The following is a 55,132-nucleotide window of genomic DNA, read 5'->3' as shown; positions in this document are numbered from 1 at the left end:
GGATCAAGGGCGTCGACGGCGCGCGCGGTCCGCGCTTCAACCAGTCCAGTCTGGTGATCGAGGCCGCCGCCAACGGCCGCGGCATCGCGCTCGCCAAGCGCACCCTGGCCCAGGCCGACCTCGACGCCGGGCGCCTGGTCATTCCGTTCGAGGCCTCGACCGCCGTCGACTTCGCCTATTACGTCGTCCACCCCAAGGCCAAGGGCCGCCTGCCCCAGGTCAAGGCGTTCGTGAACTGGCTGAAGGCGGAAGCCGAAGCCCACGAAGCGGCGCTGCGCACCCTGGACAACGGCGCCGGGATTTAGCGGTCAGCGCTCTGGTTTCCGGCTCCGGAAACGGCTTTAAGGGGCCCATGAAAATCACGACTCTCAACGTCGACGAGCATCTCGCTCCCGCCGACTGCCAGACCATGGCCGATGTGCGCCAGGGCGTGGACGCCCTGGACCGGGCCCTGGTCCAACTCCTGACCGAGCGTCAGGCCTTCATGGACGCCGCCGCCCGCATCAAGGCCGACCGCTCCAAGGTCTTCGACCGCGCGCGGATCGAGGACGTGGTGGAAAAGGTGAAAGCCGCCGCCCGCGAGTCCGGCCTGTCCGAAGCCATCGCCGAGCCGGTCTGGCGCACGCTGATCGACCGCTGCATCGCCTACGAATACGACAGCTGGGATCGCACGAAGGGGTAAGCCCTTCCCTCTCCCCTTGCGGGAGAGGGTGGCCCGAAGGGTCGGGTGAGGGGTCGCGCGGCGACGCCGAGAAACCCCTCATCCGTCGCCCCGGCGGGGCGACACCTTCTCCCGCAAGGGGAGAAGGACGCTTCATCAATTCCCGTCGATCATCCGGCCCAGGCCGCCCAGGATCGAGCCTTCGCCCTGGTTGCCGCCCTGGTGGTTGGCCGCCTGCAGCATGCGGCCGGCGAGGCGCGCGAACGGCAGCGACTGGATCCAGACCTTCCCCGGACCGCGCAGGCGGGCGAAGAACAGGCCCTCGCCGCCGAACAGCACGCTCTTCACGCCGCCGGCCATGACCAGGTCGAAGTCGACGCCCGGCGTATAGGCGGCCAGGCACCCCGTATCGATGTGCAGCTCCTCGCCCGGCGCCAGCTCGCGCTCGACCAGGGCGCCGCCCATCTGGACGAACACCCAGCCGTCGCCTTCCAGGCGCTGCATGATGAAGCCCTCGCCGCCGAACAGACCGGTCATGACCCGGCGCTGGAAGTGCAGGCCGATGGAAACGCCGCGCGCGGCGGCCAGGAAGCTGTCCTTCTGGCAGATCAGCGTCCCGCCCAGCTCACCCAGGTTCAGCGGCAGGATCGAGCCCGGCGTCGGCGAGGCGAAGGCCACGCGCGCCTTGCCCGAGCCGGTGTGGGTGAAGACGGTGGTGAACAGGCTCTCGCCGGTGATCAGACGCTTGCCCGCGCCCAGCAGCTTGCCCATGAAGCCGCCGCCCTGGTCGCCCGAGCCGTCGCCGAAGACAGTGGTCATCTGCACGCTGGCGTCCTTCCAGACGAAGGCGCCGGCCTCGGCCACGGCGCTCTCGCCCGGATCGAGCTCGATCTCGACGAACTGCAGGTCGTCGCCCTTGATCTCGAAGTCGATGTCGTCGGCGACGCTGGCGCTGCGCTGATGGCTCCAGGGGCTGGGGGGCATGAACGTCTCCTCGTGTCTTGGACCGCCGTTCTAGCCAGACCTTGGCGACGACGCCAATTACAGCTGGGTCAGGTTGGCGAGCTCTTCAAGGAACGCAGCGCGCGTTCATGGGCGTAGGCGGCGATATCCATCAGCGCCGCGTCCAGGGCCGTGCGGACCGCGTCCAGCCCCTCCTGCCCCGCTTCGCAACGCTCGCAGACATCGCCCAGCGCGAAGGCCCCCACGCCGCGCGCGGCGCCCTTCACCGTATGGACCGCATCCTTCCATCCGGGATGGCCAGGATCGAGCATCGGCGCCCACAGCGCGGCCTGCTCGCGGAACAGCGCCAGCACCTCGTCGATCACCGTGGAATCCCCCGCGGCGAACCCTTCCAGGTAAGCGAAATCCACGGCTCCAATAATATCTCGTCTCGCCATGAAAAAAGCTCTTGCGCTCCCAAAATCATTGCGTATGTTCCGCGCCTCGCCGCCGGGGCTCGCAAGTGCTTCGGATCGTCGAATGGGTGTATAGCTCAGTTGGTAGAGCAGCTGACTCTTAATCAGCGGGTCCAAGGTTCGAATCCTTGTACACCCACCAAAATCTCCAATAATTTCAATACTTAACGGAATGAGGCTTCGGCCTCGCCCTCCGCCGTGAGAGTTTAATCAAACTCTCACGTGAGAGTTTACGCTTGCAAGTCTCGCGAATGTTCTATTTCCGTTCACGGCTGTGGAGCGCCCCAATCCCGTCCGTCATGACCGCATCACGCTGCGCGTTTGCGCGGACCTGAATTGGTCCGTTTACGTCTCGTGCGCGGGCTGCAATTACACCTACGGCCTCTGGCCGTCGCGCCTGGCCGGCGGGCCGCTAGGCGCGGTCCCGATCATGGATCTTCTGGCGTCCGGCGCCCTGCGCTGCAGGACGCGATGCGGCGGCCGGCCGGCGGATGGCGCGCACGTGTCAGCCATGCACGTGGGGATGAGCCACTACCTAGCGCGTTGGACAGTCGAGACCGTCAACGGGGCGCGGCGGGTTCGGGCGCTGCCGGCGGCTGACTGACGACAACGGCCGTCGCGGCGGGCGCGGGCTTGGGCTTGATGTTGTCGTAAATCTGGACCGCCATCCAGCCGACCATGGCCGCCACCAGGGCGAAGGCCGCGTTGCGGATTGTCTTTTGCTCGCCTTCGACCCGCTCCAGGGAGGAATGGATGTTGGCGTATCGTTCGGCGCACAATACCTCGTGCCCTTCGATTTTCGCGTAAGCCCCTGCCACGGTCTGCCTCTCGCCCAAGTTATCCCCCTACTGCGCTCGCGCCTTGGTCACGGCGCGATCGCCGAACCACCAGGCCACCGCCATGCTGGCCATGGAGGCAAATTCATGAAATGGCGCCAGGGCCGAAGGCGCGATCTGAGCCGCCGCCGCGACCGCCATGACCAATGCCGCCAAGACCAGCAGCAGCGTCAGGCCGGGACGCACCAGCGCCAACACGTCCGCCACCCACTGGCTGACATGGCCCGACAGCTGTGTCTGATCGGCGATGCTGGCCTGCATGGCCGCGAACTGCGCCTGCATTTGGCCGAAGAGGAACGATTGATTGGCCGCCTGGCTGGCCGCCGCGCCGTTGATGCCAGCCATGTCCTTCTCGTGCGCGTAGTCCAGCGTCGCGCGGTCTAGGGCGTCTTTGGCTTCCTGCTTCTTCTGGCGCCAGGTCAGCACTTGGGTCACGACGCTGCCGCCCAGGCCCAGAAGGCCGCCGCTGGTGACGCCGCCAAGGATCGAGGTCAGGTCCGCCACGTCAGTCCCTCCAGATAAAGCCGGTCTTGATCAACCAGGCTCGCGCATCGTCCAGGCCGATCAGCCCGCCGTTGACCTTCAGGCGCGCGGCCCGGAGATCGTCTTCCTCGTTGGCGCGGATAGACGCCTCGATCGTTGCCAGCGGCTTTTCGCCCGGATCCTCGTCGACCAACTCATTGCAGCCGCGCGACCACCAAAAGGCGCCGGCGACGTCGAAGCCGACCTCGGGCTTCAGCAAAAGGTCCGGATGGGCGAGAAGAGGCAGGCCAGTCAGGTCCTGGGCCTCGGCGTAGTTGCAGTGGAAGGTGGACATGAGCGGACCACGCCCGCGATACAGCCACCCATCGTTCGGGCCGGTATTGCCGCCGCGGCCGCCATAGGTCTTGTTGGCCAGGGCCTGCGGGTTTCCGGCGAAGGGCGCGGCGGCGGCCAGACTGGGGAAGCGCTTGGGCCACACTTCGGTCAGGCGCTTGGCGCTGTAGTTCAGGTTCTCCTCGAACCGCGTCAGGCCCGCGCTCTCGACGCACAGCTGGGCCACGAAGTGGCGCACTCGGCGCGCGGTGTCGATCTTGTACTTGGCGCAGGCCGCCGCGAGCGGCTTGGCCAGCGCCTGGTAATCGCAGCGTCGGTTGAGCTGTTGCAGCTGCAACGCCGTGACGGTCGCCATCTGGCTGCTCATAGCGGCGTCCCCGCGCGATAGATGCTGGTCGCGTCGATGCGGCCCGTGACAGTGCTCGCGCCCGTTCCGACGCCCAGGCTGCGGCTGCAGGCGATGTCCTGCACCACGACGCTGCCGTTATTGTTGTAGATCGTGGTCCCGGCGCCGGTGATGTTCAGGTGGTTGGCGAACGCCGACTGGCCGGTGATATGCAGGGTGCCCAGGCTGATCAGGTCCACCCCGGCTTGGACATTGACGCTGGCGGTGACGCTGCCGCCAGCCGAGATGTTGTTGGTCACCGAAAGGCTAGAAGCGCTGAGCGATCCGTTCGGAGCCTGGATATTGCCCAGCGACGACACGATGCTGCTGTTTGCGGTGATGGTCGAAGACGCCACCAGCGTGGTCGTGGCGATCTGGCCAACAGTACCCGTCGCGCCGGTGCCGACGCCGAGCGATTTGTTGATGGTGCAGTTGGTGGCGACCAGCGCCCCCTGCCCCGCGGCGGTGCCGGTCAGGTAGATGCCTCCGGTCGGAATATTGATATCGCCATTCACGGCGACGGCGCCGTTCAGGTGCGTCGTCCCGTTCGAGATCAGGTCCGTGGCGGCCGTAATCGACCCACCGGCCGTGATATTGCCGGTGACGGTCAGATTTCCCGTGACCGTATTTCCTGCGCCGCCGCCGGTATTCACCGTAGACGGACGGCAACCAGCCGCGACGGAATTGGTGGGGCCCGTCGCCCAGATGACGGGAGCGGTGACATTGTTGCGCAGATCGCAACCCGACAGGATGACGCTGTCGCCCGTGATCGACACGCCATAGGTCTGATAGACCGCGCCCGTGTCCTTGGCCTTGATGTTGGTGATCATGGCGTCGCCGCCGTCGATGCGGACCCCGGCCCAGGTATATCCAACGCCGCCGCTGCCGCGCCGGCCATTGTTCAGCAGCGTGAGGTCTTCGATCTTCGTTCCGACCGCGCCCGCCGACAGGATGCCGTCATAGTACGAGCCGGTGATGAAACCGCCCCGGACGGTCGTGTCCCTGTTGTTGGCGGTGATGTGGACACCATAGGTCCCCATCCCCTCCATATAATCGGCCGCGATGATGTGGTTCTCGGCGTAGCTATCGATATAGACGCCGGCGCCGACCGCATCGCCCATGAAGCCGCCGATCACCCGCATCGAGTGCAGCGGGTGCGCGGCCGTCCCGATGCACGAAATATCGTGGTGGCCGTTCACGAAGGTCGTGAAATTCTGGATCGTGCCCAGCGACGAGCCCAAGCCCGAGCCGCCGAAGGCCGTTCCCGTGACCTTATAGGACAGGCCGTCATAGCCGTTGGCCTGGGCCTGGCAGTCCTGGAAGATCATCTGCAGCGGGCCGCCGTTGGCCGTCGTGCCAACGATCGAATTGCCCGTCGTGGTCGCCAGGAAACCCTCTTGGGCGTTGCCATTGGCCTGACAGTTTATGTATCGGCCCGAGAAGTGGATCCCGAGGTCGAAACCGCGATAGTTGCCCACGGCGTAGACATCGCGCACGCGACAGTTATCGACCCAGTTGTGACCGCCCTGGCCTTGCTTGAGACCACAGCCCGTGCCGGCGGTCGGCGGATCGTGGGCGATCGTCAGGCCTTCCAGGGCGAACCAGTAGATATCCGTCCCGAGGGTGAAGACGTGGGCGTTGGCGGTATTCTGAACCACCTTGCTGATGCCCGGCCCGTCACCGAACACGGCCTGCCCCTGCTGGATCATGCAGGTGGCGTTGAAGCGGTAGTAGTTGTTGGCGTCGGTGATCGCCCGAGGCTTGGCCGGAAAATAGACGACGCCATTGGCCGCCATGCAGGCGGCATAGGCCGCGTCATAGGTCAGGTCGCCTTCCGACACATAGTCGTTGATGTCCGCGAGGCCCGGCGCGCCCAGCTGGGCGGCGAAGCGCGGGTCATCGCCGGCCGCAACGGTGCCGGCGGCCGTGCCCACATTACGGGTTGCCGCCGCGCCTAGGCCAAGGTTCGTGCGAGCGGCCGGCTTGCTGACTAGATCGGAAAGATTGTTCGCCGCGAGCAACGCGCCCACGCCGCCACCGCCGCCGCCACCGCCACCACCCGTGCGGCCCAGATCGCGGCGCAGTTCTTGGCCCTGGCGCACGACCCGGTCCAGCATGGCTTCCAGCGCATCGAGCCGCAAAGCTTGGGTGCCGCCCAAAACTACGCTCTGGTTCAGGGGCGTATCTCGCCGCAGGATCAGCGCATGGCGGGCCGGGTCCCAACCGCCCGCGGGGATGGCGCCTACGCTCAACAGAACGCTGCCGCCTTCAACCTGAGGATCCGTTGCCGTCAGCCCAAAGTCGGTATCGATCGCCAGGGGCGCGCCTTCGACGTCGTCGGTACGGATAATGACCTGGACGTCGGTCAGTTCATCGAACGTGAACACCGTCTCGAACGGCCCTTGGGTCGAGCCGGTGGGATAATAGACGCTCTCGGGATATTCGACGTTGATCGTCACGGCGCGAGCCCTGCAGCTGACTTCAGCCGTCAGGTTCGCCTCGCGCGCGCGCCGGGGGGGTTAGGTTAGCGCTTGCTTCCGCCGGCCGCCGTGGTCAGGTCGGGCGCGCGTTCGGGGAGCGCCTGGCCTTGCGGCCACCACTGGGTCTGGCCGTATTCCTTCTCCAGACGCTGGCGCTGGCGTCGGAACGCCTCGTCGGCCTCGGGGTCGATCAGGCGCTGCATCTGGTCGATCACCGCGCGGTCCATGATCGTGCGGCTCCACCACAGCGAGGCCAGCGGGTTATAGCGCCCGACGTACTTGGCCAGGTCGCGGCCGGCGTGGGTTTCTTCGCCCTTGATGGCCTGGTCGACATTGCCCCAGGTCAGGTCGAAGGTATCGGACACGAAACCCGACGCTGGGCCGAAGGCCGTCATGGCCGACGACTTGCCGTTACGCGCTTCCACGCTGAACAGGAAGTCGCCCAGGATGCCTTGCCCGCCGCCCTGGGCCGCCGCCGCCGCCCAGAATTTGTACGCGGTCTTGCCTTCGTCGGCAGGATCATCGCTCCAGGCCGGGCGCGGATCGTTGCCCTTGATCATGTCCTTGATCCAGACACCCAGCGCGCCGCTGATCGTCGCGCCCAGGATCAGGGGCGCGGCCTGCATCGCCGCGCGCAGATGCCACGGGATCCGCGCGTCCTGCCCCGCCTGAGCCGCGCGCATGATGAACTCGCGGCTCCAGTTATAGGTCTGGGTGACGGTGAAACTGCGATAGCTCATCGCGCTACGGCGCAGCTCGCCGAAGATCGTGCCGGGGCGGCTCTCGTCCATCAGCTGGGCCTGCGCCCACAGGCTGGGCTCAGGGACCACGTTCCTGGTCTCGCGCTCGATCATCTCGGCCAGGCGCCAGCCCAGTTCCTCGTGACCGGCCTTGGCCAGGGCCTGGGGCGAGACGAAGGCCACGCCCTCGCCATAGCGTTCGGGCTCGACCTGGCCGATGATCTTCCAATCGGCCTCGCTGAAGCCACGGGCCTGAAGGAGAGCGGCAAAGGCTCGCTCCTCGGCGTCTTTCGACTTGGCCAGCTGGGCGATCGACAGGCCGCGCTTGTCGAACACGTGGCCCATGAACTCGTCTTGGAAGCCGCGGCGCGCGGCCGTCATGTTGGCGTCCAGCAGCGCGGCCGTGTTGACCCACTTGGGCAACAGCCGGGCGAAGGCGTTGGCGCCCTCGTACAGCTTACTGCCCACAGTGTCCGCGCGCAGGAACCGCTGCACCGCGTCGCTGTATCGCGCCCGGGCGTTATCGGCGATGAACCCGGTTCGCCGCGCGGCGGCGCGCGCTTCGGCGCTGGTCGCCTGGGCGAAGTAAGCGCGGAAGTCGGGCATGGCCGACAGGCCCGCATAGGTCTTGGTCTGTGCCGCGAACACCGGGTTGCTGACCAGGTCGTTGACGACGGCGCTGCCCAGCTGGATGCCCGACAGGGCGCTGCGCGTCATCTGGCCGACGCGGGCGATGTGGCTGTCAGGGCCGTATGGGCCGCCCAGCTCGCCCGTGAACAGGCGGTACATGGTCTTGGCGCTTTCGATATCGCCCTTGGCGTTCTTTATCCCGTTCTGGGCGCGCCCCGCTCCCTTCTCGATATCGGCCATGCGCTGGGCCGCGCGCGCCAGCCAATCGAACTGGTGGTCCGGGTTCGGCCCCAGGACCTGCATCCGCGCCACGTCGCGGGCCATGCCGTCCAGATGGTGCATCATCGCCGCGTAGGGGTCGGCGCGGCCGAACTCGCGCTGATAGGCCATCCAGTTGTCGGCGTCCTTGAACACCAAGAACCGGCTTTCGGCCCGCTGGTTGGCCAGCTTGCCCTTGCCGAGGCTCTCGCCCATGTCGCGATCGACGGCGCCTAGGGTGACGATCGACTGATAGACCTCGCCCAGCACGGCGCGCAGGCGCTTTTCCCCGAACGGCAGGTCGGTGGCGGTGTCAATCATCCGGCCAGCGTCCAGGCGCGGCAGGATGCTTTCGACCCACGCTTCCTTGCCCACGCGCTTCAAGGCCAGAGCGTCGTGGGTCTGCGGCAGGCCCCAGCGCTCCAGCTTGCCGATATCGCCGCCGGCCGCGTTGAACAGCTTGCGCGCATGTTCGGCCGTGTCGCCCCAGGCCTTGGACAGCGCCTTGGCCGCCTCGTCGCCGGTGTCCTCGCCGAACGCCTCGCGCACCAGGTTGTCCAGGGTGGCGCGGCCCTTGTACGGCAGGCCGGTGTTGCTGTCGAAAGCCTCGGCCAGGTCGGCCATCATGGCCTGAAGTCCGCCCATGATCGCCTGGTATCGACCCTTGATCGACGGTCCCGGCGCACCCGCCAGGCCGCCCGAGCCGTCGACCAGCTCTTTCAGCCAGTCGGCGAACATGCCGCCCTGACTGTACGGCCCCTCCTTGGGCGGTTCGCCGCCGAACGTCCAGCCGCCCTTGGGGGGCTTACCGTCGCCGCCCGCATCCAGGCGAACCTTGGTGTAGCCGCGATCTTCCAGGAAGGCCTTGGCGTTTTTCAGCGCCGCCTGGCGCGTGCGGATCATCAGCGCCCGCTGCACCCTCTCGCGCTGGGCCTTGCGCCCCAGGGCCGTCATGGCCACGGTCGCCGCCTGGCGGTCGGCCTCCACGGCGCCCAGGTCGCCCGCCGCCTCGAACGCGGCGTCGTAGGCCTCGCGCGTCTCGGCCGCCGTGGCCTCGTCGATCTCGCCCTTGGCCAGGGCGTCAGCGATGCAGGAAGCGAAGGGCGTGGTCATGCGAGTTCTCGGGCCCGATCTTGTTTGGTGCGAGGATAGATGGCGGGAGCATCACTCCAGCGCGGCCCAAGGGCAGCCATGCGATCGTAAGCTTGTCGCGCCCAATGGATTTCGAAGAACCACAGTTTCAGATACCAGTCGTTGCGGCGGCCGAAGAAGGCGATGCGGCGCGGGCCATCGAAAGTCCTGCCTCGATAGGGGGTGAGCCAGATCGTCCATTGCCAGCAAAGAAGATGCGGCCAGTGTCGGCCGAAACAAATCCCGCCGACGTTAGTCTTACCGAAGGCAAGTCCAGCGAAGGGCCCCAATTCCTTCTTCTTCCGCGCCGACCACGCATCGAACGCGGCAATGCGGCCCTCCAGTGTTTCGTGATCCAGCATGGCAATCTCCTTCCAGATTGGAACCGCCATGCTCGCGCGAGCGTCACGCCGGGGGGCTTAGCCCGGCGCGCACTGGGTCAGCGCCTTGTGGGCGCGCTCATAGACGCCGGCCTCGGGCAGATCGTCGAACAGGCCCGGCGGCGGGTTGTTCTCCAGCTCGGCGTCCTCGGGCTTCGGCCGGGCCAGGGCCTCGGCGCCCTTCCCGTTCGGATCATCGAACGGCTCGGCCAGGGCGCGCGCGGCCGGGCTGGGGGCGGCCGGGTCGATCGCCGCACCGCGCGCCGCGTCCAGGCTCTCGCCCGCCTCGATCGCCTTGCGCACCCGGTCCAGAACCCCCTTGGCGGCCGTCGCGACCTTTTCACCCTTGGTCACGCGCGCGGCGGCTTCCGCCATGGCCTCGCCGATCGGACCGGTGCGCATCGACAGGCGCGCCGTCACGCCCATGGCCGCGCGGTCCAGCGCCAGCTTGGCTTCGTTGGCGTCGCGCGCCAGGGCGTTGCCGCCGGCCTCGATCGCGTCGGCGTGCTTGACCAGCTGGCTATAGAGCCGCGCATCCTTGGCCAGGCTGCGCTGGACCGTGGCGGCGATCTTGGCGCGGGCGATCATGGCCGACGTGGCCGGATCATGCCCAAAAAGGTCCGGGGTCTGCCCCTGGGTCTTGACCCAATCGTCCTGCAGGGCTTCGGCGATCATGGCCCGCGCCTCGTCGCCATTGGCCGGGTCCATCTGTTTCAGCAGGCGGACCATGCCTTCGTGCAGGTCAGGGCGGTTCCCGGCCATCAGGCCGATTTCCGCGCCATAGCGCTCGGGAATGACCTTGTTGACGACGGCGCCGAACGCCTGGTCGGACAGGCGCGACAGTCCGCGAGCCTGGCCGATGAACTCGCCCGTGACCGGCAAGCTGCCGTCATCCAGCGCCTTGCTGGCCGTGCGCAGGATCTTGGCCGCGTCAAGGATCGTGCCCGATCCCTCGCGGATGTTCTTCAGCGCGGCGATGACGCGGACCTCGGGCGCGGTCCAGCCGTCCGCCTCGCGGAAGGTGAAGCCGTCCAGCTGGGCGTCCCAGCCCTTTTCAAGCATGCGCTGGGCCAAGGCACGGCGCTGGTGGCCGTCCGCGATCAGCTGGCGGCCGTCGCGCGTTTCCCACACGATGACCTTGCCGCTGCTGGTCGGGTCCCAGGCCTCGACGCCGCGCAGGCGCTGGGTCACGCCTTCGGCGTCACCGCCGGCCTTGTACTGGAACAGCTCGGGCGCGACGTCCAACTGCGCCGGGTCGAAACGTTGGGACCAGATGGTGCGCCCGCGATATTCGGCCTGGGCGGGCTGGCCCGCCGGCGCATTGGCGAACAGGCCTTCCACGTCGCGGGACGGCGTCAACGGCGGGATCTCGCCGCGATCGAGGGCCGCGACGGCGCGGCCGTAGTCCTCGCCCGGAAGGTCGCCCAGGGCCTGGTCCAGGCGGTCGGCGTCTTCCATCACCTGGGCCGCGCGCAGGGCTGGCGTCTCGGGGGCGGGAAGGAAGCGACGCGCCATCGCGCCCAGGCCTCGGGCGCCCGCCTCGAACACCGCGCCGCCGACGCCGGCCGCCGCCACATCGAACGCCATCTGCCCTGCGGTCGGTTGCGGGCCGCCGAACCTGGCGTCGGCGACTTTCAGCGGCTGTTCCGCCGCCTCGATCCCAGCGTTGACCACGCCCTGGCGAATGATTTCTTTCACCGCCGACTTGCCGCCGCCACCAATCCCCATCGTCATGAGGTTGATCGGATCCAGCAGCCCACCCGCGACGTGACCCAGGAAGCCACCGACGCCGCCCTGCTGGTTGTCCTCGATCGCCAGGCGCTTCAGGCGGTCGTCGCGCTGCTTGTCCAGCTGCTGGCGCGTCGGCACGCCGCGCAGCGACGGATATTGCAGGCGCAGCTTGTCGATCTGGGCCTCATAGGCCGCATCGTCCAGCGTGGCCGCCGGGCGCAGGCCCAGGTCCTCTTCGACCCGCGCCGTGTCGCCGGTGAAGTCGCCGCCGCTGTCGCCCGCGCTGGCTCCCATGGCCGTGTCGCCCGCCGCCATGAAGGCCGATCGCGGAAGCTTCTTGCCCGTCAGGCGCTCGATATCGCGGTGACGGCTCCATAGCTGGGCGCGGGCGGCTTCCTCCCGCGCGCCGGGCGCATAGACCTGGGTCTCGGCCGCGAAGCCCGCGCGGGCCGCGTCGAAGAAGTTGACGGGCGCTTCCCAGGGCTTGGCTGGGGCTTCCTCGCGCGGGGTGACGGTCGCGGCGACGGCGAATTGGCTCATTGCCCGGCTCCCAGCACGGCCTTGGCGCCCAGGGCGTCGGCCAGGTTGCGGCGATCGGCGTCCAGGTTGAAGTCGAACGGCTGGCCGTTCTTGCGCACGGCCACCGCGCCCGACTTCGGATCGACCAGCTGATAGCGCCCGTTGGGCAACAGCTTCAGGGCCGCGCGGCTGATCTGCTGCGGCGTCATCGGCTTGCCGTTGGCGAAGTGCGGGCCCCAATCGTGCTGCGACCAGGTCTCGCCCACCACGCGCAGGGCGTCGTCGACATAGTCGCCGTTCAGCCAGCGCGGCAGGATCGTCGGACGCCCTTGGACAACAGCGCCGCCGCCATAGCTGCGGCCGTCCACGCGCACCCCGCCTAGCGCGCGATGGGCGTAGTATTCCGGTTTTTGCACAATACCGGATGCCTGGTCAGCAATCATCGCCGCCTCAGCGGCTTGCTGCGCCGCAAGCGTTACTTCGGGAACGCTCGCGAGGGCAACGCGGTAGCTGTTCAACTCATCGCGGATCGCATGTGCGTCCGAGCTGGACAGTTTCTCGCCCTTGGCCTTCAGCGCCAGGCCGCGTGCGGCGTCGGTCGCGAACTTTGGCGAGCCGCCGGCCGCCAGGTCCGCCAGGTGCAGCGTCACCGGCGCGGCGTCGCCGGCCGCCGGGCTGATCTCGCGCAGCAGGGCCTGGGCGCCGCTGGGGCCGATGGCCGCCCTCGCCGCCTGCGCCAGGCGGATGCCCACGGCCGGGTCCGTCTCGATCTGCTGGGCGTAGAAGCTCTTTTCCGCGTTGGTCAGCATCCGGGCCGGGACGCCGTATTCCCCGGCCAGGACGCGGCCCTGGGCGGCCCGCTCGTTGAGCGCGCGGCCCCACGCCGCCAGGGCGTTCTGATCCCCGTTCAGCGGCGCGGCGGCCTCCAGCGTCGAAACCTTGATCAACGACGGTCTGTTCTTATCGCCCAGGGCGAAGTTCAACGGGTCGCTGGCGAAGCCCTCCGACGTGGCCAGGAAATTGTTGATCCGCTGCGCCCGGTCCTTGACCTTGCCCAGGCGCGCCAGCCATTCGTCCAGGTTCTTGGCCTGGGCTGGGTTCTTGGCCAGATCGCGATAGGCCGCCTCGCGCAACGACAGCAGCTTGCCCACGTCGCCGCCCGACTGCGCCAGCCATTGGCGGGCGTTGTCCACGCCATGGTTGACGGCCGCGTCGAAGGCGACCATGGCCAGGGCCGGCGGCAAGCCGTCCGCGCCGATCGCATCCCAATAGCGCTGGCGAAAGCGCTTCATGGCCTGGGGCCGCGTCAGCGTTTGGACGTTCAGGTCCGGGTTGGCCGCCTGGTTTATGCCGAACCGCGTCGCGCCCTTGCCATTGTCGTTGGGCACCAGCTTGTCGCCGCCTTCCAGCCCGTCGACCACGAAACCCGCCGCCGCCGCGAAGCCCGGCGCGGCCGTGGCGTCGCCATCGAACTGGCCGCCAGCGCTGGCGTTGGCCGCCGCCTGTTCGGTGCGCTGGATCTCGTCGATGAAAACCTGCTTGACGGCCGGATCCAACACCGCGTCCAGCTGGCCGCCGCCCAAGATGCCCTTGGCCACGTCCAGGCGACCGCTGTTCAGCAGGCCCTGGACCTGTGCCTTGGCCAGGCCGCGGCGGACTTCGCCGTCCAGTCTCGCGCGCAAGGTCGGATCGCTGATCGCGCCCAGCACGCCCGGCAGCATCTTCACCGCGTTGTCGTAGCCGGCCGGATTGACCAGGAGGCCGTTTTGCAGGGCGTCCAGGTTGCTGCGCACGGTCTGCGCCGTGACGGCCGCTTGCCCGGCTTCCTGCACCGTCTGGGCCTTGCTGAACTCGCCGTAGCGATCGGCCGTTGCACGCTGCTGGAACCTGGCCTTCAAGGCCGGATCGGCGATCGTCGCGGCGATATCGTTGGTGGCGGTGTCGTAGTCGGTCAGCGCGCCGTTGGCATAGTCCGCCAGGCCGACGACGCCTTGGGCCTCGCGCGCTTTGCGCGCTTCGTTCACCTTGGTGTCGCGCGCGATCAGCAGGCTGGATAGCGCTAGGTTCTCCTGCGCGGCCTGCTGAGCGCGGATTGGTTCCGATCGCTTGGCCGCCTCGGCGGCGCTGGCCGTCGCGCCGATCTGGGCGCGATAGCCATCCAGCCGATCCTGCAAGGCCTTTCGACGGATCGGATCGGTGACGCTATCCAGCAGGGGCTGGAAAGCGCGGTCGGTCGTGTCCAGCACCGTCTGGGTCAGGCCCGGCGCCTTGCCGTCATAGCCCTCGATCGCCTGGTTGACGGCGGTGTCGTTGGTCGCGCGGAAACTGGTCAGCTGCTGCTGGGCCCAGGTATCGGCGTCCTGGGCCTGTTGACGGCGGACGATGTCCAGCCCCTGGGCGACGCCCTGCCCCAAGGCCTGGACGCCCTGACCAACCACGCTGGTGTCGACGACCGCCGTACTGACGCGCTGGGCGCGCGGCGCGGCCTTGGGAAGCGGCGCCATCAATAGGCCCCCTTCAGGTCAAAGCCGACGCTCTGGGCGCGCGATAGGCCACGTTGCTGGCTGGCGGCCAGGCGGGCCTGGCGGGTATTCTGCATGCTGCCAAGCGCCGTGCTGGCGGCCCCCGCGGCGTTCAGCCAGCCGGTGATCAGGGTCAAGCCGCCCTGGCGGCGCGAGACCGTGGCCTCATGCTGCAGGTTACGGCCCTCGACCGTACCGGCGTAGAGCGCCGTGCGGGCGTTGTACATGCCGCCGGCCGTCAGATCGTCCAGCGCGCCCAGGGCGCTGCCCGTCAGTCCGCCTCCTGCCGCCGCGTCCACGGCCGCCGATCCTGCCGCGCGGTCGGCCTCTTCCAGCGCCAGCTGGGCGTTGACACCGGCTTCTGCGCGCGCCTGGGCCGCGCCGGCCTCCAAGGCCTTGGCCTTGCCGCGCGCGGCCTTGAAGCCGCCGATCCCGCCCAGGATGCTGCCGATGGCCGAAACGCCAGCGGCGATCGTCATAGGATCCACTTATCCCTCCCAAATCATGTAGGCTTCGCCGACGTCCACGAACCCGATCCGCTTCAACAGTCGCACCGCTTCCGGCGTCGGCGCGGGGACGGCCTGGAAGGTCGGCCTCTCAAAAATGGTGTTTGCCGTGGTTGCCCAGGTGAGCACGGCATGCGCGGCCCAGCCGGCCAGCAGCCATTGCCTTGGGGTCAGATCAGACATGAGCGCCCAGACGCCCCAGCGCCGACCGCCCAGCGGCGCCAAGCCGCCCATGCCAAGCACCTCGCGCCTGCCCCAGCCGGTTTCGACGGTCCAGCGAAGACCGTCGGGGAGCAGCGCCCCTTCCGATGCGAAGTCAGCCGCAAAATCAGCGCGCGGCGTGAACAGCGCCTCATCACCATCGCGAGCGCGGCCGATACGGATGACCCGGTCGTCACCATAGCGCCGGACATGCCCCAACACATTTCCGGGACGTCCAATGTCAACCGGATCAATCATTGACCACCTCTTTGGGCCTCAAGGCGTAGATCACCAGGTCAAAAACGCTGTCGCACTCGATAACCAGACGCGGATCATCGCCAATACCGCTGTCCGTGCGGACCTCAGCTACCAGCCGGCGTTCGGGGACTTGCTCCAAGTCGTCAGGTCGGCGGTGCTGGAACTCGTCCAGGATCCCGTCCTCGCCATCGACGCTAACGCCGGCGCGGCCATTCACGCCGCGCATGATCACCTTCATCTTGGTGACGCGCTGCTTGCGGCCCTGCGACGTCGCCGGGCCCTGCAAGTCCAGCGGCAAGCTTTCATACCGCGACCGATAGGGCAGACCGACCAGGATCTCTTCGAACTCGTCTTCGTTGGGAAGCGTCACGACCCCGCCAGAGACCACCAGCTTGCGATATTCGACATAGCCGCCAGGACCGGTGCGCGCCTTGACCGACACCTCTTCGCCCTCAAGGTGATCCAGACCGGCCACGGCGTTGGCCGGGTCGCCGATATAGCGCTCGGCCGCGTCCAGACGAATGCCGTCCTCGGGCGCGGACAGCATCATGATGCCCCGCTGCTCTACACCTTCCTTGATGCGCCAGGCATTGATCCACAGCGTGTCCCGGCCGCTCGGGGCCGGAAGAGAGGCGATTGCCTCGACCTTCCAGCCGCCGGCCAGTTCGTGGGTGGTCCAAGCATACACCCGCTGTTCGCGATGATAGGTGAACGAGGCCAGGCCGCCGTCCGCCAGCCTCGCCCACAGCACGTTGTAGGGATCGCCCGTCCAGGCCAATTCGACCATGTCGCGCGCGACGACGTGGCTGGCGATGAACGACAGGTCGCCAGGACCAGCGCCCGTCTGCAGATCAGAGCTGACGTTCAGCTCGCGCAAGGCTCCGCCCCGCGTCAGGTACAGGACCGTGTTCCCCGCCCGCACGGGCGCGGCGTCCTTCGAGCCGAAGCCGCTCAGCGTCCGCGCGCGGCCCGAGCTGGGCGTCAGCGGATCGTCCAGCGTGCCGCCGCCCAACACGTTTTCGGTCGCGTGGGTTCCGGCCAGCAGGCGAGCGGCCGAAATGAACCAACTGACCTGGGCGCTGACATCGCCACAGAAATTGCGCACCGCGTCGTCATCGACCACGCGTCCCGTGCCCAGGCCCGGCGTGAAGTCGGCCTTGACCGTGTCGAACCCGGCCGTGCGCGTCGCATCGAACTTGTCGGGCTCGCTGCGCCCCCCGCCGACCACGAGGCGTTCTTCGCGAAAGTCGGGCCACGCCGTAGGCCAGCCGCGATAGTCGCTATAGGCGGCCTCGGCCCAGAGGCTAGTCGCGGGAAAGGCGATGCCGCTCAAGGCCGCCAGTTCATGATTGGCGTTGCCCGTGGTGGGCAGAGTGCGCAGGACGCTAGCCTGGGCCTGGGTTGGGCTGATGACGGTGTCTATGCGCACCACGCCAGCGCCGTCGTGGACGTACTGCCAGTTGATCACGCCGTCGCTGACCGTGCCTCGATCATGGATCGGCGGCGTGTTTCCGGTCTTGATCGTGCTGCCAATCGTGTCGGCGTTGCGATAGATGCGGCCGTTGCTGTTGACCAGCTCGTTGTCGCGCGGGTCCCAATCGGCCTGCCAGGTCTTAATGCCGGGCGTTCCCGTGGCTGCGCGCAGGCGAAATTGCGTGCCGACCATACCGGGATCGAACACGCTCGAGGAAGCGGTCAGGACCACGGAGCCGGAAATATCGCTGGCCTGGATGGTCACGGCCTCGTCGGTGTTCTCGGCGCGCCAGGGTCCATTCTCGAACTCGTAGTCGGCCCAGGACCACGCCGTGGCTTCCGCGTTCAGGCGCAGTAGGCGCTTGGGCCGGCGGCCGTCCTTGTGAAAGAACACCAGCATGTCGCCGGTCTGGCGCCAGCGCAGGCCCTGAAGATCGCCGTTCATAAAGGGCGATGCGAGTTCGACCCCGAAATATTCGCCGTCCGCGCGTCGGACGCGGAAATAGCCAGGCCCAAAGTCCAGTGCATAGGCGTCGTCCACCGATCGCACGAAGGGGATTTGGCGAGCGAAGGCGTCGCGGTAGACCGGAGCGTCAACCCACCAGAAACCCGGCCGGCGGCCAAGCGGTCCTGTCGCCCGCGCAATGAAGTTGCGACCCAAGGCGCAGCCATTGGCGTGCTGCTCCAGGTCGCTGGATGACCAAAAGTCTTCCGCGAGCTCGCCGCTGTTGAACCGGGTCTTGAAGCCAATCTGCGTCGCCATGCCGTCAGCTTCACGCGCGAGCGACGACGGGGGGGTTAGCCGGCCGAGGCGCGCAGCTGGGCGAAACGGTCCTCAAACAGCGGCGGCTGTCCGCCCTCCTGCGAGGCGTCCTTGCCTAGCGCCATGATCAGGCGGTCCTGGGCGGCCTTCGCCAGGGCGTCAGCCTTAGCGTTGTCGCCGGTGACGGCGTAGCAGCTCAGGGCGGCCAGGGTGGTGGCGAGCGCCGTAATCAGATGCGTGGGAACCGATGGGTAGTCGATGCGAATGATACAGGTCAGCTTGAGCGGCCCCGGATCCGCGCTGCGGATCACGCGTTCCTCGGCGCCGCTATTAACGCGGGTCGCTACCTGCCAGGGGTGGCAGCCTTCGACGCCCAGCACCCGCAACACCGACGTGGGCAGTTTGTAGACGTAGGGATATTTCCAGTCCGCATCGCCGTCCGCCGGGGCGACGGCGGACAGTTGCGGATGGCGGGTTGCATCGGTCCAGTGATGATAGGTCAGCACTTCGTCCAGGGCCTGGTCGACAAAGACCAACAAGCGCCGCGTTGGCGCCTTGGCGTCCTGCAGGACGAGGGTCTCGGTCGGATCCTGCCCCAGCAGCGCCAGGGCCTGATTGACGATGGACATTTTGCTGGCCATGGCCGCGCCTTTCGAGAGATCCGAAACGGAGGCGGGCGGGCCCTGGAAGGAGAGCCCGCCCGCTGTTCACCCGGCGTTCGCGAAGTTGAGAGCGACGCGGCGCGCCGGGCGAAGGGTGTTAGCGGGGGGTGCCCGCGATCTGCCAGGTCAGGGTGCCGGTTGCGGCCGCCGCGCCGACCGTGGCCAGCAGTTCGCAACGACTGCCAACGGCCTGGGCGGCGGCGAGACTGGCGTAGCCGAGCATCTGCCAGAGCGGTTTGAAGTAGTTGGCGATGTCCACCGACTTCATGACCAGCGCCGAACCCGCCGCCGTGGCGACGTCCTGGGCGTTACACAGGGCGGTCGGATAGGTCACGTCACCGATCGACAGCGTGGTGCCCGTTCCCAGGTCGTCGAAATAGAAGGCCGAGGACGGGGCCAGGACCGTTTCCCAGGGCAGGAAGACCAGGGAGACGGTATCGGTCGCCGCGGCGGCGGCCAGTTCGATGGTGTCGCGCACCAGGATCTTGTCGCTGGAATTTTCCAGCGCGTAGGAGATCAGGGCCGGCGGCGTCGCGCGCTTGGGCGTGCCGACCAGAGAGCCGTAGTACTTGGTCATCGTCTTGACCCTTCGAGGTTCACCGGATGGCCGGTGGGGCTATCGCCCAAGTCCGAAAGAGGCGGCCGACCCGCTAAGGGCCGGCCAGTCGGGGAGGATTAGGCGTTCGCCTGGGCGGTGCGGTCGCAGCGGACCTTGACCACGGCGTTGTCGTAGCGACGGGCGCCGGCGTGCTCGGTCTCGTAGTAGGCGTACCAACGGAAGGACTTGTCTTCGCGCTGGGTGATCTTGGCCGTGATGATCTCGCGGGCGCGATACTGGATCGCCGGCTTCACCCAGGCGGCGCAGTCGGTGATGCTCGACGACACCGGCATGCGCTCGGTACGGATGAACTTGAAGCCATAGAAGCTGTCGATCTGGCCGTTCACCAGGGCCTTGATCGTATTGTAGTCGCCGCTGGTGGCCGGGGTGCTGGCCAGCAGTTGCGCCTTTTCATACGAGGTCCAGGAGAAGTAGCGCTCGCCGTCCAGCTCGCTGCGGTCCAGCATGGCGCTGGCGGTGATGATCTTGCCGATCGTCAGGCCCAGGTTGCCCGACGCAGGAACGTTCTCGGCGTCGTGCAGGTTCTGGCGGTCGTTGACAGCGATGACTTGGGCGGCCGGGAAGGTGTTCGGCGTCGTCAGGTTCTGGCCCGAAAACGTGGTGCCGAAGATCGTGTCGATGATCTTGTCTTCCATGTAGCGGGCCTTGCCGGCCATCATCGACCGCATGGTCGGATTGCTCGGGTCGGCCAGCTCGCGAGCCTTGTCGCGGTTGTCGATGAACTTGCCGTCCGAGAAGGCCTCGAAGTGGCCGCCACGGCGGATCTGTTCCAGGAAGCCGCCTGGGCTATCCGGCACGCGCGTCGTCACGGGCGCCGGGGTGCTGGCGCCGATGTCATCGCAGTTGAAGCTGGTGCCCGGCTCGCTATAGGCCAGGTCGGTGTCCACGGCGCCCAGCAGGCGGTTTTCCATCTGCTGCGGCAGCAGGTTCAGGTTCGCGCGGAAACCCTGAACGTAGTGGTTCGGAATGGTGTCTTCGGCGGCCATGACTGGCTCTCCCGCTAGGCCTCGCGCAGACGCGCGACGGCTCGACCAAAATTGAAGGGTTTGATCGGCAGCGGTCCCCGGCTTCGTGTCCGGGCGCGAGCCTCGCGATTAACGCCCGCTAGGGCGTCGCCTCCTGATGGGCCGGCGTGGCCGGGTGTCCAACGGTCGGGCGAGTACGACGAGGGCTGAACTGATTTGCCCTCGTCGTCAACGTCCCGGCTTACTGGCCGGCAGGGTAGGCCTGCTTCAGAAGGTCCTCGCGTTCCTTCATGACCGCCTTGTGCAAGGGGTCGTTCTTGTCCTGCAGGGCCTTCGCCTTGGCCTGGTCGCCATGCAGCTGGGCCAGCTTCATCTGCGCCTGGTAGGGCGTATTCACCGTTTCGGTTTCGCCGCCGCCACCGCCGGGCAGCTTGCCGTGTTCGGCGCGCAGGTCCGCGAACTTGGCGAAGATCTTCAGCAGCGTGGGGCTATTGCCCATGCCCTCCTGGTTCAGCGCCTCGACGGCTTCCTTGCCGCCCAGGTCCTCGATCAGCTTGGGGATTTCCTTGCTGTAGACGTCGTACTTGTCGCCCCACTCGGCCTTCAGGGTCTTGGTGGTCTCAGCAGCGGCGGCCTCGGCATGGGCCGCGGCGGCCTCGCCGGCTTTCCCGGTCACTTCGTTGAGATAGCCGATAGCAGCAGCCATCTGCGTCTGGGTCATCCCGGCCTTGAACGCGACCGCTCGGAAGCCCTCGACGAACGCCTTGTCGTCTTCCGACGCGCCCTCGGCCAGCTGCAGCTGGTAGCCTTCCGGTGCTTCGGGGCGCCCGAGCTTGCCCCACAGGTCGCCCCAGGCCTTTTCATCGTCGGGCTTGCTGGGAACCTCGACCAGGCTGTTGGGGTCTTTCCCGAAACGCTTCAGCGCGTTCAGGTGCCCCGAGGCGAACGCCTCCAGGCTTTCGTACTTCGCCAGGTTCTTGTCGGCGCGCATCCCCTCGGGAAGCTGCTCCAGCCAGGACTTGGCCTCGCCGCCGCCGGCGCCGGCGGGGTCAGTACTCGTCGTTCCGTCCATAGGAGGCGGCGTCGTCGTCGAGGATGGGGGCGTGCCCGTCGTGTCGGTCATGGTGATCTCCTTCCAGATGACCCGTGATGGCCGCGCCCAGGATCGACGGAATGTCGAACCCCGCGCGGGTCAGGATTTCCAGCGCCATAGCCCGCATGCCATTTTCGTAGGCGCAGGCTTCCGGGCTGAGGTTTGACGGCAAGCGGCTGCCGATCCCGGCGATATTCAGGATGGCGAGAAGGGCGGCGCGGGGGATGCGCGCGAACGCGGCCCGCAAGGCGGGGCTGTCATTTCGGCGCAGCTGGTCGACTGCCGATCGCGTCTCGATATCCTGCATGTCAGGCCGCTCTCGCTTCGCCGCGCTGCATCTGATCGGCCGCCGCCAACGTGTTGGCGCCCTGGGCCGCGTCGCGGAACGCCGCGCCGGCCTGGGCCGCAAGCGCGGCCTCGCGTTCGGCCTGGGCCGCCTCGGCCTGCTGCTGGCGCAACTGCTCGACCTCGACACGGCTGCGCAGCATGCCGGCGGGGGCCGCCAGGGCTTCGGCGCAGGCGCGCAGGCCTTCTTCCAGCGCCAAAACCGCCGTGCTGCTGGGGTCGATATTGGCGGCCTGGCCGGCGAGGTTCAGCAGTTGGCGGAACGTATCGACCTGGCCTTGCTGCTGGGCGATAGCCAGCGGGCCGGCATAGTCCCAATCCACATCAATTTCGCTGAGCTGCTCGGGCGGCGGCGCGATCATGTCCTCTTCGCCCAAGATCGTCAGGGTGCGATCCGCCGTCACGCTCATCAGATCGCGATCGACGTTTGGCACATAGGCCACCATCGAACGGATCAGGCGCTGGCGGCGCTCGATGATCTCTTCGGCCGTGACGTCGCCGTTGTCGCGCAGCTTGAGGCCGTCCGTCAGGAACACCTCGTCAAGGTCTCCCGCCAGCATGTTCATGTACTCGACGCCAATACCGACGTCGCCGCCCTGCTGCATGTACTGGATCGCGTCGCGCAGGTTCTGGAAACCCAGGCCGGTCTCGTCGTAGTAGTTCACCGCGCCTGGTCGGCGATCGAGCGCCTTGGACAGGAAGCGGGCCGGGGCGAACATCGGCGGATCGACCCGGCCAGAGACGGCCTTCTCGATCCCACGCTGCAACTCGTTCATTACCAGGGCCGTGGGCAGGCCGCGCCAGGCCAGGCCGGTGCCGTAGGCGCTCCCCTCTTCCACGCCCAGGCGCGGGACCGCGAACGGAAAGCTGTTGAAGCCGCTCTCTTCGAGCACGGCCTCGTCATAATCGACAGCGATGACCACGCTGGCGAATGGCATGTTGGTGGCGACGCCCCGCATCACTCCGCCCTGGCGCGGTTCGACCGCATGCAACAGGGTGATAGGCGTTTGCCAGCGCTGCGGATCCTCGGCCAGCTCCTTGATCTTCTGGATCTCGGCGGCCTTTGGGTACTTCGTCACAACCTTCCAGGCCGGCATGGACCAGCGGAAATAGAGGGTGTCGACCACGCCCTCGTCGTTCTCGGCGATCCAACAGCTGCGTAACGGACGGGCCATGTAGACCGGGCCGAAGCCGCGCTGGCGGCCGACCCAGGCCACGGCGGTGCCGAAGCCGACCAGTTCCTGACACACCCGCGCCAGCGTCGCCAGGAAGCGCGCGGCCGGCAGCATCATGCGGTCATGAACCTGCCAGCTCAGGTTGGTGATGTAGTCTGCGCTCTCGGCGTCCAGCTCGCTTCGGCGCCCGGCCTGGATCAGGCCGCGGGCGGTGTTGGGGTTCACGTTCGGGCGGGTCGGATCGAATAGGAAACCCGCCAACATGGCGTGGCTCTTGTTGAAGATCGCGATCGGCTTGCTGCTTGTGACCATCCTGGGCCGCAACTGGCCAGGCACTGGCGTGCAGATGAACGACTTGCGCGGCATGAACACGTCGGCGACCTGCTGCATCTCCGCGTCGCGGATCGAGCGCAGGCTCTGCAGGTGTTCGAAATTGCGCCGGATCGCCTTCCACTCAGCCGCCATGGCGCGCTCCCTAGCCGTTCAGGCCGGTCAAGGTGTTGCGGGGCGTGCTGCTGGCCGCCATGGCGCCCAGGGCCGTGGTCGTGGTGGTCGCGTTGCGTCCGCCGGCTGCCAGGCGGCGTTTGCGCTCATCCTGGACGCGGTTCTCCGTGTCCGCCGGGTTGGGCGGCGTCACCGGCGCGGGCGGCTTGGGTGTGCGGAAGAAGCTCATGCCGCCACATTGGGGCGAGAAGGAAGGCGGGGGGGTTAGGACGCCCTAGCATTGATCTTGCTCGTGGATGGCATTGAAGCGAGCCGCCACGGTTCGCCCGGCGTTGATCGTATGGGCGTAGGTTTCGAGGAACACGGCTGACGATTTCCAGCCGCCGGCGTCCATGGCGACGCGGACGCTCACCCCGGCGTTCAGCGCGTTGGTCGCGAAGGCATGGCGGCCGACGGTGTGCGAGGACTTGTAGGGCAGGCCCGCCCGCTCACAGACCGCCTTGATCCGTTCGTTGACCGAGAACCGCGAGGTATAGCGGAACACCCGCTCGCCTGGGCGCGGATCCAGATCGCGGATCCGCTCCACCAGGTGGTCGGGCAGATAGCGCAGGCTCATGACGTCGGTCTTGGTCTTGACCAGCATCGCCGTCCGCTGGCGCAGATCTACATGCTCGCCGGTGAGCGCGATGGCTTCGGAGACCCGCGCGCCCGTCAGGTTCATGAACAAGACCAGCGCGGCCAAGTGCGCCAGGCCGTCGGCGTCGCAGCGGTCGACGAAGGTCTCCAGCCAGCGACGGCCCGCGGGGACGGTTTTGCGGGTCTTGGTCGCCCGGAACAGCCGGATCCTCGCCGGCATGCGCCAGCCCAGCTCGTGCGCGTGATAGAGCACGGCGCGCGCCGGGGTGATCACATGGCGGTTGCGGGTCGCGGGCGAGGCGTCCGGATAGATCTCCAGCGCCGCGTTCCGCACGGCCATGGGCGTGATGGTCGCCACATCCTGGTCGCCGAAGCGCTCCAGCAGGCGCCGGAGGTACCGCGCCTCTCCGCCGTGCTGGACGTAGGAGGCGGCGGCTTCGCTGAAAGTGTGCATTTCTGGCACTCCGTCGGTTGAACGGAGGGCCACAAGCAACTTTCGGACTCAAATCCCGTGCCAGTCGGGAGGGAAGACCCCCACACTTGAAGTAGGGGTGGTGGGGTCTATGACCCGCTGGAACTGTCGCCATTGCCCGCGTCCGGCGCTTCACGCGCCAGCTTCTCGTCAATCGCGTCGCGGATGAACTTCGACCGGCGCTTTTGCCCAACGAGCGCGTCAATACGCTCAGCCTGCCCCGCGCCCAACTGGACCTGCGTCGACTTGATTGGGAGTTTGGGGCGGCCCATAGGGCGCGGACTAAACCGTATCGTAATGTCTGTCAAAACAGCGCCCCGTTGCAACGCATAAACCGTACTGTCTATAGTAAAGCGTATGGTTTATGCGGGCAACTGGAAGGCGCGACCCATGAGCGACACCACTAAGCCGACACCCGAGAAGCGTGGATGGTGGTCGCGGCTATGGGCGGAGATCCAGCGCAGATCGCGCGGATGCCCCCATAACCCCGATCAGGAATGCGACGACTGCTTCGCGAACCGTCAGTGGTGATCTAGCGCCGCAACTGCGGCAACAGCGCGCGGATCGCAGCCGCCTCCCGCGACGCCAGGTTCTGCGAGGCGTTGCAGTTGGTAAAGTTGTCGGCCGGGTGCGCCGTGTCGCCGGACTGCATAGCCCGAGAGCTGATGGTCCCCTGATCGATGCTCAAGCCATAGGTCCCGGTCTGCCCGGTTCCGGTGCCGTTGAGGGTGATCTTCGGCGACCCGGTGATGCCCGTGAAGCTGATTGTCTGCCCCTCCAAGATGGTCCCGGTCGTCATGGCCGAGACCGTCAGAACCTGACCCGAGACCGATCCGGTAAACGCCGCGCCGTTGGAGTAGCCGCCCCCGGCGAAGGTCGTGTTGACGTTGGGCGTCTGCCACGGCCCAGCCGGATCGCTTGAAACCGGTATCCACCACATATTGTCGTCGGCGACAGTGTTGATGGCCGAGAGAATGGCGGCTTCTTGAGCCCTGGTCGTGGACAACGGAATACCTGTCGTCGCCGTGACGCCAATCACGTAGATTGGGGCGTTAGGCAGGCGAGCGCGGATGCCCTGGAAGGTCGCAATCGCCCCCGCCGTAATGTCACTCGACGTCGCCGTTGCGTCATTGATCGACCCGTCAACGATGACCGGGCCGCAAGGTAGCGTCAGGAGGTCATCAAGGTGCTGCGACGAGGCCCAGCTATAGGCTCCGACGAGGTTGCCCGCCGTGTAGCCCGTGCCGCTAACACCTACGAGGAGGGGTTCCCACCCCATCATCTCGCAAAGTTGGATAGACCGACCTGCGGGAGCCCAGAAGTTGTAGCCGCCGCCCAGGCCGAAGCTGTCGGTGTAGATCGCGGCATAAACGGCCGGCGTCCTGACCGGCTTGCTGACACGCGCCCCCGTGGCGACCCAGAGCGAATTGATCGTAGCCAGGGACGGCAGCTCGATCCGCACCAGATTTTTCCCTGGCTTGGTCAGGGTGATGGTCAGGTAGAAATTGGCGTCGCCCGTCGCGCCCAACGGCTGGGGCGCGCTGGTCAGATAGGCCCCGTTAATCGCGATCCGATACCGGAAGTCGGCGTTGGCGTTGCTGTTGAAGCCCTTGAGGACGATCTGCGTCGAGCCTGGCTTCAGGTCGGCCGCGTCGGTCTCAAATTCGAGGATGACCGGGATGTAGTATTGCGCGACAGCCGTCGGAGGATTGACGCCGTTGCCAGTCGTCGCCCCCGCCGGGGCGAACGAGCCGTAGTAGCTGGCGGCGTAGCCGCCGACGATGTTGATCCCAGACGGGAAGATATTGATGGTCACGCCCGTGGTGGTAGCCAGGGCCTCTTTGTTCATCGTCAGCGTGCCAGCTGTGTTGTCAGACGCGACGATGAAGGTGCCGTTCGGAACACTGGCCGGCTTGGTGTTCGTCGGCGCGTTCTCGGAAACCGGCATGCCAGGCGCGAAATTCAGCAGGAAGTCGCCACTGACGCGCGTCAGGTTGGTGATGACCTTGCTGCCGACGGTCGTGTTGCCGGTGTAGCGGGCGAACCATCCCGAGTTGGTCGGGAGGAGGTTGGTCAGGCCCGTGGTCGACGGGTTCGACGTCGGGCTCGTCACCGTCGCCGCCGCAGCATTGACCGGCCGGGTCAGCAGGTTTCCGGCGTCGGCGCGGGCCGCGCACGTCTCCATGGCGGTGCGCAGGCTCGTAGCCATACCGGCCGCCGCCAGGCCTGCCTGGATGGCCGCTCGGTCTGCGGCGACGCTCGTGTCATATCGGCTCTGGACCACTAGTTGCCTCCGATGACGGGATAGACACCATTGATGGTGACGGGCACGCCGCCGATGAAGACTGCGCCGAAGGGAACCCCACCACCCTTGTTGGGGTTGGGGCCTAGACCGGGGGCCATCGGCCATCCCCGCTGCAGGCCATAGGCTTTGGATAGCGGCACGGCTTCCCCCTAGCTGATCGACGCATAGACGCCCGTGGGAGCGCCACCGGTCGCCTCTAGGCAAAGGGTGGCGTTGCCGCCCACCACGACGCCCAGATGGCCGTTAGCGCTCAGGGACGCGGCGTTTCCTTCCGCATCCTTGGCGTCCATGTTGGTGACCCCGTCCGGGCCAAGGAACTTCAGCTTGATCGTCGCGCCGTTCCAATTCGTCGCGAGGATCGCCAGCAGGTACGAGCCCGCGGCGACGCCTTCGACCGGCGCCGTTGTCTGGCCGGCGGAGATCGTCACGCCAGCGGCTAGGTCGTAGCCCAGAAAGCCGCCGATCGGTGTCGCGGTCGGATCGCCTTGAACCTTCATGTCTTCGCCCTAGTCGAGGATCACACCAGGGCCATTCTGGTGGCCTTGCGCGGAGGGGGGGATAAAGCCGCCGCCCAGGCCCAGGCCGCTGACCAGCAATTCGGCGTACTGGTCGGCGTCGGCGATGTGGCTATGCTCGGATTTCTTGTCCGGCAGGGGCGAATAGACGTTGCCCGTCTTGGCGTAGTGGTAGCCGCCGCTGTAGGCCGCGATCACGCCGCTGCAACGCGGGTCGATCAACAGCGCGGGCTGGCTAGGCCCCACCATCCGTTTCAGGCGCTGCTCGATCACGCCAATACGCAGCTCAGGCTTGTTGGTTGGCGCCAGGCGAACGGCGATGCCCGTCAGGGCCTGAAGGTATTGGGCGTGGCTGATCGCCTTGTTGTGGCTCATTCCAGCCTTGGCGGCCGGATCGACGCAGATTTCCGCCTCGTCGACCATGGGGAACACGGTGTCCTTGATCCGCCGGATCTCCTGGCCGAACTCCTGAAGGTCCATCTTGCGCACGGTGGGCGAGATCTCGGCCAGCAGCCGCCGCTGGCCGCTCCACGCCAGCTGGCTGAACGTCGCGGCCGAGTTGAAGGTCTGGCCGGCGTCCGCGCCGATGATCAGCTTGCGTCCTCGCTCGGGCTCCAGCTGGGCCTTGGCGACGTGGACCTCGTCGGCGAACGACATGTACACGGGCTTGCCCAGGCGCGGCCAACCTGGGCGGCACATCAGCAGGCGGGCGATGTCGTAATCCGACATATCCGCCGCCATTTTTCGGTAATAGTCGGCCTCGATCTTGCGCAGATTGTGCAGGTTTTCGGCTTCCGGGTTGGTGGTCCCGTCGCCCAGAAGCCCCGGCGGCTGGACGTAGAAGCCGTCGCGGTTCTCGCGCCGAACATAGAATTTGTCGTGAAACCAGCTGCCGTGCACCGGGGCGTTGCTGTCCCCGAACACGCCTTTCCACGCCGGCCGCCATCCGCGCCTGGTCGCCTCTTCCGGGTCCCAACGATCCTCGGGCTCGGGATAGCGGCCGACGCGGTTGCTGGTCAGAGACAGAAGGTCTTCCGCGGCCAAGGTGTCCATTTCGGGGATCCACCAGCCGGTGACCTCCCGGCCGCGCACGAACTCTTCAGCGCTCTCGTCGCGCAGGGCGCGGAACTCGACCTCGATATGGATAGGCTCAGAATCTCCGGATCCGAACCGCCACATGAGATCGAACACGTGGTCAGCTGGATCGCCTTTGGCGCCGCTCCACTTCCCCCAGCTGATCGGCCACACCTTGGCATAGCTCTTGATCGCGGTGTCCCACAGCTGGCGATAAGTCGGCGCCACGCAGCAAATCTTGCACTTGCGGATCCCGTCGCGGGGACTAGGGTGCTGCATGAGAGCGACGCGGAGGATGCGCCGGGCCGAGGCCTGGGACTTCCCCCCACCCGTAGGACCGACGATCACCGAGACCGGCGCACGATTGTGCTCGTAGGCCTTGGCTACCTGGCCCGCGTAGTTGCGCAGGTCGATCGTCTGAACGCTCTCCGCCACCCCTGCCGCCTTCCCAGACCCTGACCCGTTTCGAGGCGGACATGTTCGGGCGACCCGTCAGGCGGGGGGCTTGGGCCTCAAGGGCGTGTACCCGCCGGACAGACCCCCATTAGGGCTGAGGGTGCCGGGTCGATTTCGGGGGTAGGGGGGCGAGGGACCGGGGGGAGGGTCGGCCTTTTCTCAGGCCAGGCGCAGGCGCTGCAGGGTCGGCCAGCTGATTTTCAATCAGTCGGCCGAACTAGCCCAAGGACTTACGGCTCTTGGGTTTGCTCGATGACGTGAGAGTTGGCCTGTGAGAGTTGAACGGGGATCAACTCGATAAGGTCTTGATTTTCCTCGCCTTCGCCGAACGCGCTAGGCGGCAGTGCGCCACCCTCGGGCTCGGCGTCCATCATGATCACCGGCAGGGCGGCGGCGGGCTTGTCCGCCTCCTTCGGGGCCAGGCGCTGGTGGATGTAGGGGAGCAGCTCCTTGTAGGCCGCGAACATGATCGACCAGGCGTCGCGCAGCGCCTGGGCCGGGACCGGCAAGCCGGGTTGAGCCCAGCCCATGGCCCTGGCCAGCTTCTCGGCCTTGACCACCATGGCCATGGTCTCGGGATCCACGCCCAGGGCGCGGGCCCGCGCCCTCGCCTCGCGCCGATCCTTGGCCGTGGGCAGGGCCACGGCCGCCAGCTGCTGGCCAGGCGTGCGCCCCTCGTGCTGGGCCACGATGAACCCAGCCAGGTCGCCCGCCCGCTTGTTCTTCGAACCCTTGGGGCGGCCTCGCCGCGCCGTTCCCACGGCCGCGCCCGCCGCCGGCAAAACGCCCGTCTGAGCGGGTGGATCGAATAAATCGGCCATTATTTAAGGTCCAACCGGTCCAACTGCACTCAGGTTGGACCGATTTGCCTATTTTTTCGAGCATTTCCAGAGGTCTATAGACTATCCAACCATCCAACCGATCCAACCAGCCTACCTTCTACACGCGAGCATTTTGCACCCCCTTCCCTTCCTCACATGCGCGCGCGCGAGGTTGGACCGGTTGGACGGTTGGATAGCTGTGAAGTTGTTGAAGCTGCTGGCGAAAGCGTCCAACCGTGCTCGGGTTGGACCGGTTGGACCGCTCGATGGTGTCCTGCGCCTTCTTTCTTGCTAACCGGGCAAGGGTGGGGGGAGGGTTAGGCCTGTGAATAGGTCTCGATCAGGGTCTGGGTGCGGGCCTGCGAGGTGGTCAGAAGCGGGCCTGGCGGCCCGACCGCAACGGCGTAGCGGGTCGGGGTTCAGGCAAGCGGAGCGCGCTGCAGCGCGCCCTCTAAGCGGGCGTCAGCTGGATGCGCGGCCGCACCGCCTGGCGCGCTTCGCGAGCGCCAGGCTGGCCGCTCCTCGTCTGTGGGCTTCAGAGTGCGGGAATACGGTCTAGGCGAAGGCCTTGGACATAGCGCGCATAAGCTTGGCACGAATGGCCGCAACCTTCAGGCCGTGGCGATCAAAGGCCGCCGCCGTGCGCTCAGCGCCCACCCAACCGCCCGTCCGCGCCGGATCGCGCATGATGTTCGCCGACAACTCGTTCTGACGAGCGGCGATCTTCAGCTCGTCAGCCGCTTCACGCATCGCCTCTTCCGCCCTCGCAGCGCGATCCTCGGCGGCTTCGCGTTCGGTCTCGGCTATCAGGCAGCGCGATTGCAACTCGGCTAGTTCTTCGGCGTCGCCTGGACGAAGGCCGGCGAACCGGCGCCTGATTTCATCCAGCGACCTGAATAGATCGTCGCGCTTCCACCGGGCGCGATAGTTGGCGTCTGCACGCGCGCGGCCCTCAGCCTCCTTTCGCAGTCTCTCGTTCTCCTCCAGCAGCTCGGAGACACGGGTGGGGTTGAAGTGGGCGCAGAACCTGGCGTCGGCGTATCCATTGGCGTGTTGCCAGAACTGGGCAATGCCGCGCTCCGATCCGGGCTCGACCGCCCGAAGCTCGGAGATCATGTGCTCGTAAACCGTTCCTTCGGCCTTCCACGTTCCTTGCGTCGCCTGGCGCGCTATTTCCAGCTCTTGTTCGTGCGTTGTCATGCGACTTCCTTTTGTCTTAGGCCTATGCGGCCTGTTGCTGGCTAGCCGCCGGGCCCAAACACCGCCGCTAGCTGGATCATCACGCCCTTGCGCTCGCGATCGAGGCCACGGCCACAGACGCCGGCCTGGGCCACGTCCTTGGGGGCCTGAAGGAGGGCCGAGGCCCACACGCCGCCGGCGCCCGGCCGGCCGGCCCATTGCGTGCCGGCGAACAGCTTGGAAACCTCCGGGTGCGTGGTCGGGACGAAGAGGCGCGCGTTCTCCCAGGTATCGGGCGCGCCCTTGGGGAAGCTGATCGCCAAGCCCAGATCCCGCACGCGCGCTACCAGGTCGTCGAGGTAGTTCTTGTCGCGGAACTGCTCGATGTAGCCGCTGAGCGACTTATTCGCATAGGTGCGCAGGGCGTCGGGCTGCACGTCCACCAGGTGGTTCAGGCATTGACGCCAGTTGGGCGCCTGGCCGTTGGTTTCCTTCAGCGTCGAGACGTCCAGGGCCTTGACCCAGTAGTCCAAAAGCTCGGCGCTCGGCTCCTCGTCGTGCAAGGCGATGTGCCAGGCCGCGATCATCGGGCCGAACTGATCGGCGCTGCGCCCAGTGTGGCCGCCCACCTCGATCAGGGCCTTGCGATAGGCCTTCAGCGTGCGCGCCCAGCGCGGCCAGCCGTCGATCATCCGGCGCAGCAGCGCCTTTCCGATGCGCTGAGGGTCCACGCCCTCGAACAGGCCATCCACGGCCGCGCGCTCGATCGGGCGCAAGGCCAGGATCGCCAGGCGCTGTTCGTCCTGGCCGTTCAAGGGCGGGTGATTGATGGCCGAAAGGACGAAGGCGCTGCGGCATTCGTATTCGCGCGCCACGCCGTCGCTGGATCCGCGGCTGATCTTGCCGCCGCTGGCGGCCGTGCGCACCAGCTTGATCACGACGTCGGCGACGCGCGTATCGGCCTCGCTCTCCAGCTCGTCGACGCTAACCGGGACGACGTCGTGTTTCAGGCGCTGATAGAGCGCCGGGCCCGTGGTGTTGACGCTGCTGACCAGGCCGCGCCCGATGACCGCGCCCATCAGCTTCTGCAGCGTGCTCTTGCCCGTGCCGGCGTCGCCGGTCAGGAACACCATCGGGCGCCAGTCCAGGGCGCCGCCGATCAGCGCCGCCGCGATCCAGCCCAGCAACAGGCGCGCGTCCAGCTCGCCCCGCGTCCAGTTCCAGGTTTCCAGCATGTCCTGCAGCGTGCGGATCTCGCCCGGATCGGCCGCGCCTGGCTGCGGGCCCATGATCGGGGTGCGGGCGGGAAACACCCAATCGCCCAGCTCGCCCGGGTGCTTCCATTGTCCACACCACAGCACGCGGTTGCCGGCGTGATAGATCAAGCTGCCGTCGCTGTTCAGCCAGGCCCCACGCCCGCGTACGCGATCGACGTCATCGAACACGCCTTTCCAGCTGCAGGCGTCCACCAGCGCCTGGCGCGCGTCGTCGGCTTCCCAGCCTACCACTGGGCGCACGCCGTTCTTGCCGGCTTTACCAAAGCGCGGCCAGGCCCATTCCAGATAGCCGCTGCGCCCGCCAAACAGATAGCCGATCGGCCCCTTGCCGCTGGATCTGGCTTTCAGGGTCGCCACCTCGCCCAGGGTGTCGAGCACATAGACGATATCGCCCGCCTTCCCCAGCGGCGTCACTGGGCAGTTCGGCGGCAGGCCGGTGATGCGATCGACAAAGCCCATGTCGCGCCATTGGCCCGGCTCGACCGGCTCGCCGTTGATGTCCATGGGCGCGCCGGGGATCGGGTCGTTCTTGGCCGCGTCGCGCAGGTGCTGCAGATCCACGTCATCCAGCGCAAGGTCCGTGGCGATGGCGCGCAACGCGGCCTCGCGCTCGGCGGCGCTCTTGCCCTTCACGCGATCGTTGAAATCCTGTCCCACCCTAAGCCCTCACTACTTTCAGCGGGCGCCCTCTGGCCTGGGCTTCCCAATGTGCATGGACCTTTTCAAAGGCCTTGACCGCCTCTGGCTTCCAGTCGGCGTCCTGCAACAGGATGACCGCCGACGCACAGTCGGGCCATTCCAGCAGGCCCATCAGCGACAGCGAGCCCGCCGCCCAGGCGCGATAGTCTGGCCGCGCCACGGCGCCGGTCAGGGTGGTCTCGATCCCCTCCCCGATCAGCAGCGGATCCGCGCGGCCGCGCTTGGCCGCATCGGTCGGCGACAGGCCGCTCGGGCCGGAAGACAGGCGGATGGCCGATCCCGAGGGCGGGCCGCTCATCTTCTTGGCCGGAACGACCGGCGCCTTGGCCAGGCCGTCCGGCCGCAACCAGGTGCGGTGCAGGGCCACCAGCCTTTTGCCCTTGGTCATCGCGCTGACCATGCAAGGCCAGCGCGTCACCTCGCCCGTTTCCTCGTCGATGTGATCGCAGGCCGGGTTGAACCGCAGGGCGCCGGGCGGATGATGCAGGCGCGACAGGTCGATGCCGCGCCCCTCGACCAGGTAGCGTTCGGCGACCGTGCCGACGATCGAGGGCAGGCCCAGCCAGTGCTTGAACAGGCGGGCGGATTTCTCGGCCAAGGCTTCTTCGGTTTTCTTGGCGGCGGCGATGCGCTCCAGTTCGGCGCGCTCGCGGTCCAGCTGGGCCTGCTCCTTGGTGCGCACCTCGCCCTTGGCCAAGCCCAGGAAGTCCAGCGACCACCAATAGACGTCCATCTTGCCCGACAGGCCTTCAACGAAGCCGATCAGGTCGAAAATGTCGCCCTGCTGGTCGCTGGCGAAATCCTTCCAGCTACCCACGGCCATGCCGCGCAACGGCTTGGTGGCGATGTTGAAGCTGCCGGGGTTCTTGTCGACGCGGCGCGGGTTCAGCGGCCAGATCCGGCCGGCGGGGTCGGGCTTGCCCTTCAGACGTAGCTTGTCCAGCAACGGCCAGATCTCGCGCTGCAGGCGGGCCTTCACCTCGTCCCATGGGTACGGGAGTTCGCGCGGGGTGAAGGTCATGCGCCACCTTCAACAAACGCCTTAAGGCAACCTGCGCCTTCAAGCCGGTACCGCGAGAGACCTTCGCCCCGCGCGCCGCGCTCGGTGATTATCTTCGCCTGCAAACCGGCGTCTAGCAGGGCGTCCCGCGCCCAAGCGACGGCGGTCTTAGCGCTGCCGGAGGTGAGCGTCTTTGCCTCGAAACTTCCGATCGCCTCGAAGCCGTCGCCGCGCACAGATTTCCCATCCGCCCGAACAAGCTGCGCCAGCACCGCGGCGGCCGTCGCACTCAGGAACAGCTGCTGCCTCAGCATCATCGCAAAGCCCAGCCAGTAGATGCGGTCCGTCGCGCTCACAGCAGCACCTCACCGCCCTCGTCGTCCTCAAGGTCTTCGGACGCGGCGTCCAGCTCATCCAGCCAGTCGATCGCCATCTGAGCGACGTATTCCAGCCAGGCGCGCAGGCCCGCTTCATGTTCGATCGGCTTTCGCAAGGCGCTCACTTCCGCTTCCCCTTGCGCTTGTGCTTGATGCCCTGGCCGGGCGGGCGGCCGATGTGCAGGCCGTGACAGTGGGGACAGCGGAAGACCTGCGCCGCCTTGTACTTGCTGCGGCTGGCCACGGCGTGCGCGACGGCCGGATCGGTGAACCGTTCCTTGCCGGCGCAGGCCGCCAGACGGCCTTCCTCCGGGTCCATATCGGTCAGGGTGGGGTCGCCCTTCATGGCGCCGCCTCCCCGTTTTTTTGATCAGACGGGGGGGTTAGCGAGGGTTTCGCCGCCTCTACCCCCCCGTTGTCCGCCGCCAGCATCGCCCGCCAGGCTTCAGTGGCGCGTTCGGCGCGCGCCCAGGCGGCGATCAGGGCGTCATAGGCCGGATCAGCTGGGCGCCAGGCGGGGCGCTGCAGCGCTACGCTGTCGACCATCGCCTGACGGCGGCGCTCGATGAACTCGCGGCGCGCGACGACAAGCTGAATTTCGGCCGTCAACGCGTCCAGCTCCGCCGACACCGCTGGATCGTCGCGGCTATCTTCGACCGCCCGCGCGTGCTCGCGGATCGTTTTGCGCGTCAGCTTGCTGACGTTGGCCAGGGCGTGGCTGGACAGCTCGGCCGCTGTCAGCGCCAGGTAGCAGCTGAAGCGCCGCGCCCTGATCAGGTCTGGTCCGGCGCGCGTCTCGCCGCCGCCCGCAAAACGCAACGACGCGGCAGGCACGCTTTCATGGTCCGCCACCACGTGGCACACCGCCGCCCACTTACGGCGCGCGACCTCGTAGTTTTCTGGCAACAGCTGGCGATCCAGCTTGCGCGCGGCCTTCTCATCGCCCCCCGACATGGCGTCACCCGTCGATATCGGCGCGGAAGCGCGACGGCGGATCGGCGCGGCGGTCGGCCAGGCTGACGACCTCGCCCGTGCTGGGCTGAAGGATCGCGCGGGCGACTTCGGCGTGCTTGGCCAGCTGGGCGGCGTTGACCGCGCGGCCTTCGAAGTCCATCGCCGCGAAGGTGTGGGCGAACTTCCACAGCATGAACACCGTGGCGCGCTGGGCCTCGTCGCGGGTGGGAATGATCGCCTTTTCGGCCTTCTCGACGGCGCGGCCCAGCTCGCCCATGGGGCGGGAAGGATCGGCGGCGCACTCCAGGGCGATCGTCAGCAGGCGTCCCCACGTGGAAACGTCCTTGGCAGTCCAGAGGATCAGCTTGCCCATCACCAGGCCCTCCCGTCGCCCAGGACCAGGTCGGACCAGTTGCGGCTGCGGACCTGGCCGCTGGCCCAGGTGACGATCGGGCGAAGTTCGGAGGTCAGGCCGGTGACGCGGCCGGTTTCACGTGTGACTGGGTCCATGACGGTCAGGGCGCCGTCTTCGTCGTGTTGAGCCAGGCCGTGGACGATCAGCGCGCCGGAAAGGGTCAGATCGCCTTGGATTTCAAGGGAGCCCAGCACCTTGCAAGGGACGGTGATCAGGACGTTGCCGGGGAACGTCATGGGCTCCGGTTCGACGGAAAACGTGAGCGCGTGGGTGATCTCGGTCACAGCGCCCTCCCGATAAGATCGGAAGGGCCAAGCGGCGCTCCCTTGCTTTGAGCGAGATCCAGAACCGTCGCCTGGTGCTCCGCCGGGATTAGACCGCCGCCACGATTGGCCCATTTGTGGACAGCGTCTGTGGTCAGGTCGCAGGCGTGGGCGATATTCTTGACGCCCAAGAGCCTTATGGCCTTGCGCGCGGGAGCTTCACCGTCCATTGATGACATCCTGTCTAGACGTTTCGTCCAGACGAGGTGTTGAGTGATTTGGTCAAACGCGCAACTGCGCCGCGAAGACAATTTGTCCATGCTGCCCCGCATGGACATTTCGGATCTTCCACAGCGCCTTGAACGCGCCGGCTTCAACCAAGCCGCGCTTGCGCGGTTCATGGGACTGGACCCCGCCTCGCTCAGCAAGACGATCAAGGGACAGCGCCAGCTCAAAGCTCACGAGTGGGCCAAGATCGAAGAGTTCTTCGCCTCTAACGGCGGCGGAGAAACCGAGGGCAGTGTCACAGCCATGGCGCCACGGCGCCGCACACCGCAGTCACGCATCCCTGTTTACGGCTACGCCGCTACTGGCGACGACGATCGGATAGCCTTTGCCGCGGGCCAGGTCGTCGACTGGCTTGACCCACCACCCACATGGAACGGCACGGGCGACCTAATCGCAATTCGCGTGCTGGGCGACAGCATGGAGCCGCGCCTGTTCACCGGCGAAATGGTCCTTGCGCAGGTTGGACTCCCCCCCGCGCGAGACCGAGACTGCATCGTTGAGTTTTTGGACGGCACTGCGCTGGTGAAAACATACCAGGGCCAGAAGGACGGACATGTATTCCTTCGACAGTTCAATCCTGACAAACAGGTTGCCCTTCAAGCCACTCAGGTGAAGGCGCTCCACGCCATCATCTGGCGCCGGTAGCGATCCGCTCGACCCAAGTAACCACACCGAAGGCAACGATTGCGACCGCCACGATCGCGGTCGCGCCGACTATAGGCGGCTGCGAAGTCCAGACATCCGCCCTCCACCAGGCAAGAGTGACGGTCGCCGCTACAGCGACGGCTAGGCGCGGTGCGCCGCGCCTGATCCAAACTGCGCTCGCCGCGCGCTGCCGTATGACGCAGAGCATCAGCGCGGCCGCCAGGAAGAGCAGCGCGCACCCCAAGAACCATGGAAGCGAAGCGGCCAAGAGCGACGCCAACGGCGAAGGTTCCTGCATCGCGCAGGGCGGCGCCTCAGGGCGCGGCGGATAGGCTTCGGCCAATGCGAAGTTGGTTGGCATGAGCGCAACGGTATCGCCGCGCGGCCACGTCAATCCATTGATGATGTTTCCACGTGAAACCTAGACTTGACGTCTAGACGAAACATCCACACTCTCCTCCTCGCTCGCGTTTTCACGCGAAACATCCATGGAAGGGGAGAGCATGTCGGAAACCATCCCGCACGCTGATGTTCTGAACACCGCCGCGCAGAACCAGCTGAAGTCGATCATCGAGCGCGTCGAGCGCTTGGAGAAGGAAAAGGCCGAGATCTCGGAGCAGCTCAACGAGGTCTACGCCGAGGCCAAGGGCAACGGTTTCGACGTCAAGGTGCTGAAGCAGGTCGTTCGCCTGCGCAAGCAGGACCGCGCCAAGCGCCAGGAAGAGGACGCGATCCTGGACCTGTACCTCTCCGCGATCGGGGAGGTCTGAGCGATGCGCACAGGTCCAACTCAATATGCCGAAATCGGGCCCGAACGCGCCGATCATGTCGCCACGGTCCTTGAGGGCCTCGTTGACGGGGCGATTGACGACTTGGCGAGCGTACCAGGGATCAAGGCCCAGGATCGCGCCGTGTCGGCCCTCGGCGATCTGATCAGCCGACTGCAAGATATCACCGCCGTGCGCCTGACCGCGTTGGGCCTGATCCCCCTGCACGCGGAACAAGAAGTCGGACGGACCGCGGCCTTCTACGCGGGACGGGCGATCTCGGAGGCTCCCGCCGTCGCGCGCGCGATCATGACGCGTGGCCTCGTCGCCGCGCTCGCGGAAGGCGCGGCTTCACCCTGCGACTGTGACGCCTGCAAGGCGCGCCGAAAGGGAAAGCCGTCGTGACCCAGCCCAAGTTCACCCTGCACACCCGCCGCCCGCGCCGCCCCGTCCGCTGGGACGGCCCCGGCGCTGCCTTCCTCTACATGGTGGTCAGCTACGGCGTGGCGTTGGTCGCCCTGTACTTCGCCGTGCGCGCCTTCCCCGGCTTTCTGGAAGTCCTCAAGCACGGGCGGCCGTCATGGTAACGCGGGCGCAGATGGAGCTAGGCCAGCTCTACCAAGAGGCCAAGAAGGCTCGATATTCATTCGAGAACAGCTTTAGGGCCGCCTATCCGCCTGAAGGTCCCGTCAGCTGGATGCGCGGAGGCCTGCGGGCCAAGGCGCACGATGGCATCGTGATCCGATACGGGTACGGCGAGCGCCTGGAAGTGCGCAACCTGCGCACGCTTCGGACTTACTGGATCTCGATGACGGACGTGCTCGCCACGCATGTGCCGTCATGACCGCCCGGTTCGTCATCGCCCGCGCGGCCCTGTCCGACGAGACGTTCGAAAGCCTGCCGGCCATGGCCGCGCGGCTGCTGGACATGCTGGCCGACGCCGGCCACGGGGAACGGTCGTTCAAGCTGCGCGACTGCAACGCCGCCCGCGGCTGCGAGCCGCACGGCCCGTGCCTGTCGATCGCGGTCCTGGACGACGCCGGCGCCTTCCTCGAGTTGGGCTTCGCCTACGCCTTCATCACCCCGCCCACGGCCGACATGCACGAGCGCCTTGGCGCCGCGCTGACCGATATCGCGCAGGGCGCCCTTCGTCACCACAAGCCGCAAAGGAGCGCGGCGTGATCGACCCCGCCCGCGTCATCACCGACGCCTGGAAGCGCTCGCTCAAGATCGAGCGCGACCGCAAGACCGACATCGGCCGTCTGCTGGCCGGCGTCGAGACCCGCCCCGTGCGCATCGTCCAGTTCGGCCTGGCCGTCGAGGTCACGGCCCTGCCCGAGGGCTCGCTGGAGACCCTGTACCTGCGCGCCGGCGAGGGCCCGCTGCTGACCCATCGCGGCGCGGCCGTGTGGGACGCCCTGCTGCGCCTGGCCCGAGAGTTCGAGGAAAGCCCCGTCATGGCGCCCGGCGACCTGGTCGGCCTGGTGCTGGGCGAAAGCGTGTTCCGCGCCGCGCGCGCGGCCCTGCCCGTCGAGGGCGAGAAGAAGGAGGCGGCTTAGCCATGACGATCCGCCTCGAAAAGCTCGCCAATGATCTAGCTCAGGCGCATGCCTGGGTTCTGTTAGCCGAAGGCCGCCTCCGCGCTCTAGAGTTCCAGCGCGAACGCTGGTTGTTCACGGCGACGCAAGAACAACTCGGCGCCAAGTTCGATTTCGTCCTCACGGAAAATCTTAAGGCCGTGATGATCGAAGAGGCCAAGGGAGATTTGGCACAGGCCATCACGGCCAAGGCTGACGCCAAGTTGGCCCTGCACTCGGCGCTCCGAACTGGCTGGATGCCCGTCAACACGGCCCCCTGCGACGGGCGATGCGTCGTACTCGGGCGACCCGACTGGGATGGCGTCGTCACCCGCGAGTTCTACAGCGAGGCCGACCGCGACGCCAAACTGGCGAGTTGGCAGGACGGCCCCACGCACTGGATGCGCCCTTCGGCGCCCGAACGGGAGGCCTGAGCCATGACCAAGAAAACGCAAAAGCCAGCGACCGATCGCGACCTGCTGGAGCAGGCGCGCGGCCAGTTGTTCACCGCCGCCAACCGCTTCGAAGCGCACGGCCTGTCGCATGTCGAGATCGATAAGCTGCTGACCAAGATCGACGCGCACCTGGCGACGGACCCGCGCAAGGCGGAGGGCTGAGCCGTGCGCAAGCTCTCTTCCGAGGACATGAACATTATCGGCGCCCTGCTGCTGATCTTCTCGATTGGGTTCCTGGTCGGGTTCGCGGGCGTGATGCTGTCCTACGCCACCACGCAGCGCCGTGCGCCGGTTGAAGCCGGAGGCACGCTATGACTGCCTCCGCTATCGAAATCGCCACCCGCAAGTACGGCCCCAACATCCGCCACGATGAGCCGCTGGAGTTCACGGTGGACGAGCTGCGCCAGGCCATCGAGGCGGCAGTACAGGGCAAGCCGGCCGGAGCCACGCACCTGGTTTTCCGGGCGACGGGCGTCGTCAGCTTTCTCAGGAACATGCGCGATAACCTCAGCAAACGCGGACTGACGTCGTCGGCCGCCGCCTGCGCCAGCTTCGCCGAGAGCCTGCAAGCTGCGGTCGACGACTGCTTACGGGGAGGCGACCAATGAGCGCCCCCCTCACCTTCGCCCAGGTGGCGGCCGAAGTCGGGCTTTCGCGCGATCGCTTCCGTCGCGTTTGGCGCAACTTCATCAAGCAGCGCGGCTTTCCGCCGCCGTTCAGCCAGCCGCCCGGCGCCCACTTCAAGTGGAACGCCGACGAGGTCGCCGAATGGAAGCGCCGCCGTTCGCGCGCCCTGGGCACGGACGGCCGGCATGAGGTCGCCAACGACGTCCACCCGGACGATCGCCTGCCCTTCGAGCCCACCATCCCCATCCCCGCGCCCAATCGGGCGCTGGCTAACCAGCGCGCCCAAATGCGCGCGCTTATGTCTAGAGGAGCCTGACCGGCCATGACTACCTTTGTTCTGTCCAAGGATCGCTTCACCGCCATCCGGGCGCGCACGGCGTTCCAGGATCGGCTGGCGATCTTGTCGGCCAAGGGCCGGAAGACGCCCGCGATCGGCTCGACTGTCCAAATCAAGGTCGGCAAGGACGTCGTCACGACCGGCGCGGTGCTGGCGACGGCGACGCTGGTGTTCACGCCCATCGCCCTGCGCCGGGTGCTCGACCTCAAAAGCGGCGGCGAAGCCGGCGAGACGATCGCCAACCTGCTGAAGGCGGCCGAACAGGGTGCGTCCCAGGCGGATGAGCACTTGGCCAAGCTGGCCCAGCTGGTCGGCTTCGAGCGCTGGGCCCTGGCTCACGAGCACGAGGGCCGCGCCGGCGCCGAAGGCATGGAGCTGACCCGCAAGATCACCGTCATCACCCTGCCCTTTGCCGTGGCGGGCGGTGGCTGATGGAGCGGCTATTCGACAGCATGGCTTTCGCGGGCGAGCTGCGCGCGAAGCTGGCCGAACGGGCGCCGCTTTCTGGGCGATCGGCCGCGATCGAAGCGGGCGTTAGCAACGCTACGTTTAGTCGCGCCCTGTCTGGCGAGCCCAATTTGAGCCACGAGAGCTATCTTAGATTGAAAAACTGGATCGACGGCGCCAAGGAGGAGCGCCGCGCGGCCTAGCCTCTGCGACGAACTGACACAGTTCGAAAAACGGCGGTCCATTTTCGACCAATCAGGATAGAGAACCCCGCTTTGAGTATGGACGCCCCGGTTGTTTGGGGCGCGCACAGGTTGACAACCATCTAATTCGCACGTTCCTGGCGCACGGGGCTGAACACTCCACGCTAGGTTACGCAGGGTTAGCCCTGCGATTTTCGAAGTCCAGGGTCCTCGTCCGAATGTCCAGGCGAAAGCTAAAGGGACGAGGGGCATGACCTTAGCCGTGCTGTTCAGCCCTGGGCGCGATCTCGACCTGAACAGTCGGGGCGCGGCTCTGAACAACGCTAAGGAGTAACTGATGACGGTTGTCGATCACGCGGCGCTATGTCCTGCGCCGCTCATTTCAGCACGCCACGCCCTGTTTGGCCTGGGCGCCCTCTTGAACTCGGTTGACCAGGCCGCATGGGCCAGCATGGCGCGCCCGACCGCGACCCAGCTGGCGCACCTGGTGTGGGCGATCACCGGCAAGCTGGACCAAGGCTTGTCCGAAGCCGGATTTGCGGCGCCGGATTGACAAACCACCGGGGAGTGGCGCGACCTCGTCGCTCCCCGGCCCTTCTGGAAGGAGAAGGTGCGATGTCTCAGAAGACCAAGAAGCCCAAGCGCCGCCAACGCGGCCATGGTCAACTTCCCGCCGGCTTCGCGGCGCGCCAGCAGCCCGACGGCTCGATCCGGCCGCGCTGGATCCCGCAACCCAATCAGCGCGCCGCTGGGTGGAAGGGCGTCAACCTGGTCGACGAGATCGGCGCCTATCTGCCCTTGGGCGCCGCGATCGAGCGGGCCAAGGCGATCAACGCCGCGGTCGAGGCCTGGCGCGCGGGCGGCCTGGTCCCGGCCGACATGGCCGCATTCGCTCCGCCCAAGTCGGCCGCGGAGGTCGCGGCCATCGCGGTGCGCGCCGACATGCAGATCGGCTATTTCGTCGACGCCTGGCTGGACAGCCGCGAGTACAAGGCCCGCGCCGCCACCACCCGCCGCGACTACAAAAACAAGCTGGGCCGCCTGCTCGACGCCGTCGCTGGCTTCGCCCTGCTGCCCGACGACGAGGACGCCGAAGCGCTCGCCCGCCACAAGGCCGCCGTCGAGACGGTGCGCGGCTTCTCGATCATGGCCCTGGCGCCGGAACAGCAGGACGGCCAGGAGCTGTTCGATCCGCTGTATGAGGCCTATTGGGCCCTGCACCGCCATGCGGGCGTCAACCAGGCCTCGGGCGTGCTGGCCGTGGCCAGTGTTTGGTTGAACTGGATCCACAAGCGCAAGCGCCGCGAGGTCGAGAACTGGGCGGCCAAGGTCGAGCGCGAAACGCCACCGGGTCGGATCCGCGCGGCGACACTGGACGAGGTCCAGGCCCTGGTGCGCGCGGCCGACGCCAACGGCTACGAGGACGTGGCCGACGCCATGGTGCTGTCGCTGGACCTGTCCTGGTCGCAGACCGACGTCCTGGCCCTGACGGAGGATCGCCTGATCGACTACCGCGCCTTGACCGGCGAGCAGGGCCGGAAGAAGACGGGGCGCATCGGCGGCACGCCTTTGACCTTCCTGGGCCGCGCCCGCGTCGAGGCGATCCGCGAACGCCGCAAGGCCGACAAGGTCCAGCCCTTCGCCGCCGCCGATCGGCGCATTGTCCAACTGAAGCGCGAGCGCCAGACGACCAGGCGCGGCGACCAGGCCGACAGCGACTTGATCCGCAAGCGCTTCGCCAAGGTGCGCGCCATGGCGGCCCAGGACTGCCCCAGCGTCGCCAGCCTGACGTTCGCCGACCTGCGCGACACCGCCGTCACCTGGGCGCGCGAGGCTGGCCTCTCCGACGACCAGCTGGCCAGCCGCACGCTGCAGAGCCGCAAGAACATCGCCGAGCTGCACGACAAGCACTATGGCGAAATCGGCCCCGCCGTCGCCGACGCCGGCCTGGTGCTGCTGGAAGGGTACTATAGGACGAAGGGGATCAAGCTGTGAGCAAGACCATGGGTCAACGGCCGACGTTTAGAACGATCAGCGAAGCAGACGTTCACAATTTCCGTGTGCAAGGAATAGCGGCAGGCCTCGCTGAACTGCACCGGCTGCACGGAAACGAGGTCGAGATACAAGACACCTTAAACGGCTTCGGCTTGGGCCTTGCCGAGCTAAAAGCGGCAGGCGCGGAACCGTTCGATCTTCAGACACTCAGTTCATTCCTGAAGCCGTGAGAGTTTGGCGACATATTTCGACAATATCCGCCAAACAACGACAACCGGAGTTGTGCTAAGTGGTTGATTTCAATACACGCAAAATACAGCCGAATTACTCTTAATCAGCGGGTCCAAGGTTCGAATCCTTGTACACCCACCATTCCTTCTAAAATCAATAGCTTAGACGGGGCCGCGCAAGCGGCCGCGAGCCGCCGCGCCGGCGCTCGACGCTGACCGGATCACGCGCTGTATAGAGCCCGCGTAAGGCTCAAGAGCGACCTCGCGGCCGCCCTCCTTTGCTGTGAATTGATCGACACCTTGAGACCGGCGCCCGCCCCGTCCGCGACGCCCTAGGCGATCTCGACGTCGGTGTCGGCGAAGATCAGATCGGTCCCCGCCTTGGCCTGCAGGCCGTTGATCAGCACCAGCATGATCTCGCATCCCGAGCCGGCGTTGGACGTCACGCAGCGGGCCTTGTAGCGGGCGAAATCCTCGGGGATCCAGGTCGAGATATGCGCCTCGGCATGGTGCCCTTCCCACGCGCCCTGGACATAGTCGATGGGGATCAGGAGCAGCAGATATTTCGTGCGGTAATAGAGGTAGTCGATCAGATCGATCCCGCGCGACTTGCGGAAGTGCTCCAGCACGTCTCCCAGGATCACGAGGTCCCAGGACGCGTCGGGGCCGATGTCCGGCAAGGTGGTGGCGTCGCCCAATTGGATGACGTCATAGACCTGGCTCAGGCCGAATTGTTCGATGTAGCTGTTGTCGATCTCGATGGCGGCCAGGTGGCCGATCGGAACGCCTTCCGCGCGCAGCGACTGGATCATCCGGCCGTACTTGCCCGCGCCCGGACCGATATCGAGGACGCTGGCCGGCTTCATCCGGCCAATGAGGGATTCGACGTGGCGGTCGAAGACGGTGTCCGAGTACGGCATGGGAATCTTCCTGCGCCAGCGAATCTTGGCTTGTAGCGTGAGGGTGTTGGCCCGCCGGGTGAGCGTCAATGGAGAGCCGTCGCGCCAACGCGCGGCAAAACGTCTTCCATGCCGTCGGCGGTCGCCGCACCGATGCGCAACACTGACTTAACGGGAGGCTGGACGAGGCCCGTTCAAGGCTCGAAGCTCAACCCATGTCCGCCATCGCCGACCCCGAACTGATCGAAGCCCTGCGCCAGACGGTGCGCGCGCTGTGCCGCGACTTCCCGCCCGGCTATTGGCGCGGCCTGGACCGCCAGAAGGCCTATCCCACCGACTTCGTCGCGGCGATGACCAAGGCCGGCCTTCTAGGCGTGCTGATCCCCGAGGAATACGGCGGCGGCGGCCTTGGCCTGACGGCGGCGGCGGCGATCCTGGAGGAGGTCCACGCCAGCGGCGGCAACGCCGCGGCCCTGCACGCCCAGATGTACACCATGGGCACCGTCCTGCGGCACGGCTCGCAGGCGCAGAAGGAGACTTGGCTGCCGAAGATCGCCGACGGCTCGATCCGGCTGCAGGCGTTCGGCGTCACCGAGCCCACGGCCGGCACCGACACCACCTCGATCTCGACCTTCGCCCGGCGCGACGGCGACACCTATGTCATCAACGGCCAGAAGGTCTGGACCAGCCGGGCCGAGCATTCCGACCTCATGGTTCTCTTGGCCCGCACCACGCCCAAGGACCAGGTGGCGCGCAAGGCCGACGGCCTTTCGGTTTTCCTGGTCGACATGCGCGCGGCCAAGGGGAACGGCCTGACGATCAAGCCGATCGCCACCATGCTGAACCACGCCACGACCGAGGTGTTCTTCGACAACCTGGTCATCCCCGCCGACAGCCTGATCGGCGAGGAAGGCAAGGGTTTTCGCTACATCCTGGACGGCATGAACGCCGAGCGGATCCTGATCGGGGCCGAGTGCCTGGGCGATGCGGCGTGGTTGATCGGCAAGGCGCGGGACTACGCCAACAGCCGCGTCGTCTTCGGCCGCCCGATCGGCCAGAACCAGGGCGTCCAGTTCCCCATCGCCCGCGCCTACGCCCAGGTCCACGCCGCCCGCCTGACGGTCTATGACGCCGCCGCGCGCTACGACGCCGGTCTTCCCTGTGGGGAACAAGCCAATATCGGCAAGATGCTGGCCTCGGAAGCCTCCTGGGCGGCCGCCGACATGTGCCTGCAGACCCACGGCGGCTTCGGCTTCGCCGAGGAGTACGACATCGAGCGGAAGTTCCGCGAGACCCGCCTCTATCAGGTGGCGCCGATCTCGACGAACCTGATCCTGGCCTATGTCGCCGAGCACGTGCTCGGCCTGCCCCGCTCTTACTGATGAGCGTTTACGCCGACTGGATCGGCCGTCAGAGGCGGCGGACGGCGGTGCTGGAGGCGTCCGACCTTGCCCGGCTCGCCGCGGTCCTGGACCGTCCTGTTCCGCCCACGGAGGTCCCGCCAGCCTGGCATTGGGCGTGCCTGGCCGAGCCGGTCAGGCGATCGGACCTGGGCCCGGACGGTCATCCACGGCGCGGCCTGTTCCTGCCGCCGATCGAAGCGCCTCGTCGGATGTTCGCGGCCGCCGACATGACCTTCACGGGCCCTCTCCTGCCCGGCCTCGAGACCGAACTCATCGAGACGATCGCCAAGGTCGAGGAAAAGGCCGGCGCCAGCGGGTCCCTCACCTTCGTGACCGTGGACCGGGTCTTCAGCCAGGCGGGCGCGACGCGCGTCAGCGAGCGCCAGACCATTGTCTACACCGCCGCCTCGCCCGCGCCGCGGACGCCGGAAACCGATCCGGCCCAGGCGGCGCAATGGCGGCGAGAGACCGCCACCGATCCCGCCCTGCTGTTCGCCTTTTCGGCCGCGACAGCCAACAGCCACCGCATCCACTACGACGGGGACTACGCGACCGGCGTCGAGGGCTATCCGGGCCTCGTCGTGCACGGCCCGCTTATCGCGCTGCTTCTTCTGGAGGCCATGCCCGCCCGGCCGCTCAAGCGCTTTTCCTTCCGCGCCCTGAAGCCGGCCTTCTGCGGCGAGACCATCGCGGCGCTTGGCCAGCCCACGGACTCCGGCGCCGAGCTCTGGGCCGAAAGCGGCGGCGCGGCGCTCATGAAGGCGAAGGCCGAGGTCTAGACCACTAGGCTTTCCAGCAGGTCGCAGTCGACGATGATGTCGCCCTGCTCGTCCAAAGTCTCGGCGATGATCGCGTGGTGCTCGAGGTCCAGCGCGTCCGAAACCCGGATGAACGAAGTCGAGATCACCGCGCGGCTGAAGATCTCGACGATACGGGCGGGACCGTTCAGATAGGACAGGTTCGTCAGGCCCGCGCCATGCGTCGCCAGAACGAACGACGCGCCCTGCAACTTGTCGATCTGCTGGGACAGCGAGAGCTCGCCGTTGCCGAAATCGATCGTCGTGAAGTCGTGTCGCTCCAGGAAGGCCAGGAAGGCCTCGGTCTCGACGATGTTGTTGCCGCGGCGCGGTTTCAGCGGGTTACGCCGGATGTAGTAGCGGCGCCCCTCCGCCGGCAGGGTCTTGCCCACGAACGCTCGCAGCCAGCGGAGCCCCTCTTCGGACTGCCAGGCCTCGACCAGCATCGGGTTCTTCAGCCGGGCCACTTCGGACGACGGCAAAAGCAGACGGTCTCCCAAGGCCTGGGAGATCATCTCGCGGAAGACGCCGTTGTGGTAGATCGGCGACGGCATCACCACGACCCCGATGTCGAAGTCCTGGATCAGCCGGAACTTCTGCAGGAGTTCGAAGGAGAAGTGGTAGTAGTTGTTCGAATAGATGTGGCTGAAGACCGCCGCGTTCTCGATCAGCGGCAGCGTGTCCCAGTTGTCCCGCAGAGATTGGGTATGGTCCCAGAGGGCCGGGTTATTGGCTTCGGTGAACGTCAGCGTCGCCGCCATCGAGCTGCCGCCCGGGAAATTGGCCTGCAGGCAGGAGCCGGCCCGGTCGAACAACAGCAAACCGGTTTCGCTGCTGACGAACTCGCCGTCGAGGCGTCCGACCCGGTCGAAATGCACGTGGTCGAATTCCGACATCAGCCGATGCCGCATTTCCTCGGACTCGGCGTGGACCGTCAGGTTTCTCGGCGCGGGAACCCGCGGGATCACCGGCGACCGATAGGACTCCATCCATCGGCGGCTGTCGAAAGCGTTCCAAGGATAGATCGGCGGAAAGACGCGCATGTCTTGATCAGGTCGCCGACTGACGCGCGTCCGGCGTCCAGATCCGATTGTCCGCGGGGATCGACCTGACCTTGTGACGACGGGCCAAGGCTTGGCGATAAAGGCCTTCGTAGTCCTCCACCCCCTGCATCTCGCGATGATCCTGGTCCAATTCCAGGCCCACCTTCATGTAGACGTCCAGATTGGTCAGGTCCGGGCTGGGCCGCCCGCCGGCCTGATACTCGGCGACCATCTCGCCATAGAGCGTCTCCAGGCTGTCGGCCAGCAGGTCCATGTTGAACAGCACGCAGGTGTCGCGGTTGGCCTCCAGCGTCGCGCGCAGGGCCCGGGCCTTCTCGCGATCCGCGCCGATCTCGACGGCCTTGTCGACATAGGCCTCGCCGCTATCGACCACCATCTCGGGCAGGCCCGCGCTGCGGACCAGGCTGCCGCAGACCCGCGAAGCAAAGCTGCGGCCCGACCAGGTCAGCACCGGCACCGCCATCCACAGAGCGTCCGAGGCCGTCGTGTGCGCGCCATAGGGCGTGGTGTCTAGGAAGAGGTCCGCCAGCCGATAGCGGGCCAGGTGGTAGGCGTTCTGCAGCTTCGGCGCGAAGACGATGCGCGTCCTGTCAACGCCCTTGGCTTCCGCGTAGTCGCGCAGGCGGGCGTTGGCCTCCGGGTTGCTGTCTAGCAGCCACAGCACGCTGCCCGGCGTGCGCTTGAGGATCTGCATCCAGCGGTCGAACACGTGCGGCGTGATCTTCTGGACGCCGTTGAAGCAGCAGAAGACAAAGGCGTCCTCGGGCAAGCCCGCCTCGGCGCGGGTCGGGCATTCCTCCTGAACGCGCCGGCGTCGGTCATTGGGCTGATAGCAGGGGATCCGGCGCACAGCCTCGGAGTAGTAGTGCTCCATCTCCGGCGGGATGATCCACGGGTCGGCGATGATGTAGTGGTGGTAGTCGCTGCCCATCGTCCCCGGATAGCCCAGCCAGTTGACCAGGATGGGCGCCGGCCGGCGCGCGAAGACGGCGGTGCGGGCGTCGCGGGTGTGGCCATTGACGTCGACCAGGATGTCGATGCCGTCGTCGGCGATGCGCTGAGCGGCCTCGTCATCGCTCATCGGGCGGATGTCGATGAAATGCTCCACCGCCGCGCGGATGCGCGTGTTAAGGCCGTCACTGCTCTCCTGGCCGCAGTAGTAGGCGAAGACCTCGACTTTCTCCTTGTCGTGCACTTCGAACAGTTCGGCCATCAGATAGCCGACCGCGTGATCGCGGAGATCGGAAGAGATGTACCCGATCCGCAGCCGCCGGCCGGTCAGGTCGATCGGCGCGTCGCGCCGGTCGACGCGGATCTGTTCAGGCGTCGCCTTGACCTCGCGCTCGATCAGGGTGTTGGCGGCCGCCAACAGCAGCATCGGATCATCGGTATAGGCGGCGATCGACAGCGGATTGACGCCGCTGAGCAGCGTCTCGCGGCTGACGCGTTCTGACGGCGCCAGAATCGGCCACTTGCACTGCGAAAGACGCGTGGCGACCAACTGACCGATCACGTCCATGGCGTGCGGATCGATGTCCGCCGCGCGCTGGAGCGCCATCTCGGCGCGCGCCGGTTGAAGCAAGTCCCCCAGCAGACGCGCGATCTGCTTCAGACAGGTGAAGGCGTAGCTGACCGCCATGCCATTGATGTTGGCCGAGCGGTTCGCGCCGGCTTCCCAAGTGGCGATGGCCAGTTCGCTGAGTCCCGCCCGCTCCTGCAGACCGCCCAGATTCACATAGGCCGGCATGAAGTCGGGGTTCAGCGCGATCGCCTGCTCCAACGAGGCCGCCGCGCCTCCATTGTCGCCGAGGGCCGACTGCAGAACCGAGCGATTGAACAGCGCCACGCACAACTGCGGATGCTCGGGGTTGAAGCGCGCCCAGATCTTGTAGGCCTGATCCGCCACCTGCGGCTTGCCCGCCTGGGCCAGTTCCGAGGCGATGGTGATCAACTCTCCGAGCGAGCAGCCTTCGGAGGTCAGCTTGCTGAGCAGATCCAGCGTATCGATGTCGGCCATAGTCTTCCTGATACCGGTAGGCGACGGACAGCCATGGGTGAGCATGGCGCGCGAGTCGCGCCAAGTCCGATCATGGCATGGGGCTCAGGGCCCGACCATTCATCTGGAGCGATCGCCGCTCGCGCCCGAGAGCGCGAGCGGCGGCCGGGATCAGCTCACGGTCAGATAGGCCGCGATCTGAGCGTCGCTCAGGCTTTGGACCTGGGTCTGGGTCAGGGCGTTGGCCTGGGTGGACGTCAGGTTCGAGATGTTGGTCGTCGACAGATAATCCAGCTGCGTCGTGGTCAGACCGCTCAGCTGCGAAGGCTGCAGCTGACCGACCTGGGTCGTCGTCAGGCTGTCGACCACCGTCGTCGACAGAGCGCCCAGTTGGGTGCTCGTCAGCGCCGACAGCTGGGTCGCCGACAGGTCGCCGATATCGGTCGACGTCAGGCCCTTCAGTTGGGTCGTCGTCAGGCCCTTGACCTGGGTCGCCGTCAGCGCCGCGGTCTGGGTGGCGTCCAGAGCCGAGACGTTGGTCGCCGAAAGAGCCGCCAGTTGCAGGATGCTCAGGGCCGCGATCTGCGTGTCGATGAACTGACCAACGTCGGCTGTGCTCAGAGCGCCCAGCTGCGTGGCCGTCAGACCCTTGACCTGGGTCGCCGTCAGGGCGCCGACCTGGGTCGTGTCCAGCGTCGCGAACGCCGTGGACGTCAGGGCCCCCACCTGGGCGCTGCTGAGCGAGCCAAGCTGGGTGACGCTGAGCTGCTGCGCCTGGTTCGACGTCAGGGCCGTCACCTGGCTGTTCGTCAGGGCGCCGATCTGGGTCTCGGACAGTTCGCCGATATCGGTCGTCGACAGGTTCTTCACCTGGTCGACGGTCAGGCTCTTGATCTGGGTGGTGGTGATCGCCCCGACCTGGGTCGCCGTCAGGGCCGAAAGGTTGGTCGTGTTCAGCGCCGCCAGCTGGCTGCCCGCCATCGCGCCGATCTGGGTGGCCGCCAGCTCACCGATGTCGGTGGTGGTGAGGCTCGAGATCTGCGTGGTGGTGAGGCCCTTGATCTGGGTCTCGTTGAGCGCGGCCACTTGGGTCGCGTCCAGGGCGGAGATGTTCGCGGCCGTCAGGGCGCCGATTTGCAGGGCCGACAGCGCGCTGACCTGAGTGGTCGACAGTTCGCCGATGTCGGTCGCGTTCAGGCCCTTCAGCTGCGTGGCCGTGAAGCCGCGCACCTGAGTCGGGCTCAGCGCCGCCATCTGGGTGGCGTCCAGGTTGGACAGGCCGCTAGGCGCGAAGCCGGCGATCTGGGTCGAGCTGAGCGCCCCCACCTGCGTGGGGACCAGGGCCGCGATGTTGGCGGTGCTCAGGCTGCCGAGCTGGCTCGCCGTCAGGCCCTTGACCTGGGTCGTCGACAGGGCGCCGAGCTGGGTGGCGTTCAGCGAGGTCAGGTTCGTCGTGTTCAGGGCCGCGACCTGGGTGGCCGAGAGACCGCCGATCTGGGTGACCGACAGCTCCTGCGCCTGGGCCTGGCTCAGGGCGCTGATCTGGGCCGCCGCGAGGGCGCCGACCTGGGTGGCCGACAGCTCATCGATGTCGGTGACCGACAGGCCCTTCAGCTGGGTCACGGTCATGGCCGCGACCTGGGTGTTGGTCAGGGCGCCGACCTGGGTGGCGTCCAGGGCCGACAGGTTGGCCGGGGTCAGCGACTTGATCTGATCGGCCGTCAGGGCCCCGACCTGGGTCGCCGACAGCTCGCCGATGTCGGTGGCGGTCAGGTTGGACAGCTGGGTCGTCGTCAGACCCTTGATCTGGGTCGTCGACAGCGCCGCGGTCTGGGTGGCGGTCAGGGCCGAGAGCGCCGCGTTGCTCAGAGCGCCCAGCTGCGTCGGGGTCAGGGCCCCGACCTGGGTCTCGGACAGCTCGCCGACATCGGTGGTCGAGAAGATCTTCAGCTGGGTCGCCGTCAGGCCCTTGACCTGGGTCGTCGACAGCGCGCCCACCTGGGTCGCGTCCAGGGCCGAGACGGCGGTGGTGCTCAGGGCGCCCACCTGCGAGGCGCTCAGCGCCCCCACCTGGGTCGCCGACAGCTCGGCGACGTCAGCCGCGGACAGGCCGCCGATCTGGGCCGTCGTCAGGCCCTTGACCTGGGTCTCGGTCAGGCTGCCGACCTGAGTGGCGTCCAGGGCCGAGAAGTTGGTCGGCGCGAACGCGCCGATCTGGGTCGAGCTCAGCGCGCCCAGCTGGGTCGTCGTCAGAGCCTTGACGTTGGCCTGGGTCAGCGCGGCCAGCTGCGAGTTGTTCAGGGCGCCAAGCTGCGTCCCGGTCAGCTCGCCGATATCCGTGGCGGTCAGGTTGCTGATCTGGGTCGTGGTCAGACCCTTGACCTGGGTCGTCGACAGCGCCCCCGTCTGGGTCGCGTCCAGGGCCGACAGGCCGGCGTTGGACAGCGACTTGACCTGGTCGGCGCTGAGCGCGCCGATCAGGGTCGTCGACAGCTCGCCGATGTCGGTCGTCGTCAGACCAGCCACCTGGGCCGTCGTCAGGCCCTTGATCTGGGTCGTCGACAGCGCGCCAACCTGGGTCGCGTCCAGGGCCGAGAAGTTGGCGCCCAGAGCGCCGATCTGCGTGGGCGACAGCGCGCCCACCTGGGTGGTCGACAGCTCGGCCACGTCGGCGGTCGACAGACCCTTCAGCTGCGTGGCGGTCAGGCCCTTGATCTGGGTCTCGCTCAGCGCGCCGACTTGCGTCGCGTTCAAGTTCGAGAAGTTGGCAGCGCCCAGCGAGCCGATCTGCGAGGCGCTCAGCGCCCCCACCTGCGTCTCGCTCAGGTCGCCGACATTGGCGGTGCTAAGGTTGGACAGCTGGGTCGCCGTCAGACCCTTGACCTGGGTCGTCGACAGCGCGCCGATCTGGGTGGCGTTCAGCGAGGTCAGGTTCGTCGTGTTCAACGCCCCCACCTGCGTCGACGAAAGACCGCCGATCTGGGTCGCCGAAAGCTCCTGCACCTGGTTGGTGGTGAGAGCGCCGATCTGCAGGGCCGTCAGGGCCCCGACCTGGGTCGCCGACAGCTCATCGATATCGGTGACCGACAGGCCCTTCAGTTGGGTCGTCGTCAGCGCCGCGATCTGGGTGTTGGTCAAGGCGCTGGCTTGGGTGGCGTCCAGGGCCGAGAGGTTGGCCGCCGTCAACGACTTGACCTGGTCGGCCGTCAGGGCGCCGATCTGGGTCGCCGTGAACTCACCGATGTCGGTCGCGCTGAGGGCGGACAACTGGGTCGTGGTGAGACCCTTGACCTGCGTCGTCGACAGCACGGCCACCTGAGTGGCGTTCAGCGCCCCAACGCCCGTGGTGCTCAGAGCGCCCAGTTGCGACGGCGCCAGGGCCCCGACCTGGGTTTCGGACAGCTCGCCGATGTCGGCGACCGACAGGTTCTTGAGCTGGGTCGTGTTCAGACCCTTGATCTGGGTCGTCGACAGCGCCGCGGTCTGGGTGGCGTCGAGCGCCGAGAAGGCCGCGGCGTTCATGGCGCCGATCTGGGTCGGCGTCAGAGCGCCAACCTGGGTCGCGGACAGTTCGCCGACATCGCCGGTGGTCAGGCCGCCCAACTGCGTGGAGGTCAGGCCCTTGATCTGGGTCTCGCTCAGGGCGGCCACCTGGGTGGCGTCCCATCCCGAGAACTTAGCCGAGCCCAGCGCGCCGATCAGGGTCGCGCTGAGGCCCGAGATCTGGGTGGCGGTCAGGTCGTCGACGTTCAGCGCCGCGATCTGCTGGGCCGAAAGGGCCGACAGCTGGGTGTCGGAGAGCTCGCCGACGTCCGTCGTCGACAGACCGGCGATCTGGGTGGTCGTCAGGCCCTTGACCTGGGTGGTCGTCAGAGCCGCCGCCTGGGTGCCGGTCAGGGCCGACAGGTTTCCGGCGGACAGGGACTTGATCTGATCCGCGGTCAAGGCGCCGACCTGGGTGGCCGACAGCTCGCCGACGTCCGTGGTCGTGAGGTTGGACAACTGGGTCGTCGTCAGCCCCTTGACCTGGGTCGTCGACAGCGCGCCGACCTGGGTCGCGTCCAGGGCCGAGAAGTTGGCGCCGAGGGCTCCGACCTGCGAAGCCGAGAGCGCGCCGACCTGAGTGGTCGACAGCTCAGCGATGTCAGTGGTCGACAGACCCTTCAGTTGCGTGGCGGTCACGCCCTTGATCTGGGTCTCGCTCAGAGCGCCGACCTGGGTGGCGTTCAGGGCCGAGAAGCTGGCGGCGGCCAGGGAGCCGATCTGCGAGGCGCTCAGCGCCCCGACCTGCGTCTCGCTCAGGTTGCCGACATTGGCGGTGCTCAGGCTGCCGAGCTGGCTCGCCGTCAGGCCCTTGACCTGGGTCGTCGACAGGGCGCCGAGCTGGGTGGCGTTCAGCGAGGTCAGGTTCGTCGTGTTCAGGGCCGCGACCTGGGTGGCCGAGAGACCGCCGATCTGGGTGACCGACAGCTCCTGCGCCTGGGCCTGGCTCAGGGCGCTGATCTGGGCCGCCGCGAGGGCGCCGACCTGGGTGGCCGACAGCTCATCGATGTCGGTGACCGACAGGCCCTTCAGCTGGGTCACGGTCATGGCCGCGACCTGGGTGTTGGTCAGGGCGCCGACCTGGGTGGCGTCCAGGGCCGACAGGTTGGCCGGGGTCAGCGACTTGATCTGATCGGCCGTCAGGGCCCCGACCTGGGTCGCCGACAGCTCGCCGATGTCGGTGGCGGTCAGGTTGGACAGCTGGGTCGTCGTCAGACCCTTGATCTGGGTCGTCGACAGCGCCGCGGTCTGGGTGGCGGTCAGGGCCGAGAGCGCCGCGTTGCTCAGAGCGCCCAGCTGCGTCGGGGTCAGGGCCCCGACCTGGGTCTCGGACAGCTCGCCGACATCGGTGGTCGAGAAGATCTTCAGCTGGGTCGCCGTCAGGCCCTTGACCTGGGTCGTCGACAGCGCGCCCACCTGGGTCGCGTCCAGGGCCGAGACGGCGGTGGTGCTCAGGGCGCCCACCTGCGAGGCGCTCAGCGCCCCCACCTGGGTCGCCGACAGCTCGGCGACGTCAGCCGCGGACAGGCCGCCGATCTGGGCCGTCGTCAGGCCCTTGACCTGGGTCTCGGTCAGGCTGCCGACCTGAGTGGCGTCCAGGGCCGAGAAGTTGGTCGGCGCGAACGCGCCGATCTGGGTCGAGCTCAGCGCGCCCAGCTGGGTCGTCGTCAGAGCCTTGACGTTGGCCTGGGTCAGCGCGGCCAGCTGCGAGTTGTTCAGGGCGCCAAGCTGCGTCCCGGTCAGCTCGCCGATATCCGTGGCGGTCAGGTTGCTGATCTGGGTCGTGGTCAGACCCTTGACCTGGGTCGTCGACAGCGCCCCCGTCTGGGTCGCGTCCAGGGCCGACAGGCCGGCGTTGGACAGCGACTTGACCTGGTCGGCGCTGAGCGCGCCGATCAGGGTCGTCGACAGCTCGCCGATGTCGGTCGTCGTCAGACCAGCCACCTGGGCCGTCGTCAGGCCCTTGATCTGGGTCGTCGACAGCGCGCCAACCTGGGTCGCGTCCAGGGCCGAGAAGTTGGCGCCCAAAGCGCCGATCTGCGTGGGCGACAGCGCGCCCACCTGGGTGGTCGCCAGCTCGGCCACGTCGGCGGTCGACAGACCCGTCATGAGCGTGGCGGTCAGGGGCTGGATCTGGGTCTCGCTCAGCGCGCCGACTTGCGTCGCGTTCAAGTTCGAGAAGTTGGCAGCGCCCAGCGAGCCGATCTGCGAGGCGCTCAGCGCCCCCACCTGCGTCTCGCTCAGGTCGCCGACATTGGCGGTGCTAAGGTTGGACAGCTGGGTCGCCGTCAGACCCTTGACCTGGGTCGTCGACAGCGCGCCGATCTGGGTGGCGTTCAGCGAGGTCAGGTTCGTCGTGTTCAACGCCCCCACCTGCGTCGACGAAAGACCGCCGATCTGGGTCG

59 protein-coding genes, 1 tRNA gene and 1 pseudogene (2 of these 61 running past the window's edge) are annotated in these 55,132 nt (G+C 67.1%); 22 read left to right on the top strand and 39 right to left on the bottom strand.

Going from position 1 to position 55,132, the window contains the following annotated elements:
- On the top strand, positions 1-305 hold the 3' portion of the coding sequence (gene gcvA, locus CSW60_RS18685; protein WP_099538679.1) for a transcriptional regulator GcvA. 652 nt of this gene lie to the left of the window's left edge; the window shows 305 of its 957 coding nt (coding positions 653-957); its start codon lies beyond the left edge, outside the window; its stop codon occupies positions 303-305.
- A gap of 47 nt (positions 306-352) precedes the next feature.
- Positions 353-682 carry a chorismate mutase gene (locus CSW60_RS18680; protein ID WP_099538678.1) on the top strand — a complete coding sequence of 110 codons (330 nt, stop codon included), beginning with the start codon at positions 353-355 and terminating at the stop codon, positions 680-682.
- Here the strand turns inward: CSW60_RS18680 and CSW60_RS24450 are convergent.
- The 3 genes and pseudogenes from CSW60_RS24450 to CSW60_RS18670 form a co-directional block, all read right to left on the bottom strand.
- Positions 646-799: pseudogene (locus CSW60_RS24450) on the bottom strand (hypothetical protein). The gene CSW60_RS18680 and the pseudogene CSW60_RS24450 overlap by 37 nt on opposite strands.
- An 18-nt stretch (positions 800-817) precedes the next feature.
- Positions 818-1,645, bottom strand: a complete 828-nt coding sequence (locus CSW60_RS18675; protein ID WP_099538677.1) for a TIGR00266 family protein — start codon at positions 1,643-1,645, stop codon at positions 818-820.
- 68 nt (positions 1,646-1,713) lie between these two features.
- On the bottom strand, positions 1,714-2,061 hold the full coding sequence (locus CSW60_RS18670) for an Hpt domain-containing protein (RefSeq protein WP_143324217.1): 348 nt from the start codon (positions 2,059-2,061) through the stop codon (positions 1,714-1,716).
- A gap of 84 nt (positions 2,062-2,145) precedes the next feature.
- Between CSW60_RS18670 and CSW60_RS18665 the strand changes: the two genes are divergently transcribed.
- Positions 2,146-2,221 (top strand) — tRNA-Lys (locus CSW60_RS18665).
- A gap of 418 nt (positions 2,222-2,639) precedes the next feature.
- Here CSW60_RS18665 and CSW60_RS18660 read toward each other — a convergent pair.
- From CSW60_RS18660 to CSW60_RS18510, 32 genes are all read right to left on the bottom strand, one after another.
- Positions 2,640-2,915 carry a hypothetical protein gene (locus CSW60_RS18660; RefSeq protein WP_143324216.1) on the bottom strand — a complete coding sequence of 92 codons (276 nt, stop codon included), beginning with the start codon at positions 2,913-2,915 and terminating at the stop codon, positions 2,640-2,642.
- Between the two features lie 9 nt (positions 2,916-2,924).
- Positions 2,925-3,419, bottom strand: a complete 495-nt coding sequence (locus CSW60_RS18655) for a hypothetical protein (protein ID WP_099538674.1) — start codon at positions 3,417-3,419, stop codon at positions 2,925-2,927.
- 1 nt (position 3,420) lies between these two features.
- Positions 3,421-4,098 (bottom strand): glycoside hydrolase family 19 protein, encoded by a 678-nt coding sequence (locus tag CSW60_RS18650; protein ID WP_099538673.1) that lies wholly within the window; start codon positions 4,096-4,098, stop codon positions 3,421-3,423.
- Positions 4,095-6,575: a hypothetical protein gene (locus CSW60_RS18645; RefSeq protein ID WP_099538672.1), complete on the bottom strand. Its 2,481-nt coding sequence runs from the start codon at positions 6,573-6,575 to the stop codon at positions 4,095-4,097. The genes CSW60_RS18650 and CSW60_RS18645 overlap by 4 nt, the downstream gene beginning before the upstream one ends.
- Before the next feature lie 65 nt (positions 6,576-6,640).
- Positions 6,641-9,337 (bottom strand): hypothetical protein, encoded by a 2,697-nt coding sequence (locus tag CSW60_RS18640; RefSeq protein WP_099538671.1) that lies wholly within the window; start codon positions 9,335-9,337, stop codon positions 6,641-6,643.
- Positions 9,334-9,717 carry a hypothetical protein gene (locus CSW60_RS23250; RefSeq protein WP_143324215.1) on the bottom strand — a complete coding sequence of 128 codons (384 nt, stop codon included), beginning with the start codon at positions 9,715-9,717 and terminating at the stop codon, positions 9,334-9,336. The genes CSW60_RS18640 and CSW60_RS23250 overlap by 4 nt, the downstream gene beginning before the upstream one ends.
- Before the next feature lie 57 nt (positions 9,718-9,774).
- On the bottom strand, positions 9,775-12,006 hold the full coding sequence (locus CSW60_RS18635) for a hypothetical protein (RefSeq protein WP_099538670.1): 2,232 nt from the start codon (positions 12,004-12,006) through the stop codon (positions 9,775-9,777).
- A complete protein-coding gene (locus tag CSW60_RS18630; RefSeq protein ID WP_099538669.1) occupies positions 12,003-14,489 on the bottom strand; it encodes a glycosyl hydrolase 108 family protein in 2,487 nt (828 codons plus the stop codon). The genes CSW60_RS18635 and CSW60_RS18630 overlap by 4 nt, the downstream gene beginning before the upstream one ends.
- Positions 14,489-14,986, bottom strand: a complete 498-nt coding sequence (locus tag CSW60_RS18625) for a hypothetical protein (RefSeq protein WP_099538668.1) — start codon at positions 14,984-14,986, stop codon at positions 14,489-14,491. The genes CSW60_RS18630 and CSW60_RS18625 overlap by 1 nt, the downstream gene beginning before the upstream one ends.
- A gap of 9 nt (positions 14,987-14,995) precedes the next feature.
- On the bottom strand, positions 14,996-15,472 hold the full coding sequence (locus tag CSW60_RS18620; RefSeq protein ID WP_143324214.1) for a hypothetical protein: 477 nt from the start codon (positions 15,470-15,472) through the stop codon (positions 14,996-14,998).
- Positions 15,465-17,708 (bottom strand): hypothetical protein, encoded by a 2,244-nt coding sequence (locus CSW60_RS18615; protein ID WP_099538666.1) that lies wholly within the window; start codon positions 17,706-17,708, stop codon positions 15,465-15,467. The genes CSW60_RS18620 and CSW60_RS18615 overlap by 8 nt, the downstream gene beginning before the upstream one ends.
- A gap of 35 nt (positions 17,709-17,743) precedes the next feature.
- Positions 17,744-18,349 (bottom strand): hypothetical protein, encoded by a 606-nt coding sequence (locus CSW60_RS18610; protein ID WP_099538665.1) that lies wholly within the window; start codon positions 18,347-18,349, stop codon positions 17,744-17,746.
- 118 nt (positions 18,350-18,467) lie between these two features.
- Complete coding sequence (locus CSW60_RS18605; protein ID WP_099538664.1) at positions 18,468-18,947, bottom strand: hypothetical protein; 480 nt, start codon at positions 18,945-18,947, stop codon at positions 18,468-18,470.
- A gap of 98 nt (positions 18,948-19,045) precedes the next feature.
- Positions 19,046-19,975: a phage capsid protein gene (locus CSW60_RS18600; protein ID WP_099538663.1), complete on the bottom strand. Its 930-nt coding sequence runs from the start codon at positions 19,973-19,975 to the stop codon at positions 19,046-19,048.
- Positions 19,976-20,195: 220 nt separating this feature from the next.
- Entirely contained in the window at positions 20,196-21,077 is an 882-nt protein-coding gene (locus CSW60_RS18595) for a hypothetical protein (protein WP_143324213.1), read from the bottom strand.
- Entirely contained in the window at positions 21,004-21,354 is a 351-nt protein-coding gene (locus tag CSW60_RS18590; RefSeq protein WP_099538661.1) for a hypothetical protein, read from the bottom strand. Before CSW60_RS18590 ends, CSW60_RS18595 begins: the two co-directional genes overlap by 74 nt.
- Position 21,355: 1 nt before the next feature.
- A complete protein-coding gene (locus CSW60_RS18585; protein WP_099538660.1) occupies positions 21,356-23,032 on the bottom strand; it encodes a portal protein in 1,677 nt (558 codons plus the stop codon).
- Between the two features lie 10 nt (positions 23,033-23,042).
- Positions 23,043-23,240: a hypothetical protein gene (locus CSW60_RS18580; protein ID WP_099538659.1), complete on the bottom strand. Its 198-nt coding sequence runs from the start codon at positions 23,238-23,240 to the stop codon at positions 23,043-23,045.
- A gap of 45 nt (positions 23,241-23,285) precedes the next feature.
- Complete coding sequence (locus tag CSW60_RS18575) at positions 23,286-24,101, bottom strand: tyrosine-type recombinase/integrase (RefSeq protein ID WP_099538658.1); 816 nt, start codon at positions 24,099-24,101, stop codon at positions 23,286-23,288.
- 550 nt (positions 24,102-24,651) lie between these two features.
- Positions 24,652-26,328, bottom strand: coding sequence for an SGNH/GDSL hydrolase family protein (locus CSW60_RS18565; protein ID WP_099538656.1), 1,677 nt, complete (start codon positions 26,326-26,328; stop codon positions 24,652-24,654).
- Between the two features lie 245 nt (positions 26,329-26,573).
- Entirely contained in the window at positions 26,574-26,921 is a 348-nt protein-coding gene (locus CSW60_RS18560; RefSeq protein ID WP_099538655.1) for a hypothetical protein, read from the bottom strand.
- Between the two features lie 9 nt (positions 26,922-26,930).
- The gene (locus tag CSW60_RS18555; RefSeq protein WP_099538654.1) at positions 26,931-28,448 is read right to left on the bottom strand and encodes a hypothetical protein; all 1,518 of its coding nucleotides are present in this window, start codon (positions 28,446-28,448) and stop codon (positions 26,931-26,933) included.
- Positions 28,449-28,699: 251 nt separating this feature from the next.
- A complete protein-coding gene (locus CSW60_RS18550; protein ID WP_143324212.1) occupies positions 28,700-29,290 on the bottom strand; it encodes a hypothetical protein in 591 nt (196 codons plus the stop codon).
- Between the two features lie 555 nt (positions 29,291-29,845).
- Positions 29,846-30,490: a hypothetical protein gene (locus CSW60_RS18545; RefSeq protein ID WP_143324211.1), complete on the bottom strand. Its 645-nt coding sequence runs from the start codon at positions 30,488-30,490 to the stop codon at positions 29,846-29,848.
- A 41-nt stretch (positions 30,491-30,531) separates the two neighbouring features.
- Positions 30,532-32,403: a hypothetical protein gene (locus tag CSW60_RS18540; protein WP_099538651.1), complete on the bottom strand. Its 1,872-nt coding sequence runs from the start codon at positions 32,401-32,403 to the stop codon at positions 30,532-30,534.
- A gap of 1 nt (position 32,404) precedes the next feature.
- Entirely contained in the window at positions 32,405-33,466 is a 1,062-nt protein-coding gene (locus CSW60_RS18535) for a toprim domain-containing protein (RefSeq protein WP_099538650.1), read from the bottom strand.
- A complete protein-coding gene (locus CSW60_RS18530; protein WP_099538649.1) occupies positions 33,463-33,801 on the bottom strand; it encodes a hypothetical protein in 339 nt (112 codons plus the stop codon). The genes CSW60_RS18535 and CSW60_RS18530 overlap by 4 nt, the downstream gene beginning before the upstream one ends.
- Complete coding sequence (locus tag CSW60_RS23525; protein ID WP_161495662.1) at positions 33,798-33,947, bottom strand: hypothetical protein; 150 nt, start codon at positions 33,945-33,947, stop codon at positions 33,798-33,800. The genes CSW60_RS18530 and CSW60_RS23525 overlap by 4 nt, the downstream gene beginning before the upstream one ends.
- Entirely contained in the window at positions 33,944-34,168 is a 225-nt protein-coding gene (locus tag CSW60_RS18525) for a hypothetical protein (protein ID WP_099538648.1), read from the bottom strand. Before CSW60_RS18525 ends, CSW60_RS23525 begins: the two co-directional genes overlap by 4 nt.
- A complete protein-coding gene (locus tag CSW60_RS18520; protein WP_099538647.1) occupies positions 34,165-34,776 on the bottom strand; it encodes a hypothetical protein in 612 nt (203 codons plus the stop codon). The genes CSW60_RS18525 and CSW60_RS18520 overlap by 4 nt, the downstream gene beginning before the upstream one ends.
- Before the next feature lie 4 nt (positions 34,777-34,780).
- On the bottom strand, positions 34,781-35,149 hold the full coding sequence (locus CSW60_RS18515) for a hypothetical protein (RefSeq protein WP_099538646.1): 369 nt from the start codon (positions 35,147-35,149) through the stop codon (positions 34,781-34,783).
- Entirely contained in the window at positions 35,149-35,475 is a 327-nt protein-coding gene (locus tag CSW60_RS18510) for a hypothetical protein (protein WP_099538645.1), read from the bottom strand. Before CSW60_RS18510 ends, CSW60_RS18515 begins: the two co-directional genes overlap by 1 nt.
- Before the next feature lie 297 nt (positions 35,476-35,772).
- Between CSW60_RS18510 and CSW60_RS18500 the strand changes: the two genes are divergently transcribed.
- The 17 genes from CSW60_RS18500 to CSW60_RS23245 all read left to right on the top strand — a co-directional run bounded on the left by CSW60_RS18500 (position 35,773) and on the right by CSW60_RS23245 (position 43,025).
- Entirely contained in the window at positions 35,773-36,387 is a 615-nt protein-coding gene (locus CSW60_RS18500) for a S24 family peptidase (protein ID WP_099538644.1), read from the top strand.
- Positions 36,388-36,890: 503 nt separating this feature from the next.
- A complete protein-coding gene (locus CSW60_RS18490) occupies positions 36,891-37,157 on the top strand; it encodes a DUF2312 domain-containing protein (RefSeq protein WP_099538642.1) in 267 nt (88 codons plus the stop codon).
- A gap of 141 nt (positions 37,158-37,298) precedes the next feature.
- On the top strand, positions 37,299-37,559 hold the full coding sequence (locus CSW60_RS18485; protein ID WP_143324210.1) for a hypothetical protein: 261 nt from the start codon (positions 37,299-37,301) through the stop codon (positions 37,557-37,559).
- Entirely contained in the window at positions 37,556-37,741 is a 186-nt protein-coding gene (locus CSW60_RS18480) for a hypothetical protein (protein WP_099538640.1), read from the top strand. Before CSW60_RS18485 ends, CSW60_RS18480 begins: the two co-directional genes overlap by 4 nt.
- Entirely contained in the window at positions 37,735-37,998 is a 264-nt protein-coding gene (locus tag CSW60_RS18475) for a hypothetical protein (protein ID WP_143324209.1), read from the top strand. The genes CSW60_RS18480 and CSW60_RS18475 overlap by 7 nt, the downstream gene beginning before the upstream one ends.
- The gene (locus CSW60_RS18470) at positions 37,995-38,336 is read left to right on the top strand and encodes a hypothetical protein (RefSeq protein ID WP_099538638.1); all 342 of its coding nucleotides are present in this window, start codon (positions 37,995-37,997) and stop codon (positions 38,334-38,336) included. The genes CSW60_RS18475 and CSW60_RS18470 overlap by 4 nt, the downstream gene beginning before the upstream one ends.
- Positions 38,333-38,713: a hypothetical protein gene (locus CSW60_RS18465; protein ID WP_099538637.1), complete on the top strand. Its 381-nt coding sequence runs from the start codon at positions 38,333-38,335 to the stop codon at positions 38,711-38,713. The genes CSW60_RS18470 and CSW60_RS18465 overlap by 4 nt, the downstream gene beginning before the upstream one ends.
- A 2-nt stretch (positions 38,714-38,715) precedes the next feature.
- Positions 38,716-39,165, top strand: a complete 450-nt coding sequence (locus CSW60_RS18460) for a hypothetical protein (protein ID WP_099538636.1) — start codon at positions 38,716-38,718, stop codon at positions 39,163-39,165.
- Between the two features lie 3 nt (positions 39,166-39,168).
- Positions 39,169-39,348, top strand: coding sequence for a hypothetical protein (locus CSW60_RS18455; RefSeq protein ID WP_099538635.1), 180 nt, complete (start codon positions 39,169-39,171; stop codon positions 39,346-39,348).
- Positions 39,349-39,351: 3 nt separating this feature from the next.
- Positions 39,352-39,501 carry a hypothetical protein gene (locus CSW60_RS23520; protein WP_161495661.1) on the top strand — a complete coding sequence of 50 codons (150 nt, stop codon included), beginning with the start codon at positions 39,352-39,354 and terminating at the stop codon, positions 39,499-39,501.
- Positions 39,498-39,794: a hypothetical protein gene (locus CSW60_RS18450; RefSeq protein ID WP_099538634.1), complete on the top strand. Its 297-nt coding sequence runs from the start codon at positions 39,498-39,500 to the stop codon at positions 39,792-39,794. The genes CSW60_RS23520 and CSW60_RS18450 overlap by 4 nt, the downstream gene beginning before the upstream one ends.
- Entirely contained in the window at positions 39,791-40,129 is a 339-nt protein-coding gene (locus tag CSW60_RS18445) for a hypothetical protein (RefSeq protein ID WP_099538633.1), read from the top strand. The genes CSW60_RS18450 and CSW60_RS18445 overlap by 4 nt, the downstream gene beginning before the upstream one ends.
- 6 nt (positions 40,130-40,135) lie before the next feature.
- Complete coding sequence (locus CSW60_RS18440) at positions 40,136-40,582, top strand: hypothetical protein (protein ID WP_099538632.1); 447 nt, start codon at positions 40,136-40,138, stop codon at positions 40,580-40,582.
- Positions 40,582-40,800: a hypothetical protein gene (locus tag CSW60_RS18435; RefSeq protein ID WP_099538631.1), complete on the top strand. Its 219-nt coding sequence runs from the start codon at positions 40,582-40,584 to the stop codon at positions 40,798-40,800. The genes CSW60_RS18440 and CSW60_RS18435 overlap by 1 nt, the downstream gene beginning before the upstream one ends.
- Positions 40,801-41,137: 337 nt before the next feature.
- Positions 41,138-41,353, top strand: a complete 216-nt coding sequence (locus CSW60_RS18430) for a hypothetical protein (RefSeq protein WP_099538630.1) — start codon at positions 41,138-41,140, stop codon at positions 41,351-41,353.
- Positions 41,354-41,415: 62 nt separating this feature from the next.
- Positions 41,416-42,795 carry a hypothetical protein gene (locus tag CSW60_RS18425; RefSeq protein ID WP_099538629.1) on the top strand — a complete coding sequence of 460 codons (1,380 nt, stop codon included), beginning with the start codon at positions 41,416-41,418 and terminating at the stop codon, positions 42,793-42,795.
- Positions 42,792-43,025, top strand: coding sequence for a hypothetical protein (locus CSW60_RS23245; protein WP_143324208.1), 234 nt, complete (start codon positions 42,792-42,794; stop codon positions 43,023-43,025). Before CSW60_RS18425 ends, CSW60_RS23245 begins: the two co-directional genes overlap by 4 nt.
- Before the next feature lie 332 nt (positions 43,026-43,357).
- On the opposite strand, the gene CSW60_RS18420 is transcribed toward CSW60_RS23245, so the two are convergent.
- On the bottom strand, positions 43,358-43,945 hold the full coding sequence (locus CSW60_RS18420) for a methyltransferase domain-containing protein (RefSeq protein ID WP_099538628.1): 588 nt from the start codon (positions 43,943-43,945) through the stop codon (positions 43,358-43,360).
- Between the two features lie 194 nt (positions 43,946-44,139).
- Here CSW60_RS18420 and CSW60_RS18415 point away from each other — a divergent pair, with 194 nt between their 5' ends.
- Both CSW60_RS18415 and CSW60_RS18410 read left to right on the top strand, forming a co-directional pair.
- Positions 44,140-45,306 (top strand): acyl-CoA dehydrogenase family protein, encoded by a 1,167-nt coding sequence (locus CSW60_RS18415; RefSeq protein WP_099538627.1) that lies wholly within the window; start codon positions 44,140-44,142, stop codon positions 45,304-45,306.
- Positions 45,306-46,106, top strand: a complete 801-nt coding sequence (locus tag CSW60_RS18410) for a hypothetical protein (protein ID WP_099538626.1) — start codon at positions 45,306-45,308, stop codon at positions 46,104-46,106. Before CSW60_RS18415 ends, CSW60_RS18410 begins: the two co-directional genes overlap by 1 nt.
- On the opposite strand, the gene CSW60_RS18405 is transcribed toward CSW60_RS18410, so the two are convergent.
- The 3 genes from CSW60_RS18405 to CSW60_RS18395 form a co-directional block, all read right to left on the bottom strand.
- Positions 46,103-47,167 (bottom strand): DUF563 domain-containing protein, encoded by a 1,065-nt coding sequence (locus CSW60_RS18405; protein ID WP_099538625.1) that lies wholly within the window; start codon positions 47,165-47,167, stop codon positions 46,103-46,105. The genes CSW60_RS18410 and CSW60_RS18405 overlap by 4 nt on opposite strands.
- Positions 47,168-47,174: 7 nt before the next feature.
- On the bottom strand, positions 47,175-49,205 hold the full coding sequence (locus tag CSW60_RS18400; RefSeq protein WP_099538624.1) for an N-acetylglucosamine transferase: 2,031 nt from the start codon (positions 49,203-49,205) through the stop codon (positions 47,175-47,177).
- Positions 49,206-49,355: 150 nt separating this feature from the next.
- Positions 49,356-55,132 carry the 3' portion of an ice nucleation protein gene (locus CSW60_RS18395; RefSeq protein WP_099538623.1) on the bottom strand. 1,624 nt of this gene lie beyond the right edge of the window, so 5,777 of the gene's 7,401 nt are visible here — the last part of the coding sequence; its start codon lies off the right edge, out of view — the gene reads right to left on this strand; the stop codon is at positions 49,356-49,358.

It is taken from the genome of Caulobacter sp. X (assembly GCF_002742635.1).
Classification (GTDB): domain Bacteria; phylum Pseudomonadota; class Alphaproteobacteria; order Caulobacterales; family Caulobacteraceae; genus Caulobacter.
Note: the sequence above shows the minus strand (reverse complement) of the source record. Positions and strands in the feature narration are given on the sequence as shown.

What these genes read in the sequence shown, in the direction of transcription:
- CSW60_RS18680 (WP_099538678.1), top strand. Translation starts at nt 353, where the DNA reads ATGAAAATCACGACTCTCAACGTCGACGAGCATCTCGCTCCCGCCGAC.
- CSW60_RS18675 (WP_099538677.1), bottom strand. Translation starts at nt 1,645, where the DNA reads ATGCCCCCCAGCCCCTGGAGCCATCAGCGCAGCGCCAGCGTCGCCGAC.
- CSW60_RS18670 (WP_143324217.1), bottom strand. Translation starts at nt 2,061, where the DNA reads ATGGCGAGACGAGATATTATTGGAGCCGTGGATTTCGCTTACCTGGAA.
- CSW60_RS18650 (WP_099538673.1), bottom strand. Translation starts at nt 4,098, where the DNA reads ATGAGCAGCCAGATGGCGACCGTCACGGCGTTGCAGCTGCAACAGCTC.
- CSW60_RS18640 (WP_099538671.1), bottom strand. Translation starts at nt 9,337, where the DNA reads ATGACCACGCCCTTCGCTTCCTGCATCGCTGACGCCCTGGCCAAGGGC.
- CSW60_RS23250 (WP_143324215.1), bottom strand. Translation starts at nt 9,717, where the DNA reads ATGCTGGATCACGAAACACTGGAGGGCCGCATTGCCGCGTTCGATGCG.
- CSW60_RS18635 (WP_099538670.1), bottom strand. Translation starts at nt 12,006, where the DNA reads ATGAGCCAATTCGCCGTCGCCGCGACCGTCACCCCGCGCGAGGAAGCC.
- CSW60_RS18630 (WP_099538669.1), bottom strand. Translation starts at nt 14,489, where the DNA reads ATGGCGCCGCTTCCCAAGGCCGCGCCGCGCGCCCAGCGCGTCAGTACG.
- CSW60_RS18625 (WP_099538668.1), bottom strand. Translation starts at nt 14,986, where the DNA reads ATGACGATCGCCGCTGGCGTTTCGGCCATCGGCAGCATCCTGGGCGGG.
- CSW60_RS18620 (WP_143324214.1), bottom strand. Translation starts at nt 15,472, where the DNA reads ATGATTGATCCGGTTGACATTGGACGTCCCGGAAATGTGTTGGGGCAT.
- CSW60_RS18615 (WP_099538666.1), bottom strand. Translation starts at nt 17,708, where the DNA reads ATGGCGACGCAGATTGGCTTCAAGACCCGGTTCAACAGCGGCGAGCTC.
- CSW60_RS18610 (WP_099538665.1), bottom strand. Translation starts at nt 18,349, where the DNA reads ATGGCCAGCAAAATGTCCATCGTCAATCAGGCCCTGGCGCTGCTGGGG.
- CSW60_RS18605 (WP_099538664.1), bottom strand. Translation starts at nt 18,947, where the DNA reads ATGACCAAGTACTACGGCTCTCTGGTCGGCACGCCCAAGCGCGCGACG.
- CSW60_RS18600 (WP_099538663.1), bottom strand. Translation starts at nt 19,975, where the DNA reads ATGGCCGCCGAAGACACCATTCCGAACCACTACGTTCAGGGTTTCCGC.
- CSW60_RS18595 (WP_143324213.1), bottom strand. Translation starts at nt 21,077, where the DNA reads ATGACCGACACGACGGGCACGCCCCCATCCTCGACGACGACGCCGCCT.
- CSW60_RS18590 (WP_099538661.1), bottom strand. Translation starts at nt 21,354, where the DNA reads ATGCAGGATATCGAGACGCGATCGGCAGTCGACCAGCTGCGCCGAAAT.
- CSW60_RS18585 (WP_099538660.1), bottom strand. Translation starts at nt 23,032, where the DNA reads ATGGCGGCTGAGTGGAAGGCGATCCGGCGCAATTTCGAACACCTGCAG.
- CSW60_RS18580 (WP_099538659.1), bottom strand. Translation starts at nt 23,240, where the DNA reads ATGAGCTTCTTCCGCACACCCAAGCCGCCCGCGCCGGTGACGCCGCCC.
- CSW60_RS18575 (WP_099538658.1), bottom strand. Translation starts at nt 24,101, where the DNA reads ATGCACACTTTCAGCGAAGCCGCCGCCTCCTACGTCCAGCACGGCGGA.
- CSW60_RS18565 (WP_099538656.1), bottom strand. Translation starts at nt 26,328, where the DNA reads ATGGCTACGAGCCTGCGCACCGCCATGGAGACGTGCGCGGCCCGCGCC.
- CSW60_RS18560 (WP_099538655.1), bottom strand. Translation starts at nt 26,921, where the DNA reads ATGAAGGTTCAAGGCGATCCGACCGCGACACCGATCGGCGGCTTTCTG.
- CSW60_RS18550 (WP_143324212.1), bottom strand. Translation starts at nt 29,290, where the DNA reads ATGGCCGATTTATTCGATCCACCCGCTCAGACGGGCGTTTTGCCGGCG.
- CSW60_RS18545 (WP_143324211.1), bottom strand. Translation starts at nt 30,490, where the DNA reads ATGACAACGCACGAACAAGAGCTGGAAATAGCGCGCCAGGCGACGCAA.
- CSW60_RS18535 (WP_099538650.1), bottom strand. Translation starts at nt 33,466, where the DNA reads ATGACCTTCACCCCGCGCGAACTCCCGTACCCATGGGACGAGGTGAAG.
- CSW60_RS18525 (WP_099538648.1), bottom strand. Translation starts at nt 34,168, where the DNA reads ATGAAGGGCGACCCCACCCTGACCGATATGGACCCGGAGGAAGGCCGT.
- CSW60_RS18520 (WP_099538647.1), bottom strand. Translation starts at nt 34,776, where the DNA reads ATGTCGGGGGGCGATGAGAAGGCCGCGCGCAAGCTGGATCGCCAGCTG.
- CSW60_RS18515 (WP_099538646.1), bottom strand. Translation starts at nt 35,149, where the DNA reads ATGGGCAAGCTGATCCTCTGGACTGCCAAGGACGTTTCCACGTGGGGA.
- CSW60_RS18500 (WP_099538644.1), top strand. Translation starts at nt 35,773, where the DNA reads ATGCTGCCCCGCATGGACATTTCGGATCTTCCACAGCGCCTTGAACGC.
- CSW60_RS18490 (WP_099538642.1), top strand. Translation starts at nt 36,891, where the DNA reads ATGTCGGAAACCATCCCGCACGCTGATGTTCTGAACACCGCCGCGCAG.
- CSW60_RS18475 (WP_143324209.1), top strand. Translation starts at nt 37,735, where the DNA reads ATGGTAACGCGGGCGCAGATGGAGCTAGGCCAGCTCTACCAAGAGGCC.
- CSW60_RS18470 (WP_099538638.1), top strand. Translation starts at nt 37,995, where the DNA reads ATGACCGCCCGGTTCGTCATCGCCCGCGCGGCCCTGTCCGACGAGACG.
- CSW60_RS18460 (WP_099538636.1), top strand. Translation starts at nt 38,716, where the DNA reads ATGACGATCCGCCTCGAAAAGCTCGCCAATGATCTAGCTCAGGCGCAT.
- CSW60_RS18455 (WP_099538635.1), top strand. Translation starts at nt 39,169, where the DNA reads ATGACCAAGAAAACGCAAAAGCCAGCGACCGATCGCGACCTGCTGGAG.
- CSW60_RS18450 (WP_099538634.1), top strand. Translation starts at nt 39,498, where the DNA reads ATGACTGCCTCCGCTATCGAAATCGCCACCCGCAAGTACGGCCCCAAC.
- CSW60_RS18445 (WP_099538633.1), top strand. Translation starts at nt 39,791, where the DNA reads ATGAGCGCCCCCCTCACCTTCGCCCAGGTGGCGGCCGAAGTCGGGCTT.
- CSW60_RS18440 (WP_099538632.1), top strand. Translation starts at nt 40,136, where the DNA reads ATGACTACCTTTGTTCTGTCCAAGGATCGCTTCACCGCCATCCGGGCG.
- CSW60_RS18435 (WP_099538631.1), top strand. Translation starts at nt 40,582, where the DNA reads ATGGAGCGGCTATTCGACAGCATGGCTTTCGCGGGCGAGCTGCGCGCG.
- CSW60_RS18430 (WP_099538630.1), top strand. Translation starts at nt 41,138, where the DNA reads ATGACGGTTGTCGATCACGCGGCGCTATGTCCTGCGCCGCTCATTTCA.
- CSW60_RS18425 (WP_099538629.1), top strand. Translation starts at nt 41,416, where the DNA reads ATGTCTCAGAAGACCAAGAAGCCCAAGCGCCGCCAACGCGGCCATGGT.
- CSW60_RS18420 (WP_099538628.1), bottom strand. Translation starts at nt 43,945, where the DNA reads ATGCCGTACTCGGACACCGTCTTCGACCGCCACGTCGAATCCCTCATT.
- CSW60_RS18415 (WP_099538627.1), top strand. Translation starts at nt 44,140, where the DNA reads ATGTCCGCCATCGCCGACCCCGAACTGATCGAAGCCCTGCGCCAGACG.
- CSW60_RS18410 (WP_099538626.1), top strand. Translation starts at nt 45,306, where the DNA reads ATGAGCGTTTACGCCGACTGGATCGGCCGTCAGAGGCGGCGGACGGCG.
- CSW60_RS18405 (WP_099538625.1), bottom strand. Translation starts at nt 47,167, where the DNA reads ATGCGCGTCTTTCCGCCGATCTATCCTTGGAACGCTTTCGACAGCCGC.
- CSW60_RS18400 (WP_099538624.1), bottom strand. Translation starts at nt 49,205, where the DNA reads ATGGCCGACATCGATACGCTGGATCTGCTCAGCAAGCTGACCTCCGAA.